Genomic DNA, 56,500 nt, shown 5'->3' on the forward strand with positions numbered 1-56,500 from the left:
CCCGCTACCCGGTCATGGTCGAACGCGCCTGGACGGCCCTGTGGAACGACCAGGGCTTCCTGTCCTACGAGGGCGACTGGGAGGCGGCGGGCGACTTCTGCAACGCCGTCAAGGAACTGCGGATCAGCTACGAGGCCCCGGTCAACCGCCCCGGCGAGTACGCCGTGCACCTCTGGCTGGAGCGTCTGGGGAACACCGGACTGACGTACGGCTTCCGCTTCTGCTCGGCCGACGGCGCGCTCACCTACGCGCACGGGACGCGGGTCCTCGTCCGGCTCGACGCCGCGACGCTGCGCCCCACGCCCTGGAGCGACCGCTTCAGGGCCGTGGGTCGGGAACTGCTGCGGTCGCGGGACTGACCTTGGGCCGGTCGCGCTCGCCCGCGCGCAGCACCCCCGCGAACGCGGCAAGGCCGCACGCCAGCACCGTGACCAGCCCGAACGACACCATCAGACTCGTCGCCTGCGCCAGCGTGCCGATCGCGCTCGGCGCGACCAGGCCGGAGGTGTACGTGATCGTGGCGACGCCCGCGATGGCCTGACTGGGGTTGGGGCCGCTGTGCCCCGCCGCCGCGAAGCAGAGCGGGACGACGACCGCGATGCCGAGACCCATCAGCGCGAAGCCGCTCATCGCCATGGCAGGATCGTCCGCGACGACGACGAGCAGCCCGCCGAGCACGGCGAGACCGCCGCCGGCCCGCACCGTGCGCACCGCGCCGAACCGGTTGACCACCGCGTCGCCCACGATCCGGGCCAGTGCCATGGTCAGCATGAATCCGGTCGTCGACGCGGCCGCAAGACCGGCAGAGCTGCCCAGCTCGTCCTTCAGGTAGACCGCCGACCAGTCCAGACTGGCCCCCTCCGCGAACACGGCGCAGAAGCCGACCGCCCCGATGAGCAGGGCGGACTTGGGCGGCAGCGCGAAGCGCGGCGGCGGGGCCTCGTCCTCGGTCGGTCGCAGGTCCAGCACCCATCGGCAGGCGGTCAGGCCCAGGACCGTCAGGACCCCGGCCGCCAGCGCGTGGTGCAGGCGCGCGTCCGAACCGAGGTGCGCGGCGAGGGTGCCGCCCGCCGAGCCGACCAGCGCGCCCGCGCTCCACATGCCGTGCAGCCCCGACATGATCGACTTGCCGAGGCGGCTCTCGATCTCGACGCCGAGCGCGTTCATCGCCACGTCCGCCATGCCCGCCGACGCTCCGTAGACGAAGAGGGCCGGGCACAGCGTGTAGAGGTTCGGCGCGAGGGACGGGAGGATCAGTGACAGCGTCCACAGGGACATCAGCCCGCGCAGCGCGGTACGGGCGCCGAAGCGGTGGCTGATCCGGCCCGCCAGCGGCATCGCGACGGAGGCCCCGATCGCCGGGAACGCGAGGGCCAGTCCGAGCTGGCCGGTGCTGACGGACGCGTGGTCCTGGATCCAGGGGACACGGGTCGCGAACGAGCCCGTCACCGCTCCGTGCACGGCGAAGACGGCGGCCACGGCGTACCGCGCCCGCTTCACCTCACGCAGGTCGTAGACCATGTAACCCATCTTTCCCGCCCCTCCAGGCTCTGCTTCCCGCGCTGCCGCCGTAAACTATCAGGAACCCTGCCTGATAGATAGATGATTTACTGGCCGTCGACCGAGCGACTGATCTGGGAGGATCCCGGCATGCCCGCATCACCGAGCACCGCCCGGGCCATCAACGACCGCCTCGCCCTGCGCCTGCTCCAGCAGGAAGGCCCCCTGACGGCAGGACAGTTGAAGCAGCTCACGGGACTGTCCCGGCCCACCGTCGCCGACCTCGTCGAACGCCTCACGGCCGCCGGACTGATCGAGGTGGTGGGGGAGTCGGGGGAGCAGCGCCGTGGCCCCAACGCCCGTCTGTACGGGATCGTCGCCGACCGGGCTCATCTCGCCGCCCTCGACGTCCGCACCGAGGGCGTCTCGGTCGTCGTCTCCGACCTCCTCGGCAGGGAGCTGGCCCGGGCGTCGGTGCCGATCGCGGACGACATCGGCACCGGGCCCGCCGTCGAGCAGGCGGTCACGCTGGTCGAACGCGCGGCCAAGGAGGCCGGGGCGGAGCGCCTGCACACCGTCGGCGTCGGGGCCCCCGGCCTCATCGACCCCGCCACCGGCGAACTCCGCGACTCCTCCGGCCTGCCCGAGTGGCACCGCCGTCTGGTCGCCGCCCTCCAGGAACGGCTGCCCGCCCGCGTGATCGTCGAGAACGAGACGAACCTCGCCGCCCTCGCGGAGCAGCGTGACGGCGCCGCCCGTGACCGCGACACGTTCGTCCTGCTCTGGCTCGGCCACGGCACCGGTGCGGCCGTCGTGCTCGACGGCAGACTCCGTCGTGGGGCGTCCGGCGGCACGGGCGAGATCGGCTTCCTGCCAGTGCCGGGCACGTCGACGCTGCCCTCGGCGAGGGACTGCGAGGGCGGTTTCCACTCCCTGGCGGGGTCCGCCGCGATCGCGGAACTCGCGGCCGGCCACGGGTTGGTGGCGACAGCGGTGTCTCCCGGCGAACCAGCGGCGGCGGCGCTGGTGAGGCAAGCGATGGCGGCTCTTACCTCCCCCTCTCCTTCGCGCTCCCCCTCCCCTTCTCCCTCCCCCTCCTCTTCTCCTTCGGCTTCCTCCGGAGCCGACCGCTTCCTCTCCGCCCTCGCCGACCGCCTCGCCATCGGCGCGGCGTCCGTCGTGGCCGTTCTCGACCCCGGATGCGTGGTGCTCGGCGGTGAGGTGGGGCAGGTGGGCGGTGAGGTGCTGGCCGCGCGGGTCGGCGAGCGACTCGCCCGGATGTCCCCGCTGCCGGTCGAGGTGCGCGCGAGCGTGCTGGGCGGCGGCGCGGTACTCCGCGGAGCGCTCCTGACGGCCCGGGAGTCAGCCCAGGACGAGCTCTTCGCGCCACGCTCCCGGTGATTCGATGCGGGCGCGCCCCGGAAGGGAAGACCCGGCGGCGGGGCAAGGGCCTCCGTCACCGCCGCCGGGTCGCTCAAGGGGCGAGTGCGACAGCTCGGCTTCGACAAACCATTGATCATGGACCTTAAGTGGACTAGACCAGGTCGGTCAATGGGTGCGGACCAAGGGGCGATCGCGTCAAGCACGAGGAGTCTCACGGGAGTTGACCTCCCGCGATGCGCCGGAGAAGTCCATCCGGACGACCTGTGAGGCACCCCACAAGCGTTCGCTCGCATGGACGTGGATCAGACGTGGCACACTGATGCTGTACCAGAAGCAGCGCACTCCGGGGTCGGTGAAAGTCCGAACCGGCGGTTATAGTCCGCGACCCGGTCGCTTCCAGCGGCCGGTTGACCAGGTGAAATTCCTGGACCGACGGTTAAAGTCCGGATGGGAGGCAGTGCGCGGCGGGCGGGCATTCGTGCGCGCTGCCGTTTGTTTCGGTGCGTCCTTCGGGACGTGCCGCCCCATGCGGCTCGCTCCCGGTGTCGCAGTCCGCTCATTCTGTCGTCATCGACAGGCCCCGGAGTCCGTGCCCCATGAGGCAGGAGGACCCGGGAAGTGTTCACCGGAATCGTCGAAGAGCTGGGTGAGGTCACCGCCGTCGAAATTCTCGACGACGCCTCCCGTTTCCGTCTGCGCGGCCCCGTCGTCACACAGGGCGCACAGCACGGCGACTCCATCGCCGTGAACGGCGTCTGTCTCACGGTCGTCGAACACGAAGGCGACGAATTCACCGCCGACGTCATGGCCGAAACCCTGGACCGCTCCAGCCTCGGCGCCCTGACCGTCGGCTCCCGCGTCAACCTGGAACGCCCGATGGCCGTGGGCGAGCGCCTCGGCGGCCACATCGTCCAGGGCCACGTCGACGGCACGGGCACGGTCATCGAGCGCAAGCCGTCCGAGAACTGGGAGATCGTGAAGATCTCCCTCCCCGCGGACCTCTCCCGCTACGTGGTCGAGAAGGGCTCCATCACCGTCGACGGCATCAGCCTGACGGTGGTCGACGCGGGCCCGGACTTCTTCACCGTCAGCCTCATCCCCACCACCCTCGACCTGACCACGCTCGGCCACAAGCAGGCAGGCGACCCGGTCAACCTCGAGGTGGACGTCATCGCCAAGTACGTCGAGCGACTGCTCGGCGCCCGTGGCGAGCAGCCGGTCGCGCTGCCCGACACCCAGGGGAGCGGTCGGTGAACTGGCTGAACTCCGAGGCGTTCACGCTCCTCGGACAGCACATCAAGTGGTCGGACATGATCGGCAACATCATCGGTCTGATCGGCCTCGCGCTCGGCTGGCTGCGCTCCATATGGAGCTGGCCCGTACAACTCCTGTCCGGCGTCGTCCTCTTCGCGGCCTTCGCCAGCGGCCATCTCTCCGGCAGTGCCGGCAAGCAGGTCGTGGTCATCGTCGTCGCCGTGTGGGGCTGGTGGCAGTGGAACCGCGGCAAGGCGGAGGGCCAGGGCGGCCACATCTCTGTACGGTTCGCCACCTGGCGCGAGCGCGCCTACATGGTGGGCGCCGCCGCCGTCGGCACGCTCGCGGTCAGCGGTCTGTTCCACGCGTACCCGACCCTGTCCTGGGACCCCTGGCCGGACGCGTACATCTTCGTCGGCACGATCGTCGCCATGTACGCGCAGGCCCGCGGCATGGTCGAGTTCTGGTTCGCCTGGCTGCTGGTCGACGTGGTGGGCGTCCCGCTCAACTTCGCCAACGGCTACGCCTTCTCCGGTTTCGTCTACGTCGTCTACGGCGCACTCGTCCTGTCGGGCATGCGCGACTGGTGGCTGCGCTCCCGCAAGGCTGGGCAGCCCGTCCTGGAAGGAGCCCCCGCATGACCACGGCACCCGTTTGGTACAGCACGGGCCACGATGAAGATGTTTCGGACTTCGCGCTCGACCCGGTCGAGAAGGCCATCGCCGACATCGCGGCGGGCCGACCGATCGTGGTCGTCGACGACGAGGACCGGGAGAACGAGGGCGACCTCGTCATCGCCGCCGAGAAGGCGACCCCCGAGATCATCGCCTTCATGATGAGCGAGTGCCGCGGGCTGATCTGCGCACCCATGGAGGGCGACGAACTCGACCGCCTCCAGCTCCCCCAAATGGTGGAGAACAACACCGAGTCGATGAAGACCGCGTTCACCGTCTCGGTGGACGCCTCCGCGGCCCACGGCGTGTCCACCGGCATCTCCGCGGCCGACCGCGCCACCACCCTGCGGCTGCTGGCCGGCGGCGAGGCCGAGGCGGGCGACTTCGTACGCCCCGGCCACATCTTCCCGCTGCGCGCCAAGCCCGGCGGTGTCCTCGTCCGCAACGGCCACACCGAGGCCGCCGTCGACCTCGCCCGGCTCGCGGGCCTGCGCCCGGCCGGCGCGATCGTCGAGATCGCCGGGGAGGACGGACGCATGCTCCGTCTGCCCGAGCTGATCCCGTTCGCCCGCAAGCACGGTCTGACGATCATCTCCATCGAGGACCTGATCGCCTACCGCCGCACCGCGGAGCCCACCGTCCGCCGCGAGGCCAAGACGCAACTGCCCACTGCCTTCGGCGAGTTCACGGCGTACGGCTATCGCTCCACCGTCGACGGCGTCGAGCACGTCGCCCTGGTGCACGGCGAGATCGGCGAGGGCGAGGACGTCCTCGTCCGTGTCCACTCCGAGTGCCTGACCGGCGACATCTTCCACTCGCTGCGCTGCGACTGCGGCCCCCAGCTCCAGACCTCCATGGAGCGCATCCAGGCCGAGGGCCGGGGCGTCGTGGTCTACCTGCGTGGGCACGAGGGGCGCGGCATCGGCCTGTTGTCCAAGCTGCGCGCCTACGAGCTCCAGGAGCGGGGCCGCGACACCCTCGACGCCAACCTGGAACTCGGCCTGCCCGCCGACGCCCGGGACTACGGCGCGAGCGCGCAGATCCTGGAGGACCTCGGCGTCCACAGCCTGCGCCTGCTGACCAACAACCCCGACAAGACCGACGCGCTGGTCCGGCACGGCCTCAAGGTCATGCGCCGGGTGCCGATGCCCGTACAGGCGGGTGAGCACAACCTCCGTTACCTGCGCACCAAGCGGGACCGGATGGGTCACGACCTGCCCTGGCTCGACACGGCCACCGTGTCCGCCTGCGGCAACCAGTAACAAGAAAGCACTGAGGAGAGACGTGAGCGGCAAGGGTGCACCTGAACTGTCCGTACGCAACTGCGGCGACCTGCGGGTCGCGGTCATCGCGGCACAGTGGCACGAAAAGGTGATGGACGGCCTCGTCAACGGCGCGCTGCGCGCCCTGCACGAGCTCGGGATCGACGAGCCGACCCTGCTCAGGGTCCCCGGCAGCTTCGAGTTGCCGGTCGTCGCCAAGGTCCTCGCGGGCCGCGGCTACGACGCGGTTGTCGCGCTCGGCGTCGTCATCCGCGGCGGTACCCCGCATTTCGAATACGTGTGCCAGGGCGTCACCCAGGGCCTCACCCAGGTCTCCATCGAGACCGGCGTCCCCATCGGCTTCGGCGTGCTGACCTGCGACACCGAGGAGCAGGCTCTCGACCGTGCGGGCATCGAGGGCTCCCACGAGGACAAGGGACACGAGGCGGTGACGGCCGCCGTGGCGACCGCGGCCACACTGCGCTCAGTATCCGAACCCTGGCACTGAGGCAGGGGCGGTAGCGCGTAGGGTGGGCAGCATCATGTCCAAGAAGACGTTCGAGGAGCTCTTCACTGAGCTCCAGCACAAGGCCGCCACCGGCGATCCCACCACTTCGCGCACCGCCGAACTGGTCGGCAAGGGCGTCCATGCCATCGGCAAGAAGGTCGTCGAAGAGGCCGCCGAGGTCTGGATGGCCGCCGAGTACGAGGGCAAGGACGCCGCCGCCGAGGAGATCTCGCAGCTCCTCTACCACGTTCAGGTGATGATGGTGGCGCGCGGGATCTCCCTCGACGACGTGTACGCCCACCTCTGAGCCGTAAACCCCGCAATTCCGTACGTATCGTACGCACGAACGAAGGAAGCCGACCTCATGCTGCGCATCGCCGTTCCCAACAAGGGTTCCCTGTCAGGCCCTGCGGCGGAGATGCTGCATGAGGCCGGCTACCAGCAGCGCCGGGAGTCCAAGGAACTGCGCATCGTCGACCCGGGCAACGAGGTCGAGTTCTTCTACCTCCGCCCCCGCGACATCGCGATCTACGTCTCCTCCGGCCGCCTCGACATCGGCATCACCGGCCGCGACCTGCTGATCGACTCGGGCGCCAACGCGGAGGAGATCCTCCCGCTCGGCTTCGCCCGCTCGACGTTCCGCTTCGCCACCAAGCCCGGCACCGCCAAGGGCATCGAGGACCTCGGCGGCATGACGGTCGCCACCTCCTACGAGGGCATCGTGGCCAAGCACCTTGCCGACAGCGGCATCGACGCCTCCGTCGTCCACCTCGACGGCGCCGTCGAGACCGCGATCGAACTCGGTGTCGCCGAGGTCATCGCGGACGTCGTCGAGACCGGCACCTCGCTGCGCAACGCGGGCCTCGAGGTCTTCGGCGACCCGATCATGAAGTCCGAGGCCGTCGTCATCCGCCGGGTCGGGGCCGACACCTCCGAGGACGCCGAGCCCAAGGTGCAGCAGTTCCTGCGCCGCCTCCAGGGCGTCCTGGTCGCACGGACGTACGTGATGATGGACTACGACTGCCGCGCCGAGCACCTGGAGAAGGCCGTCGCGCTCACGCCCGGCCTGGAGTCGCCGACCATCTCCCCGCTGCACAACGAGGGCTGGGTCGCCGTCCGCGCCATGGTGCCCGCCAAGGAGGCCCAGCAGATCATGGACGACCTGTACGCGCTCGGCGCGCGGGCCATCCTGACCACGGCCATCCACGCCTGCCGCCTCTGAGGACCCCGACCGAAGCCATGCCCGACCTTCCCACGCTCCCCGTCACGTTCCGGCCGTCCCTCACCCGGGCCGTGCTGCTCACCGCGGGCGTCGCGATCTTCGTCGTCATAACGACGGTCGCGCTGCTCCTCGAACAGCTCAGCCCGGGGGAGAAGCTCAGCTTCATCTTCATCGGCGCACTGCTCTTCGGTGTCCTGCTGATGCTCGCGCGGCCCAAGGTCGTCGCCGACGAGACCGGCGTCACCGTGGTGAACATCACCAGCAGGCGACACCTGGAGTGGGCGGAGATCCTCCAGGTCAACCTGCGCCCCGGCGACCCCTGGGTGTTCCTCAACCTCAGCGACGGCACCAGCCTGCCCGTGCTCGGCATCCAGCCGGGCATCGCCAAACAGCGCGCGATCCAGGATGCCCGCGCCCTGCGCGCGCTCGCCGAGGCCCGCTCCATCGGCGACCGCGAGCAACATCACGGCTGACTCTCGGCCTTCCACCCTGCCGTACGGGCCCATGTCTTGATTAATCTGTTGGCGGAGGCGTTTTCGTTGCGCGTCCGCCGCTGATGTCCCACCTGGTGACTCAGAGGCCCCCTGCTACCCGAGGAGTGACTCCCTCCAGCGATGGACGGATCGTCCTGTAGTACCTGCGCCGCCCCCTCCCGACATATCGAGGCGGCGGCATCATGACCATCCCCCTGCTGCTCCTTGGGGCGGCGTTCCTGCTGATCCTCGCCAACGGCTTCTTCGTGGCGGCCGAGTTCGGCCTGGTCACGGTCGAGCGGCCCGACGCCGAGAAGGCGGCGGCCGAAGGCGACCGACGGGCCGGTACGGTCGTCGAATCGCTCAAGGAGCTGTCCTTCCAGCTCTCCGGCACCCAGCTCGGCATCACCATCACCTCGCTCGTCGTCGGCATGCTCGCCGAACCCGCGCTCGCCGAACTGCTGCACGGACCCTTCACCGCGATCGGACTGCCCGAGGGCGCCGTGTCCGGTGTCGCCGTGGTGGTCGGCATGCTGCTCGCCGCCGCCGTGCAGATGGTGATCGGCGAGCTCGTGCCCAAGAACTGGGCGGTCTCCAAGCCGCTTCAGGTCGCCCGCTTCGTCGCGGGTCCGCAGCACGTCTTCTCCCGTCTCTTCCGGCCGGTGATCGCCGCGCTCAACACCGTCGCCAACCGGCTCGTACGGGCCCTGGGTGTCGAACCCGCCGAGGAGCTGGCCTCCGCCCGCACCCCCGGCGAGCTTGTCTCCCTGGCCCGGCACTCGGCCCAGGCCGGCACCCTGGAACAGGACACCGCGGATCTCTTCGTACGGACCATCTCGCTCGCCGACCTGACCGCGCAGCACGTCATGACCCCGCGGGTACGGGTCAGCGCCCTCCAGTCCTCCGCCACGGCCGAGGACGTCGTCAACCTCACCCGCGCCACCGGCCTCTCCCGCTTCCCCGTCTACCGGGAGCGGATCGACGAGATCGTCGGCATGGCGCACCTCAAGGACGCCCTGGCGATCCCCTCCCAGGACCGGCTGCGCACCCCCGTCGGCCGGATCGCCCAGGCCCCGCTGCTGGTCCCGGAGACGCTGCCCGTGCAACCCCTGCTCGAGCAGCTGCGCAGCCAGCAGCCGATCGCCGTCGTCGTCGACGAGTACGGCGGTACGGCGGGCGTGGTCACCCTGGAGGACATCGTCGAGGAACTCGTCGGCGAGGTCCGCGACGAGCACGACGCCAAGGACCTGCCGGAGCTCGCCGCCGTAGCGCCCGAGGACGGGCGGCCCGCCTGGGACGCCGACGGCAGCTGCCGGGTCGACATCCTGCAGCGCATAGGCCTCGACGTGCCCGAGGGCCCGTACGAGACCGTCGCGGGCCTCGTCGCCGATCTGCTCGGCCGGATCCCGGCCCCCGGCGACAAGGCCGAACTGCCCGGCTGGCGTCTGTCGGTACGCCAGGTCGGGCACTACCGGGCCGAACGGGTCCGGCTGGTGAGGACCGCCGACGCGGTTGCCGCGCCGGAGGCCGTCCGATGAGCGTGCTCCAACTCCTGTTCGCCGTGTTGCTGGTGCTCGCCAACGGGTTCTTCGTCGGCGCCGAGTTCGCGCTGGTCTCCGTACGGCGCAGTCAGATCGAACCCCTCGAGTCCGCGCGGGCCCGTCAGGTCCTGTACGGACTGGAGCGGCTGCCGCAGATGATGGCGGCGGCCCAGTTCGGCATCACCGTCTGCTCGTTGACGCTCGGCGCGGTGGCCGAACCGACGGTGGCGCATCTGCTGGAGCCCGTCTTCGAGGCGGTGCACCTCCCCGAAGGGGTGATCCACCCCCTCGGATACGTCATCGCGCTCGCCCTCGTCGTCTTCTTCCACCTCGTCATCGGCGAGATGGTCCCGAAGAACCTGGCGATGGCCGCGCCCGAGAAGACGGCGCTGTGGCTGAGCCCCGGCCTGGTGGCCTTCGCGCGCCTGTGCCGTCCCGTCACCGTCGCCCTGGGCGCCTGCGCCCGCCTCATCCTGAAACTCTTCGGGGTCGAACCCAAGGACGAGGTCGAGGCGGTCTTCACGAGCGAGCAGCTCAACCGGCTCGTCGAGGACTCCGGTCAGGCGGGCCTGCTGGACCCCGAGGAGCAGGAACGCCTCGAAGACGCCTTGGAACTGGGCTCCCGCCCGGTCAACGACGTCCTCCTGGACCACGGCTCCCTGGTCACCGTCGGCCCCTCCGTCACCCCCGGCCAGGTCGTCGCGCTCACCGCCCGCACCGGGTACTCCCGGTTCCCGGTGGTCGCGGAGAACGGCGCCTTCATGGGCTATCTGCATGTGAAGGACGTACTCGACCTGGAGGAGTCCGAACGGGCGGTTCCCCAGCACCTGTGGCGACACATGACCACCCTGAGCTCCGAACTCCCGCTGGACGACGCCCTGACCGTGATGCGCCGCGCCGCGACGCACCTCGCGCAGGTCGCGGACGCGTCGGGGAAGGTTCTGGGTCTTGTCGCGCTGGAGGACGTCCTGGAGCTCCTCGTGGGCGAGGTACGCGACCCGGCCCATCGGGACGTCGGCGCTGCCGCTGTGGCCACGCCGCTGAAGGAACCCCGCCTCAGCGAGACCCCCGAGCAGGCCCTGGCAACCTGACGCCACCGTGTGGGGAGCTGCTCGCGCAGCTCCCCACACCCCGAGCCCCGGATTCCCCCTGCGCCTGGTTGTTCGGCCGCGGGACGGTGGGGGGCACTCGCGCAGTTCCCCGCGCCCCTGAGAGCCTGGGTGCATCCCGCGTTCGAGGACGAGGACCGTCGGTCACATCGCCGAAGGGTCCTGTGGGCCCCGCCCCGACAGCACCTCCCCGTACGCCTGCATGAGGTCCGGCAGCCGGAGTGTCGACAAATCGTCGCGGGAGGGCGTGTTCGGGTAACCGGAGAGACGCAGGTCCCGGTACGCGCAGCTCTTCTCGTACAGGGTGCGCAGGAACCGGCCGTTGCCGAGTTCGTCGATCCAGCCCTGATCGACCACGTGCCCGGCGATGGAGCGGAGCTCGTCGAGCGCCTCCTCGTCCCAGATGTCACCGTTCTCGGCGGCGAGCACCTCACCGATGGAGGTGAGTTCCAGGGGGCGGTAGGAGGGGAAGTCGACCCGGGTGGTGAAGCGGGAGGAGAGGCCGGGGTTGGCGGCCAGGAGACGGTCCATGCCCTCCGGGTAGCCGGCGAGGATGACCACGAGGTGGTCGCGGTTGTCCTCGGCCCGCTTCAGCAGCACCTGCAGCGCCTCGTCCCCGTACGCGTCCCCCTTGCCGTAGCCCGAGTTCGACAGCGCGTACGCCTCGTCCACGAAGAGGACCCCGCCGATCGCCGAGTCGATCAGTTCGTTGGCCTTGACGGCGGTCTGGCCGAGGTACTCGCCCACGAGGTCCGCCCGCTGCGCCTCCACGAGGTGGTCACCGCCGAGCAGACCGAGCGCGTAGAAGACCCGTCCGAGAATGCGAGCCACCGTGGTCTTGCCGGTGCCCGAGGGGCCGGAGAAGACGAAATGGCGCTTCGGCGGCTGGACGGGCAGGCCCTGTCCGGCCCGCAGCCGCGCCATGTTCAGCTGCGCCGACAAGGCCTTGACCTGGCGCTTCACCGGCTCCAGCCCGACCATGCGCTCCAGTTCGGCGAGCGCTTCGTCAAGTAAGGCGGGGTCGGTCGGGCCGGCCGGCAACGGCTGCACCGGCACCACGGCCTTCTCGCGCACCACGTCGGTCTCCGGCGGCAACGCGCCCGGCGGGAGAGGATCGGGCTCCGAGAGTTTCAGGTCGCGGCCCTCGACGCCGAAGAGGGGATCGATTCCGTCGGGGCCGTCCATGACGTCCTGCCCGACCCCGGCGAGGGTGATCGCCGCGAGGTCGGCGGCGGCATCGTCGTACCCGTCGCCCTCGGAGATCGCGGCCAACCGGGCCGAGGTGTCCATGAAGGCCGGGTCGACGCGGTGCACCGCCCGGTACAGAGGCAGCGCGGCGGCCGACCGCCCGGTGCCCTCGTGGGCCCGCGCGAGCCAGTACCGCAGCTCCTTGCGCTGGGGCTGCTCGCTGCGGCAGCGCATCAGCGCGGAGGACAGGAGCGGCTCCGCCTGGCCGAACATCTCCAGGCGGACCCGGGCCATGCCGCCGAAGAGGCCCGCCTCTATGCCCAGCATGGGGTCGTCGATCAGCGGATCCGTGTGCCGGACCAGCTGCTCCCAGTCCTTGACCAGATAGGCCCGGCAGGCATGCAGAAAGCGCACCTGATGATCGGCGTCGACCGGCGGCAGCCCCGCGAGGGCCCGGTCCAGCTCGGGCACATGGCGGCCGTCCAGCCAGTGCGAGGCGTGCGCGAGCAGCAGATCGCGCGGGCTCTCCAGTACCGGCTGCACCCACCAGCCCAGCCAGTACCAGGAGTTGAGCGTGCGCCGGTGGCGCGAGCGCTGCTCACCGAAGCGGTCCCGGTGCCGGAACATCCGCAGCAGCGCGGTCGTCGTGTCCACCCGCAGCGCGTGCAGTCCGAGCCAGCCGTCCGCCATGCCCGGGTCCATCCGGACCGCGGTGCGGAACTCCTCCTCCGCCTGCGGATAGGCCCCCATGGTGTAGGCGTCCACACCTCGCATCCAGGCGAGGTCGGCCGGGGCCTCCGGGCCCTGCATGCCGAAGTCCATCACGTCCCCCACAAACCGTGCCCCCGATGCTTCTCCGAACGGGCCGGTGCCCGTCGGCAGCTTTGGTCGAACCCCTGTGCCGCGGACGGGAGTTGCATCGGTGCGCAGAGCAGCCGTCCGAAGGTCGCACCGAGAGGCATCGTACCTGCGGTTCATGGGCGTGCCGAAGGGTGCCGCACGCCCCCGTTCCACGAGGTGGGAGCAGATGGGGCGCACTTGACTCGGTGACCGAGGGTGAGCGAATCGCGGCGCGGAGCGCCCGAAAAGGGAGGGTGTGGGCAGAACGAAGCCCCCGATCACGGGGGAACAACCGGGGGCTTCGCGACTGCGGGGCGGCTTCGAAAGGCCGCACATTCAGAACGTAAGTCCTGTACGGCCCCCGGGTCAAGCCGAGTTGAGGCACTTCGGGAACTTCCCTCGCACGGCTCTTCACAAGTTCAGCACATTGCGGATGATCCGTCACCGTGAGTGAGGGGCTGGTCCGGTCCAGCGATCCCAGTGGGTTCCGGAAACACCTCGTATCCCTCAGAACACTGCCGCACCAGAAGATCGGCAAAGGGTTTTGAGGGATCCTCGACGAAGTGCTGACGCTCGGCGGCGACCCATCCGGCCCAGAACGCGCTCTGCGCCTCGCCGTCCCGTCGCCGCCCTCGTGTCCAGGCCTCGTCGCGCGCCAGTTCCATCCACAGCAGCCGCGCCAGATACGGGCGCAGCGCCCGGCGCCCGGCGCCGACCCCCTCCAGCAGGATCACGGGCGCGGGCGGCAGTTCGCGGACCGGACCGAAGGCGCGGGCGCTCCAGTCGTACGGGACGTAGCGCGCCGTCTCGCCGCGGCTCAGCGGATCGACCACCTGGCGCAGTAGCCGCCGGGTCCAGCCGAACAGCTCCTCGTGCGTCGCGATGTCGTCGAGGTGCAGCACGGGCGCGTCGCCCAGTGCCGCGGCCAGCCGTCCGGCGAAGGTGGTCTTCCCGGAGCCGGCGTGCCCGTCGACACCGATCAGGCGGACGGGTCCGCAGGAGGGCGGCAGGGCACGCAGGCGCGCGGCGAGGTCGCGAATGACGGTTCCCGAGGTGCGATGAGACGCGGGCGCATCCGCCCGGCGGGCACACGCACCCCTGTACTAGGAACACTCTAGTGGCGGCCGGCGCGCCCCCGCCGGAACCGAGGCGTCGCAGGTCATGCCAGTGGTTCCGACCAATATTGGTGGGCGCGGCACAGGTCGAAGTGCTGGCAGGAGCCGCCTTCCACCGTCCATAGTGGGGAGCCGCCGCTTCCGGACGAACTGGGGGTCCCTCACCCATGACCAGAGCTTCAGAGCCGTCCCGCAGAGCCCTCCTGGCCGTGGCGGTCGCCGCGGCGGCGACCGGTACCGCGGGCACCGCGGCCGCGGCCGCGCCGGCCGGGGCGGTGCACTCGCACGCGGGCCCGGGCACCGTGGACAATCGGGCCTGGACCTCGTACGCCGACTGGCGGACGGGTACCGCGAAGGGCACGCGGGCCCTCGCGGCCGCCCGTCCTGGACTGGTGATCGCGACCCCGGCCGGCACCGCGGACTACACCGACCCGCACACCGCAAAGACCGCGACCTGGGAGTACGCGACCTGGACCTCCCCGGTCCACCGGCTCACCGTCCCCGCCACCGAGGCCATCGCCTCCTGGAACGCGCACACCCCGGCGGGCACCTGGCTCCAGGTCGAGCTCACGGGCACGTACTCCGACGGCGCCACCACTCCCTGGTACGTGATGGGCCGCTGGGCGGCCGGCGACCAGGACATCAAGCGGACCTCCATGGACGGCCAGAAGGACGGCAGGAGCAGTATCTGGACGGACACCTTCGCGATCGACGACGCGGCCTCGGGCCTGCGCCTCGTCTCCTGCCGGCTCCGTCTCACTCTCTACCGCACCCCGGGCTCCGGGCTCACGCCGACGGTCTGGCGGCTCGGCGTGATGGGCTCCGACATCCCCGACCGTTTCACCGTCCCGGCCTCCACCCCCGGGCTCGCGAAGGAGTTGACGGTCCCGCGCTACTCCCAGGAGATCCACGCGGGCCAGTACCCCGAGTACGACAACGGCGGCGAGGCCTGGTGCAGCCCCACCTCCTCGCAGATGATCATCGAACACTGGGGGCGCAGGCCCACGGCGGAGCAACTCGCCTGGGTCGACCCGGCCTTCGCCGACCCGCAGGTCTGCCACGCGGCCCGCTTCACCTACGACTACCAGTACGGCGGCTGCGGCAACTGGCCCTTCAACGCGGCGTACGCGGCGACGTACAAGGACCTCCAGGGGGTGGTCACCCGCCTCCGCTCGCTCACCGACCTGGAGAAGCTGATCGCCGCCGGCATCCCGGCCATAACGTCCCAGTCGTTCCTGAAGTCCGAGCTGACGGGGGCGGGGTACGGGACCTCGGGCCACCTCATGACCGTCATCGGATTCACCGCGGGCGGCGATGTGATCGCCAATGACCCCGCCTCGCCGGGCGACGACGCCGTGCGCCGGGTCTACAAGCGGCGCGAGTGGGAGAACATCTGGCTCCGTACCAAGAGGTACAACGCCTCCGGGAACGTCGTCTCCGGTACGGGCGGGGTCTGCTACCTGTACTTCCCGGCGAATCCGTCGGCGGGGCAGCGCGAAGCGCTCAAGGCGGTCGGAGTCCGTTGAGCGAGGGGGCGACCCCCGTGGTGCCGCCCCCTCACTCGGCCTCGGGCCCTCAGCCCTCAGCCCTGGATCCTCAGCCCTGGACCGGGTTGACCACCCAGTCCGGGTGATGGGGCATCGGCGGGGTCTTGGCGCCGTAGAGCCACGGGTGCAGGAAATGGTCGAGGTCCTGGCCCGCGACCTTGGACGCCAGATCGATGTAGTCCTGGGTACTGGCGATCTTTCCGCGGTACTCGGTGACCCAGGCCCGCTCGATCCTCCCGAACGTCTCCTGGCCCACCTTCTCGCGCAGCGCGTACAGGACGAGCGCCGAGCCGTCGTAGCGCATCCGCTTGAAGAGGTTCGGTTCGGTCGGTTCGGCGGGGGCGCCGTAGTCGTGGCGCCACTGGTCGTGGCTCGCGTACGCCGTCTTCATCGTGGCCTCGAAGCTGTCGCCGCCGTGCGTCTGCGAGTACAGCCGCTCGTAGAAGCGGGCGTGGCCCTCGCTCAGCCACAGATCGGACCAGGTCTTGATGCCGACGCTGTCGCCGGTCCACTGGTGGGTGAGCTCGTGCACCAGGTTGCGCTCGGCGCTGACCCGGTCGCCGAGCAGGTCGGCCTTCGGGATCAGGGAGAGCGTCTGTGTCTCCAGGGCCACGCCCAGGTCGGTGTCGCCGACGAGGAGGCCGTAGCGGTTGAAGGGGTAGGGGCCGAGCCGCTCCTCCAGCCACGCGATGTGGTCGGCCGTGAGCTTGCGGTACTGGTCGGTCGAGGCGACCAGGTCGTCCGGGACCACATCGCGGATCGGCAGCCCGTGCGGACCGGTGCTGTCGACGAAGGTGAACCTGCCGATCGCCAGCTGGGCGAGCTGGGTGGCGACCGGCTGTTCGGAGTCGTACGTCCACTTCACGCGGCCGTCCGCCTGCTCGGCGCGGCCGGTGAGCTCGCCGCCCGCGACGGCCGTGAGGCCCGGCGGGGTGGTGATGTGGAAGGTGATCGGGGCGCGCTGACTCGGGTGGTCGTTCGACGGGAAGATCATCTTGGCGCCGTTGGGCTGGGGGTACAGCACCGTGCCGTCCGGCGTGGGGATCCAGCCGTAGTCCTCGATGGCGTCGTCGCGGTGCCGCATCTGGGTCGGGTCGGCGGTGTAGGTGACCTTGACCGTGAAGGGCTTGCCCTTGGCGAGCGGCTTGGCCGGGGTGATCACCAGTTCGTCGCCGTCGCGTACGGCCTTGGCGGTCGTCCCGTCCACGGTCACCGTGTGGAGGGTGTTGCCCGCGAAGTCCAGGTCGAAGCGGGACAGGGCCTGGGTGGCGGTCGCCTTGACCGTCGTGGCGGCCTCGAAGGGAGTCCGGGGTGCCTGCCAGTCGAAGTCGAGGAGGTAGCGGTTCACCTTGTAGCCGCCGTTGCCGTCGAGCGGGAAGACCGGGTCGCCTAGGCCCGGCGCACCCGGGGACGGCGCGGCGGACGGGGATGTGGGGGCGGACGGGGATCCGGCGGCTTGCGAGACCGGCCCCGTCAAGGCGGCTGCCACCGTGATCGCCGCCGCCAGAGCGAGGCGGGCTCTGCGGCGAGGCGTCCGGAACGTGCTCATCGAGGACCTTTCGGTTGGCTGACCACTGTCCTGTGAGGAGACCCACACGCCCGGCACATCGTTGCCGAAAGGCGAGGTATTCGAAGGTGGTCGAAGTGTCAGGGGTGTCCCGTCGAGATGTTCGAGGTGTCCGGGGTGACCTGGGTCTCTACCGCTGGAACCCGTCCGGTGGCAAGGTGGTCGGGTCGGTGGGGAGCCGGCGTGAGGCGGGGGATGTCACCGCACCACTACGTCAGCGAGAAACCATGACCGCGAGCTCCGCCACCGCCACCCGACTCCGCGCCCGCACCGGCGGTCCCAAGGACGACGGCCCCAAGATCCTCGAACATGTCGCGGGCTGGACCTTCGTCGTGGTCCTCGCGATGCTCGTCACCCAGCTCGGCCTGCTGTGAACCGAACCGGCGGACCTGCTGTGAACTGAACCGGCGGACCTGCTGTGAACTGAACCGGCGGACGTCGGGGCGCGCTGAGCCCACACGACAGTTTCCCCCAAGACCGCGCCCGGTCGATCAGAGTCGAACGAGTGGGTGGTACCGGTCTGCCATACTGCCAACGTCCCGCTGGCAGTCGGAGACTAGGGCTGGAATTGAATCATAGTCAACAGCGCGCCGTCGACCGCCCCCGGGCGCGCGGCACCGATCGCTCACTGGCGCGCCGCGCCGAACTCATCGCCATCGGGCGGAAGTTGTTCGCCGACACGTCCTACGACGCGCTGTCGATGGATGACATCGCCCGCCAGGCGCATGTCGCCAAGGGGCTGATCTACTACTACTTCAAGTCCAAGCGCGGCTATTACCTCGCGATCGTCGAGGACTCGGTCGCGGACCTGATCTCCCGGGCGGCGAGCGGCCTCGAACTGCCCTCGGTCGAGCGGGTGCACCGCACCATCGACGGCTATCTGCGCTATGCCGAGCACAACCAGGCCGCGTACCGCACGATCATCACCGGCGGAGTCGGCTTCGACACCGATGTGCAGACCATCCGTGAGGGCGTGCGCGAGGTCATCGTCGAGACCATCGCCGAAGGGGCTTACGGCAGACGCAAGATAGCGCCGCTGCCCCGTCTGGCGCTGCTCGGCTGGCTCTACAGCGTCGAGGGCGCGACCCTCGACTGGATCGGCAATCCGGCTCTGCCGCGCGACACGGTCCGCGAGCTGCTGGTGAAGATGCTGGGCGGCGCGATGCGCGCGGTCGAGGAACTCGACCCCACCTACCGGGCCCCGCAGCCGGCCCGCCGGGAGACCTGAGCGCGGGGCGGGGGGCAGCCGAACCCCCGCCCCGCGCTCACGTGCGGGACCGGCTAGTTGATCGCCTTGATCAGCTCCCCGTTCGAGGTGTCACCGCTGAGCTCCCAGAAGAAGGTGCCGCCCAGGCCCTGCTGGTTCTTGTAGGTCATCTTCCCCGCGATGGTCGACGGGGTGTCGTAACTCCACCAGTTCGTACCGCACTTGGCGTACGCCGTGCCGCCGAGCGTGCCCGTCGCCGGGCACTTCGCCTTCAGCACCTTGTAGTCGTCGATGCCCTGCTCGTAGGTTCCCGCCGCCGGTCCGGTGGCCGTGCCGCCGGGGGCCGCCTGGGTGACGCCGGTCCAGCCGCGCCCGTAGAACCCGATGCCCAGCAGCAGCTTCGAGGCCGGGACGCCCAGGCCCTTGAGCTTCGCGATCGTGGCGGAGGTGTGGTAATCCGCCTTGGGGATACCGCTGTACGAGCCCAGCGGGGAGTGCGGAGCCGTGGGGCCGGCCGCGTCCCAGGCGCCGAAGAAGTCGTACGTCATCGGGTTGTACCAGTTGACGTACTGCGCCGCGCCCGCGTAGTCCGCCGCGTCGATCTTGCCGCCCGCGGTGGCGTCGGCCGTGATCGCCGCGGTGACCAGGTTGCCGGAGCCGAACTTCGCCCGCAACGCCGCCATCACGTTCTTGAAGGCCGCCCTGCCGCTCGTGTCGCAGGTGTTGCCGCAGGCGTTCGGGTACTCCCAGTCGATGTCGATACCGTCGAAGACGTCCGCCCACTTGGAGTTCTCGACCAGGTCGTAGCAGGACTGCGCGAACGCGGCCGGGTTCTTGGCGGCCTCACCGAATCCGCTCGACCAGGTCCAACCGCCGAAGGACCAGAGGACCTTGAGGTTCGGGTGCTTCTTCTTCAGCTTGCGCAACTGGTTGAAGTTGCCGCGCAGGGGCTGGTCCCAGGTGTCGGCCACCCCGTCCACCGACTGGTCGGCGGTGTACGCCTTGTCGGTCGCCGCGTAGGCGTCGCCCATGGCGCACTTGCCGCCGGTGACATTGCCGAAGGCGTAGTTGATGTGGGTGAGCTTGGCGGCCGAGCCGGACGTCTCGACGTTCTTGACGTGGTAGTTCCGGTCGTAGACGCCCCATTCCGTGAAGTAGCCGACGACCTTGGAACCGGCGGCCTGCCGGGCCGAGGGGGTCGCGGTGGTCGCGGTGGCCGTGCCCGCGCCGGCGAGGAGCGTGGCGCCGAGGGCGGCGCAACAGGCGGCGGACAGCAGTGCTCGGAAGCGGGAGCGGGGGCGGTGCGGTCGGAGCATCGGTTCTCCTCGTGGGGGAGGGGAGTGTGTGTGTGGGGGGGTGCCTCTATGTCTTTCGTCAAGCGAGGCGTGGGGTTCGGGGTTCGTAGAAGGTGCCGTCGCGGAGCATCGCGAACAGCACGTTGATCCGCTGGCGTGCCAGGCGGAGAAGTGCCTGGGTGTGGGTCTTCCCTCGGGCCCGGCAGCGGTCGTAGTAGGTGCGGGAGGCGGGATCGTGCAGGGCGGCGAACGCGGACAGGAACATCGCCCGCTTGAGCTGCCGGTTGCCGCCTCTGGGCGCATGTTCGCCATGGATCGAGGTCCCCGACGACTTCGTCGTCGGTGCCAGGCCGGCGTAGGAGGCGAGGTGGGCGGCGGTGGGGAAGCTGGTGCCGTCGCCGACGGTGACCAGCAAGGTGGCGGCGGTCCTGACCGCAACCCCCGGAATCGAGGTCAGGACCGCGGAAAGAGGGTGAGCCTCCAGCAGCTGCCCGATCTGTGTTTCCAGAGCTCGTCGCTGTTCGTGGACGGCCGCGAGCGAGCGTGCCAGCGACGGGATCACGACGTCGAGCGTGCCGGTCCCGGGGACGACGACGGTCTGCTCGTCGAGCGCGTCGAAGATCTCGTCGATCAGTCGCTGAGCCATGCGCGGGGCCTTGGGCCGGATGACTTCAACCAGCCTGCGACGACCGGCCTTTCGCAGGGCGGCCGGCGATCCGTAGCGTTCCAGCAGCCAGGTCACGGCCGGGTGGTCCAGACGCGGCCCGAGCACCCGTTCCAGGCTGGGGTGGAACTGGGTGAGCAGGCCGCGTATCCGGTTGGAGGTGCGGGTGGCCTCGGCCGCCAGGTCCTGGTCGAAGCCCACCAGCACGGTCAGCTCGGCGGTGATCTCGTCGGTCAGTTCCAGCGAGCGCAGGGTGTGCGGCATCGTCCTCGCGGCGTCAGCGATCACGGCCGCGTCGCGGGCGTCGGTCTTCGCCTCGCCCGGGTAGAGATCGGCGATCCGCCGCATCGAGAGTCCGGGCAGGTAGGCAACCTTGCAGTCGGCGTCCCGGGCGACCGTCAGAGGCAGGGCTCCGATCGAGGCGGGCTGGTCCACGATCACCAGCACGGTGCCGAACTTCGCGGCCAGCTTGTCGAAGACGGCCCGCAGCTTCGGCTCGCTGTTGGGCAGCTGCTTGTCGAAGACCTTCTTGCCGGCCGGGGTCAGCCCGTGCCCGTGATGGGCGCTCTTGCCGACGTCCAGACCGAGAAAGACGCCCACGTCGTCGATGTCGTCCAACCCATCCTCCCGAACGGGGTTCGTGCGGTGCCGGCCAGGGTGTTGGCGTCGTATGCGCGCATCCACGTTATGCAGACCTGCCGCCCGCGAGCGGCCGGGCATTGCGCCAGGCCAGGCGGTGGTCGGACCTCTCATCAGCGTCTCCAACGGCGCCTCCCGGGCCCGGTGACACCACCCCCCAGGTCATCTCTTCGACAGGGGGGAACAGTCATGCCGGGCCCGGAGGCCAGCGGTCCCGTTGCGGAACCGCGAAGAAGATAACGGGGGGGGCATGCTGGGACCTGCGCGTGCTGTTTGGCATGAACGCGGTGAGGCGTTGACGGAACAGTAGGAGGACTAGACCAGTCCGTCAATGGTTCGGACCAATCGCGCGGAGTGGTCGGATCGGTTCCCCTTTCTTTCGGTAAGCGGTCGTTGACTGGTGACGCGGTGCCCCCGAACGGGCATACTCACAGCGCCGCAGCCGCTGATCAGGCCGTTCTCCACCCAGGAACGACAGCATCGGCTGGGCCGTGAGACCCGGCGACGCCGCCCCACCCCTGGCGCGCGTACGCCGATGCGCCCGACAGGGAGGAGAGCGTCGCCATGCCCGACCGCGCCCCGCAGCCGGTGGACCGTCAACTGCCCACGGATGAGGCCCGGGATCTGATCTCGCTCGTCCGTGACATCGCGCAGCGCGAGATAGCCCCGAAGGCGGCCGAGGAGGAGGACGCCGGACGCTTTCCGCGCGAGATCTTCGGCCTGCTCTCCGATTCCGGACTGCTCGGACTGCCGTACGACTCCGAGTACGGCGGCGGCGACCAGCCGTACGAGGTCTATCTCCAGGTCCTCGAAGAGCTCGCCATGGCCCGTCTCACCGTCGGCCTCGGCGTCAGCGTGCACACCCTCTCCTGCCACGCCCTGGCGAACTACGGCACCAAGGAACAGCGGGCCGAGTACCTGCCCGCGATGCTCGGCGGCGGCCTCCTGGGGGCCTACTGCCTCTCGGAGCCGTCCTCCGGCTCGGACGCCGCCTCCCTGCGGACGAAGGCCGTCCGGGAGGGCGGGGGAGAAGCCGGGAGCGGGGAGGAGTGGGCGATCACGGGCACCAAGGCCTGGATCACGCACGGCGGCGTCGCCGACTTCTACACCGTGCTCGCCCGCAGCGGCGGCGCGGGCCCGCGCGGCATCACCGCGTTCCTGGTGCCCGGCCACGCCGAGGGGCTGAGCGCCGCCCCGCCCGAGAAGAAGATGGGCATGAAGGGCTCGCCCACCGCGCAGATCCACTTCGACGGCGTACGGGTGTCCGACGGCCGGCGCATCGGCGACGAGGGGCAGGGCTTCGCGATCGCCCTCGCCGCGCTCGACTCCGGCCGGCTCGGCATCGCGGCCTGCGCCATCGGCGTCGCCCAGGCGGCCCTCGACGAGGCTCTCGCGTACGCGACCGGGCGCGAGCAGTTCGGCCGGCCGGTCTCCGACTTCCAGGGCCTGCGTTTCATGCTCGCGGACATGGCGACGCAGATCGAGGCGGGCCGGGCGCTCTACCTGGCCGCGGCACGGCTGCGCGACGCGGGGCGGCCCTTCGCCAAACAGGCCGCCATGGCGAAGCTGCTGTGCACGGACACCGCGATGAAGGTCACCACGGACGCCGTCCAGGTGCTCGGCGGGTACGGCTACACCGCGGACTTCCCGGTCGAGCGCTATCTGCGCGAGGCCAAGGTCCTCCAGATCGTCGAGGGGACCAATCAGATCCAGCGGATGGTCATCGCCCGTCACCTCGCGGGGCCGGAGTCACACTGAACTGCCCGTAGCCGTACAGGACCGGCGGCGCCACCAGCCGGACCCACTCCGGGTCATGGCGCCCCGGCAGCGTGCGGCCGCGGTCGGCCCAGGCGCGGATCAGTGCGCGGTAGATGGGGGGATCCTGGGGCGCCGGCGCGGCGGCTGCCGGCCGAACCGATTCTGCCGGAGCCGGGACGAAGATCCGGCGAGGCCGCTCGGTCGCCGCGTATGTGGGGGTCATACCGGGGCAACGCGCGGACGAGTGCGCAGGTCACCCGCCCGCCTAATCGAGCGTGGGTTCGCGGCGGGCCCCTACGGGGGGTGCCCCGACGTGCAGGTGTCTGGCCCCGGGCCGTCATCTGACGTACCGTCAACTCGCGCCGCCGGGGGCCGCACCCCTCCGAGGGACGTCAACCGCCGTGCCCCCAGGGAGGCTTGCAGTGCCCGACGACCGCCCCGTTGCCCTCGACGAGTACCCCGTGCACCAGGTGCCCCTGTCCATGAAGCACCTCGCGACCGGGGACCGGAACGCGTACGACCGCTGCATCTTCCATGTTCTCGACCATCAGGGCAGGGCGCTGCTGATCCTGGGTCTCGGCGTCTATCCGAACGCCGGGGTCGTCGACGCCTACGCCACCCTGCGACTCGGCGACCGCCTGCACGCCGTGCGCGCCTCGGACGCGCTCGGGGACGACCGGATGCGCCTCGCCGTCGGCCCGCTGCGCATCCTCGTCGAGCGCCCCCTGAGGACCTTCTTGCTGAGCTGCGCTGCCGATCCCGCCGACCCGGAGGGACTGTCGTACGAGATCGCCTGGACGGCGGACTTCCCGGCCCTGTGGGAGCCGCACCACCTCCAGCGGCGCGGCGGCCGGCTCACGCTGGAGGGCAAACGCTTCGTGCAGGCGGGGCACTGCGAGGGCTGGATCCGGATCGGCGGCGAGGAGATACGTCTGGAGCGCGGCCGCTGGACCGGCACCCGCGACCGCAGCTGGGGCGTGCGCCCGATCCCGGGGGAGGAGGGCGGCCGGCTCGCGGAGGAGAACCCGACGGAGGGCTTCCACTGGCTGTGGTGCCCGGTCCGGTTCGAGGACCGGTTCCTGATGGTCGTCGTCCAGGAGGACGCCGACGGCTACCGGACGCTGAACGACGCGACACTCGTACGCAACGCGGAGCGCGACGTGCAACTGGGCTGGCCCCAGGCCGACATCACCTATCGCTCCGGCAGCCGCCACCCGACGTCCGCCGTCATCCACCTCACCCGCCCGGGGGACCGCAAGCCCATGGAGCTGGACGTGGAGGTGCTCACCTCCTCCCCGCTCGCCGTCGGTGCCGGCTATCCGCCCGCCGACGACTGGCAGCACGGCACCTGGGTCGGGCGCGACTGGACCGACCGCCGCGCCTACGACCTCTCCGACCCGTCCGCGCACCCCCGCGCCGCATACGGGGTGATCGACCACGCGGCCCGCTGCACGCTGGACGGGCAGGTCGGCCACGGCATCTTCGAACACGGCTCGTTCGGCCGCCACGACCCGAGCGGGTTCACCGGCTTCGACTCGGTCGCGCCCTGAGGGGGAACGAGATGGCCACGGCACCGCGCCCGCGCACGACCACCCGCGACCCGGAGGAACTGGGCCGCCGGCTGACCACCTGGCTCAGCGCCCGCCTCCTGGGCGCCAAGGCGGCCAATGTCACCGTCCCCGAGTCCAACGGCATGTCCAGCGAGACCCTGCTCTTCGACATCGAGCATCCCGAACCACCCCTGACCGCCTGCGCGTTGCGGCTGGCGGCGGACCCGGCGGCGTACACCGTCTTCCCCGTCTACGACATGCCCCGTCAGTACCGCACGATGAGACTGGTCGCCGAGCGCACCGATCTCCCCGTGCCGCGGGTGCTGTGGCTGGAGGAGGACCCCGCCCCGCTCGGCGCGCCGTTCTTCGTCATGGAACGGGTCGAGGGGCGCGTGCCTCCTGACGTCATGCCCTACACGTACGAGGGGAACTGGCTGCACGCGGCGAGCGACCAGGAACGCGAACGGCTGGAGGCGGCCTCGGTGGGTCTCCTCGCCCGGCTGCACGACCAAGTCCCGCTGCCGGAAGCCGACTTCCTGACCTTCCCGGGTGAAGGCAGCCCCCTCCGTCGTCACGTCGAGGCCCAACGCGCCTACTACGAATGGGTGATTGACGGGCTGTCACGCTCACCCCTGATAGAGAGCGCGTTCGACCGGCTCGACGAGCTGTGGCCGCGTGACGAGGGCGAGGCGGTGCTCAACTGGGGCGACGCGCGCATCGGGAACGTCGTCTACGACGGGTTCACGCCCGCTGCCGTCCTCGACTGGGAGATGGCGGCCCTCGCCCCGCGCGAGGTCGACCTCGGCTGGACGGTCTACCTGCACCGCTTCTTCCAGGACCTGACAGCGAGCTTCGGCCAGCGCGGACTGCCCGACTTCCTGCGCCGTGACCGCGTCGAGCGGTGCTATGCCGAACTCACCGGCCACACACCCCGGGACATGGACTTCCACACGCTGTACGCGGCACTGCGGCACGCGATCGTCATGCTGCGCGTCGCCTACCGTCAGGTGCACTTCGGCGAGGTCGCCGTACCACCGGACCCGGACACACTGATCCTGCACCACGGCAGCCTGCGAGCCATGGTGCAGGGCAGTTACTGGGAGGGACCGGCCGCCGGTCGCTGAACGCGAGGGCCGGTCAGGCGGCCTGACGGCGCATCTCGGGGACCCGCATCGGGCGCGAGGCCGGACCGCCGACGTGCGAGAACGGCTGCGTCCGCCAGTCGAGTCCCTGAGGGAGCGTCAACAGGAGGGCGGCGTCCTGCTCCTGAGGCTCCACCGACTCGTCGGCGGGGCGGGCGTCGCCCGCCGCACGGCCCGTGCCCGCGCAGACCGTCAGCCCGAACGGGTTCCACGGCGAGGCGCACAGCGCGTGCTCGGGCAGGCTCTCCTCGTCCGCGAGGAGCGCGATGGGCTGGGCGCAGTCCGGGCAGATCACCCGGTACATCTCGAAGGTGTCGTAGGCGTCGAACTCCTCACCGTCGACGGCGTCGGATTCGACGCCCTCCGGCTCGGGTTCGACGACCAGCTTGGGCCGCCTGGATGCGGGACGACCAGGGCGCTTAAGACTCTGCATGGGATTCTCCCCCTCGGGTGGGCCGACAAGGCGCTGCGGCCTCGACCACAGCAAGCATTTCCCGTCCCGTCTCTGCGGTAATCACGAGAACATCACGGACCCGGTTGCGGCACTGTGTCGTTCGTCACATGCCGCCCGCAGGTGCCCGGCGCGGTGGATTTGTCCACCAGGCGGTTCACATGCAGCACTCTGCCACATCACAAAGCGGGTATGACCTGCGCTGCTGAGGTATCCGACGAGATCAAGGGCCCTGTAGGTTCTTGCGTCATGGAGGAGCTGGACCGACAGATCGTGCAGCTGCTCGTCGCAGACGGGCGGATGAGTTACACCGACCTGGGCAAGGCCACGGGCCTGTCCACGTCCGCCGTGCACCAGCGGGTGCGCAGGCTCGAACAACGCGGTGTCATCCGCGGCTATGCCGCGGTCGTGGACCCCGAGGCCGTCGGGCTGCCCATGACCGCCTTCATCTCGGTGAAACCGTTCGACCCGAGCGCCCCCGACGACATCGCGGAACGTCTCGCCGGCGTGCCCGAGATCGAGGCCTGCCACAGCGTCGCGGGCGACGAGAACTACATCCTGAAGGTGCGGGTCTCGACCCCGCACGAACTGGAGGAGCTCCTCGCCCGCCTGCGCACCCTGGCAGGCGTGTCGACCCGCACGACCGTGGTGCTGTCGACACCGTACGAGGCGCGCCCGCCCCGCATCTGACCCACCCGGGGACCGACCGGACACCGGCAGGCGCGAGACTGTTCCCCATGAGTGAGAGCACCGCCACGTCGGACACCGTGCTGTTGCGCGGTGGAGAAGTCCACAGTCCCGCCGATCCCTTCGCCACCGCGATGGTCGTCGAACGCGGACAGATCGCCTGGGTCGGCTCGGAGGGCGCGGCCGACGCCTTCGCCGACGGGGTCGCCGAGGTCGTGGACCTGGACGGCGCACTGGTCACCCCGGCGTTCACCGACGCCCACGTCCACACCACCTCCACCGGGCTCGCGCTCACCGGCCTCGACCTGTCCGACGCGCCCTCGCTGGACGCCGCCCTCGCCCTCGTACGCGAGTTCGCCGCCGGCCGCCCCGCCGACCGGGTGCTGCTCGGCCACGGCTGGGACGCGGCCCGCTGGCCCGGTGGCCGCCCCCCGACGCGCGCCGAACTCGACGAGGCGGCCGGCGGACGCCCGCTCTACCTCTCCCGCATCGACGTGCACTCCGCCGTGGTCACCACCGCGCTCCTGGACCTGGTCCCGGGGGTCACCGCACGAGCGGGGTACGCCGCCGACGGCCCCCTGACCCGGGACGCCCACCACGCCGTGCGCGCCGCCGCGCTCGGCGCCGTCACCCCGGCCCAGCGCACCGAGGCCCAGCGCGCCGCGCTCGCCCACGCCGCCTCGCTCGGCATCGGATCCGTGCACGAGTGCGCGGGCCCGGAGATCTCCTCCGAGGACGACTTCACCGGACTGCTGCGGCTCGCCGCCGAGGAAGCCGGCCCCCGGGTCGTCGGCTACTGGGCCGAACAGGATGTCGAAAAGGTCCGGGCGCTGGGCGCGCTCGGCGCCGCGGGCGACCTCTTCGTCGACGGGTCCCTGGGTTCGTACACCGCCTGCCTGCACCAGCCCTACGCCGACGCCGACCACACCGGCACCGCCTACCTGGACGCCGCCGCCGTCGGCGCGCACGTGGTCGCCTGCACCGAGGCGGGCCTCCAGGCGGGCTTCCACGCCATCGGGGACGCCGCCGTGGCCGCCGTGGTCGAGGGAGTCCGCGCAGCCGCCGAGAAGGTCGGCCTGGCCCGTGTGCGCGCCGCCCGGCACCGCGTCGAGCACGCCGAGATGCTCACCCCGGAGACCATCGCCGGCTTCGCCGAGCTCGGCCTCACCGCCTCCGTGCAGCCCGCCTTCGACGCGCTGTGGGGCGGCGAGAACGGCATGTACGCCCAGCGCCTGGGCGCCGAGCGGGCCCGCGCCCTCAACCCGTTCGCGGCCCTGCTGCGCACCGGCGTGCCGCTGGCCTTCGGTTCCGACAGCCCCGTCACCCCCCTCGACCCGTGGGGCACCGTGCGCGCCGCCGCGTTCCACCGCACGCCGGAGCACCGGGTCTCCGTGCGCGCCGCGTTCGCGGCGCATACGCGCGGCGGGTGGCGGGCGATCGGACGGGACGACGCGGGAGTCCTGGTGCCGGGCGCGCCCGCCGACTACGCCGTGTGGCGCACCGAGGAACTGGTCGTGCAGGCCCCCGACGACCGGGTCGCACGCTGGTCGACCGACCCTCGTTCGGGTACTCCTGGACTGCCCGATCTGAGCCCCGGCGGCGACCTGCCGGTGTGCCTGCGCACGGTCGTCGGCGGGCGGACGGTCTTCGTACGGCCGGGCGAGTGATCTCCGGGGGTGGCGCCGCGGTGATCATCCGCCGCCGCCCTGTCGCTCGACCTGCGCATCCTCCGCGCTGACCAGGCAATTGAGGGAAAACCAGCAGGTCAGACGAGTGTTGACAGCTGGCCTCGGGGGGCCGGTAGGTTCGGCCGGGTCCACCACCGGACGTCCGACCGGAGAACTTCCACGCAGTCGCCGGAGCGCCGCTGGGTCAGGGGTGGTGTGCCGCACCGGCGCACCACCACTGGGAGCCAGGCTCAGCGCCAGTGCGACGGCGAGGGAACGTTCATGCCTGTCGGAAGGGTGTGACCCGGGTGGGGCCCGGACGTCCAGTAGACAACGGCTTTCGGTCGACCCGCAGCCAGCGGGTCCCAGGTCGGCCCGAAGGGCGCCGGGCCCCGATCCGCAGTACGGTGCTCCGGCGCGGCGGGCTCTCTTACCCGGCTCTTGCCGAATCGACACCCCCGTACTAACGCGCCGACGCTTCAGTGCAGGCTGCGGCCACTATGGTGGACCCCTGCGTACGGACATGAAGGGGCAGTAGTGAACGACGGCGACGGGACCCTCGCGGCAGGAGCCAAGGGGAGGCAGTTCGGCCCGCTCGGCACGGCCTTGGTGATCATCCCGACCTACAACGAGGCGGAGAACATCAAGAAGATCGTCGGCCGGGTGCGAGCCTCGGTGCCCGATGCTCACGTTCTCGTGGCGGACGACAACAGCCCGGACGGCACGGGCAAGCTCGCCGACGAGCTGGCCGCCGAGGACGACCATGTCCAGGTGCTGCACCGCAAGGGCAAGGAAGGGCTGGGCGCCGCGTATCTCGCGGGCTTCGCCTGGGGCCTGGAGCGCGGCTACGGCGTCCTCGTGGAGATGGACGCGGACGGCTCGCACCAGCCCGAGGAACTGCCCCGGCTGCTGACCGCGCTCAAGGGAGCCGACCTCGTGCTGGGGTCGCGCTGGGTGCCCGGTGGGCGGGTCGTGAACTGGCCCAAGTCCCGCGAGTTCATCTCGCGCGGCGGCAGCATGTACTCCCGCCTCATGCTCGACGTGCCGATCCGGGACGTCACCGGAGGCTTCCGTGCCTTCCGCCGCGAGACCCTCGAAGGCCTCGGACTCTCTGAAGTCGCGTCCCAGGGGTACTGCTTTCAGGTGGACCTGGCCCGGCGTGCGGTCAAGTCCGGGTTCCACGTCGTCGAGGTGCCCATCACCTTCGTCGAGCGCGAGCTCGGCGACTCCAAGATGAGCCGCGACATCCTCGTGGAGGCGCTGTGGCGGGTCACCACGTGGGGCGTGGGGGAGCGGGTCGGCCGGATCACCGGCCGCAAGCACACGTCGTAGGAGCGCTTGTGAAGCGGGGGCGGGCCCGGGTGGGGCCGCGCCCCCACTCCCACTTCGCCCTCACTTCACTCCACAGCTACAGCTGATCATCCGCTTATCCCGTACTGAGCTGTGCCCAGGCACACTGGGTGCATGACGACTGGCGCACCGACCCCTACACACCCCGCGCGGCCGCGGCGATCCCCGCTGCGCACCTACCTGCCGCTCGGCATCGCCGTCTGGCTGGTGCTGGAGATCTGGCTCCTGACCGTGGTCGCGGGCGCGGCGAGCGGTTTCGCGGTCTTCCTGCTGCTGGTCGCCGGTTTCATCCTCGGTTCCGTGGTCATCAAGCGGGCCGGCCGCCGTGCCTTCCGCAATCTCACCGAGACGCTGCAACAGCAGCAGAGCGGGGTGGCTCCCACGAGCGGGGGCGGCGAAGGCAACGGGCTGATGATGCTCGGCGGTCTGCTCCTGATGATCCCCGGGGTCATCTCCGACGCGCTGGGCCTGCTCCTGCTGATCCCGCCCGTCCAGAAGGCCCTGAGCCGTTACGCCGAGCGCGCCATCGACCGCAGGATCCGCGAGGCCGCTCCGGGCAGCGTCGGTGACGCCTTCCAGCAGGCCCGTATCCATCGCCCCGACGGCAAGGTCGTCCAGGGCGAGGTCATCAGGGAAGAGAACCCGACGACGGACCCGGGCCCGCGTCCGCCACTGAACCGCTGACCCAGGCTCCCGCCTCGCGGGCCCGTGGGTTTTCACCCGCGGGCCGGTGGGGGGGCTGGTCGCGCAGTTCCCCCGCGCTCCTGAGGGGCCGTTCTCCGCGCTCCTGAGGGGGCGCAATGGCCGGCGCCGGTCCATATACCGCACCGCACCGCCACGCGCACAACGCACAGAGCCGCGGGCCCCGTACGACTTGCGTACGGCGCTCGCGGCTGCGTGCGTGGTATGCCGCCCAACCCCCGGAGGGGTTACGCGGACTTGCGGCTGTCCCGCGGATGCACCGCGATGTTCATCGCGCCGGAGCGCAGAACGGCCAGGCGCTCCTCGAGGACCTCTTCGAGCTCCTCTCGGGTGCGCCGCTCCATCAGCATGTCCCAATGCGTACGCGCGGGCTTGGCCTTCTTTTCCTCAGGGCCGTCGCCGTCCACCAGGAGTGCCTGGGCCCCGCAGACCTTGCACTCCCACTCGGGCGGAATCTCCGCCTCGACCGAGAAGGGCATCTCAAACCGGTGCCCCTTCTCGCATGCGTACTCCACGGCCTGGCGCGGGGCCAGGTCGATGCCGCGGTCCGTCTCGTAGCTGGTCACCACGAGGCGCGTGCCGCGAAGAGCTCGCTCACTCATGAATCGTGCCTCCCGGGCTTGTCGCCCACAGGACAGGTGTCGCTGTCGTCGTCATCCGGTCAACGTCCGGTCGGCGGTAAAGATTCCCGTTCCGGGTCATGCGTCGCCGTCGTAGCCGCCCCTTGTTGTACCCACCGGCGCCCGGTTTGTCACATCTGGCAGCAGATGTCACCCAACGCTTCACTATCTTTGACGCGCAGTAACGGTACGCCTGGCAGGCCAAACGCGTACACTACCGGCCTTTGGCCTCAGGTGCTAAATCCTGTCCGGTACGGGATTACCCGCGTCGTGCACGGCCTGCCGCACCGGAACCCTCGCGAGCAGCACGAATCCGATGACGAAGAAGGCCACGAGCGAGATGATCGCGTCCCGATAACTTCCCGTCAGCTGGTAGGTCAAACCGAACAGAAGCGGGCCGAGCCAGCTCATCCCCCGGTCGCTCATCTCGTACGCGGAGAAGTACTCGGCCTCCTTCCCGCTCGGCACCAGATGGGAGAACAGCGAGCGCGAGAGCGCCTGGCTGCCGCCCAGGACCAGGCCGATCCCGGCGGCCAGGACGAAGAACCAGACGGGCGCGCCCGCCGGCAGGAAGTACCCGGCGCCGAGCGTCACGGTCCAGGCGACGAGCGAGCCGAGGATCGTGCGCTTCGCACCGTACGTCCGTGCGAGCCGTCCCATCCCCAGGGCGCCCCCGACCGCGAGCACCTGCACCAGCAGCACGGCGACGATCAGGGTCGACTGGCTCAGCCCCAGCTCCTCCGATCCGTACACCGACGCCTGCGAGATGACCGTCTGGATTCCGTCGTTGTAGACGAGGTAGGCGAACAGGAAGGCGAGGGTGAGCGGTTTGCCCCGCATGTCGCGCACGGTGGCCGCCAGCTGCCGCCATCCGTGCCCCGGCGCCTGCCCCGCGGACGCCGTGGGCCGGTCCCGCAGCCGCTTCAGCGGCACGAGGGTGAAGGCGCCCCACCAGACGCCCGCCGAGGCCAGACAGATGCGGACGGCCGTCGACTCGGAGACACCGAAGGAGTCGTGGGCCGAGTACAGGACCAGGTTCACGACCAGCATCAGCGAGCCCGCCGCGTAGCCGAAGGCCCAGCCGCGGGACGAGACCGCGTCACGCTCCTCCGGCGGGGCGATCTGCGGCAGGTAGGAGTTGTACAGCACCATCGACACGGCCACCGAGGCATTGGCGACGATCAGCAGCAGACCACCGAGCAGATAACGGTCGCCGTCCAGGAAGAACATGCCCGTGGTGGCCGTGGCGCCGAGATAGGCGCAGAGCGCGAGCAGGGGCTTCTTGCGGCCGGTACGGTCGGCGGCCGCGCCCGCCATCGGCATCACGAAGATCGACACAATGACGGACGCCGAGACCGCGTAGGCGAAGAATGAGCCCGCGCGGACCGGGATGCCCAGCGGATGGACGAAGCCGCCCGCGTCCGCCGCGTGCTTGGCGACGGATGTGAGGTAGGGGCCCAGGAACACGGTGAGTACGCTCGTCGAGTAGACGGAGCACGCCCAGTCGTAGAAGTACCAGCCGTGCTGCTCGCGCCGTCGTTCGGTGACCTCTTCGGTCGCCTGTGCCCGCACGGTTTCGGTGCTCACCCGTGCCCCCTCGCTTCCCGCTGAACGGACCGCGCGAGAGGGCTCAGACCCAGGTGCCCCGGTCCTCCAGGACCCTGCGCAGCGTGTCGATGTGATCGGTCATGATGCCATCGACGCCCAGGTCCAGGAGCCGGTGCATCCGATCGGGTTCGTTGACCGTCCACACGTGGACCTGCAGGCCGCGCGCGTGGGCGGCGCGTACGAAGCGCCGGTCGACCACCGGCACGCCCGACTGGGACTCGGGCACCTGGGCGGCGATCGCCGAGTCGCGCAGCGCGGCCGGGATGCCGTACGAGCGCAGCCGCAGCCCCACGACACCCTTGGTGCCGTACGACGTCGCCAGACGAGGTCCGGCCAGACGCTGGGCGCGGAAGACCCGCGCCTCGGAGAACGAGCCGACGCAGACGCGGTCCCAGGCGTCGAGACGGCCGATGAGGTTCAGCAGGGGGTGGAGGGCGGGTTCGGCCTTGACGTCGACGTTCCAGCGGACGTCGGGGAAGGTTTCGAGGAGTTCCTCGAAGAGGGGGACCGGTTCCTTGCCCGCCACGCGCGCGTGGCGCACGTCCTCCCAGGGCAGGTCCGCGATCCGGCCCGCGCCGTCCGTCACCCGGTCCAGGGTCACGTCGTGGAAGGCCACGAGCTTGCCGTCCGACGTCGCGTGCACATCCGTCTCGATGTAGCGGTAGCCCGCTTCCACCGCGCGGCGGAACTGGGCGACGGTGTTCTCCAGGCCGTCCGCCGCGCCGCCCCGGTGGGCGAAGGCGATCGGGCCGGGGTGGTCGAGGTACGGGTGGCGTATGCGCGGGCTCACCCTGGAAGTATCGCTCGCTCCGGTTGACCGGCGGCAACGACGGTGCTGCCGCCCGGTGCCGGGCGGACGGCGAACACGCGCAGGAAGAGCTGGGCGAGCGGCCCGATCGCGACGGCGTACAGCACCGTGCCGATGCCGACCGTGCCACCGAGCGCGAATCCGGTCGCGACGACCGCCACCTCCAGGACCGTGCGCACCAGCCGGACCGAGCGCCCCGTACGCCGGTGCAGGCCCGTCATCAGACCGTCACGGGGACCCGGACCGAAGCTGGCCGAGATGTAGAGGCCCGTCGCCACACCGTTCAGCACGATGCCCGCCACGAGCAGCGGAATCCGTACGGCCAAGGAGTGGGCGTCCGGCACCAGGGCGAGGGTGCCGTCCAGGGCGATGCCGACCACGAACACATTGGAGACCGTGCCGAGGCCCGGGCGCTGGCGCAGCGGGATCCACAGGAGCAGTACCGCCGCGCCCACGACGATCGACACCACGCCGATCGTCAGACCGGTCAGTTCGGCGAGCCCCTCGTGCAGCACGTTCCAGGGCTCCAGACCGAGGCCCGACTCCACCAGCAGGGCCGAACTCGCGCCGTACAGCGCGAGGCCCACGTACAGCTGGACGAGGCGACGAGGAAGTCGTCGCCCGGATCCCCCGCGTTCCCGGTGTGGGGAGTCGGCGTGTGTGGACAAGAGGTGCCCCCTGTGGTGATGACCCGTGCTGGTGCGTGATGACCCGCGGTGGTGATAGTGGCCTGGCGCGTGACATTCTGTGGCCTGAAGGATGGTGCGATCCAAGGCCAATCCGAGGAAGGTGGACTGGGAATCATGACGCAGTGGACTTCGGCGATGGGTGCCGCGCAGCTCGCCCGGCTTCTTAACTCCCAGCAGGAGCGCCCCGCGGGGCCCGGCACCCGCCGCCCGCCCGCCTATCGCGCGCTCGCCGACGGCATCCGGCTGCTCGTCCTCGAAGGCCGGGTTCCGGTCGCCGCGCGGCTGCCCGCCGAGCGGGAGCTCGCGCTGTCCCTCTCCGTCAGCCGTACGACGGTCGCCGCGGCCTACGAGGCGCTGCGCGGCGAAGGGTTCCTGGAGTCCCGCAGGGGAGCGGGCAGTTGGACCGCCGTCCCCGCCGGGAACCCGCTGCCCGCGCGCGGCCTGGAACCGCTGCCGCCCGAGGCCCTCGGCTCCATGATCGACCTCGGCTGCGCGTCACTCCCCGCGCCGGAGCCCTGGCTCACCCGTGCCGTGCAGGGCGCCCTGGAGGAGCTGCCACCGTACGCGCACACGCACGGCGACTATCCGGCGGGGCTGCCCGCGCTGCGCGCGATGATCGCCGAGGGGTACACCGCGCGCGGCATTCCGACCATGCCCGAGCAGATCATGGTGACGACCGGCGCGATGGGCGCGATCGACGCCATCTGTCATCTCTTCGCCGGGCGCGGCGAACGCATCGCCGTCGAGTCACCCTCCTACGCCAACATCCTCCAGCTGATGCGGGAGGCGGGCGCCCGGCTCGTCCCCGTCGCCATGGCCGAGGGGCTCGCCGGCTGGGACGTGGAGCGTTGGCGCCAGGTCCTGCGCGACGCCGCGCCCCGGCTCGCGTACGTCGTCGCCGACTTCCACAACCCGACGGGAGCCCTCGCGGACGAGGACCAGCGCCGCCGCCTGGTGGACGCGGCACGGTCGGCGGGGACCGTACTGGTGGTCGACGAAACGATGAGCGAGCTGTATGTGGAGGAGGGGCTGTCGATGCCCCGCCCCGTGTGCGGCTTCGACCCCTCCGGGTCCACGGTCATCACCGTGGGGTCGGCCAGCAAGGCGTTCTGGGCGGGGATGCGGATCGGGTGGGTCCGTGCGGCCCCCGATGTCATCCGCAGTCTCGTCTCCGCGCGTGCGTACGCCGACCTCGGAACGCCCGTGCTGGAGCAGCTGGCCGTGAACTGGCTTTTCAGCACCGGGGGATGGGAGCGGGCCGTGGAGATCCGGCGTGCGCAGGCCCGCGAGAACCGGGACGCGCTCGTCCTCGCCGTGCGCCGTGCGCTGCCCGATTGGGAGTTCACCGTGCCGCGGGGCGGGCTGACGCTGTGGGTGCGCACCGGCGGGCTGTCCGGCTCGCGGATCGCCGAGGCGGGCGAGCGGGTGGGGGTACGGGTGCCCTCTGGGCCGCGGTTCGGGGTCGACGGCGCCTTCGAAGGCTATGTGCGGCTGCCGTTCACCGTGGGGGGTGCGGTGGCCGAGGAGGCGGCGGTCCGGTTGGCCGCGGCGGCGCACCTGGTGAGAACGGGCGCGACCGGGGGCAACGAAGCGCCTCGCACGTTTGTGGCCTAGCGGCTGACCGGAACCCCGGTGGGTTCGTCGGCTGCGGGCCGGTGGGGGCCGGTCGCGCAGTTCCCCGCGCTCCTCAAGACTCCCGGCCCGTCCGGGGTTTGAAGACGAGGCCGTTCAGGCCGATGGGGGGCCGGGGCGCAGCCCCGTCCCATGGGCGCGGGGAACCGCGCTACCAGCCCCCACTCACCTGCAGTCGAAGAACTCTCCCGGGCTCAGGTCTCCGCTACCGCGGCCTCCGCGGGGATGGGGGCCGCCTCTGCCGGCGTCGTGCGTTCCGGCAGCAGGTCGAGGACGGCGCGTCGATGGGTCTCGCTGGTCGCGTCGTCGTAGGGGTCCGGCGTAGCCGGAACCTGGAGGCGCAGGACGGGACCCGCGCCCAGCCGGGCGTACCCGCGGCCGGGCGGCACCTCCCGCGTAGGAGTGGTGTGCGGCGGCGCGCCGAGGACGGCTTCCAGCTGGACCGGAGAAGCCGGACCGAGGACCACGCGCGCGCGGGTGTGCTGCTGCACGGCCTCGCTGAGCGCCTCGAGATCCTCGAACTGCTCGGCGATGACGACCGTGACGCCCGCCGCGCGCCCGTGCCGGAGCGGGAGCTGAAGGAGTACCTGGGGATCGTTGTGGCCGTCGTCGGCGGCGAAGTGGCCGAGCGCGCTCGGCCGGTCGAGCAGGATCCACAGGGGGTTCTTGGTGTCGTCGGGGGCCGGATGCCCCGCCTGCCGTGCGCGGTTGGCGGAGATCAGCCGCCGCTCCGTCTCGTTCGCGGCCCACTCCAGACTCGCGAGCGCCCCGGCGAGGCCGGACTCGACGGCGAGGACGCCGGCCCGGCCGGTCAGGCACGCGTACTCGCCGGTGCCGCCGCCCTCGACGATGACGACATCGCCGTACTGAAGGGCCTGGAGTGCGATGGAGCGCACGAGTGTGGTCGTGCCGCTGCCGGGGTTGCCGGCGATCAGCAGGTGCGGCTCGGTGGAGCGGATGCCGGTGCGCCAGACGACCGGGGGGACGTCTCGCTGTTCCTCCCCGTAGGTGAGGGGGAGGGTGCGCTGGACGTCGGCCGGGTCGGTGAACCCGAGGACGGTCTCGCCGGGTGAGGAGACGAAGCGCTGGGCGGCGATGTCGGTGGGAAGCGGCGGGAGGACGGTGACGGTGAGCTCGTTGCCCTCCTGGTCCCAGTCGAAGTGGTACTCGCGACCACGGCCCGACTTGGCGTGCAGAAGCTGCTCGATCCGGGCCCGGGACTCCGCCTCGCCGTCCGTGAAGTACGCCGGGTAGCGGATGAGCAGCCGGGACACACGCCCGTCGTCGTCGAAGTCGTGCGTGGGGAAGGCCTTCTCCCAGTCGCCGCCATGGGCGTACAGAGGGGCCGGGTCCTCGGCCACGGAGAAGTACGGGACGAGGGCGTCGTACAACGACTGGAGTCGTTGGATCTGCGCCTCGTCGGGGCCCGCGGGCTCCGACGAGGCCGGCTGACGGCCCGTCCACGCTGCCGCCGCCATCAGGGTGATGGCGGCGAGCAGCGGTCCGTACGGCGCCAGCGCCACGACCAGGATCACCGAGGCCACCAGGAACAGCAGCGGCCCGCGCCGGTCCTTGGGGGTGGCGGCCCACTTGCGCCCGCCGGCGGCTGCCAGCCGGCGCAGTCCACGGGTGACCGTGATCAGTGGGTGGAGGACGTCGGTGGCGCTGTCGGCTGCCGTTCGGGCCAGCTCCCGGCTTCGGGCGATCTGTGCGCTGCCGTTGCTGAGGATGCGAGGGAGAGGGCGCCGGGCCACTGCTGTCTCCTGAAGGTGCGTGCGAGGGGCAGGGACGTCAGAACTTGATCCCGCCGAGGAGGCTCGCCAGGCTCTCCCCGCCGGCCTTGATGCTCGGCGCGATGGCCGTGCTGGCGAGGTAGAAGCCGAAGAGCGAGGACACACAGGCGTGCGACGCCTTGAGTCCGTCCTTGCGGAAGAAAAGGAAGACGATGATGCCGAGCAGGACGACGCCTGACATGGACAGAATCATTTGTGCTCTCCTGGTTCGCGGGGACAGTCACCATGAGTACTTCCAGGATCACAGGATGTATCCATACGATAAAAGGTGCAACTGAGTGAAATTCGGCTGATTTCATCCAGTCGGCGGAGCCGTTCCGGGCCCCCTGGGCAGGTCTGTTGCCCCCTGTCGGCTCTTGGGCGGCTTGTGGTGATCTTTGCCTCGGTCGGCGCCGGTCATGTGCCGCCGGAGCCAGTACGCTGGCGAATCACCCGTACGGCCGCACACTTCGCTGTCGTACGGACCTGCGCATGACAGCCCACCCGCTGTCGTACGCTCCCGCAGTCCCCCATGACGTAGCTGTCGTTGTCCTTGTGAGAGGTGGTCCGGCCGATGAGTGAAGCCCCCGACCCCGAAGTCGTGGAGCTGGCGACCAAGATCTTCGATCTGGCGCGCCGAGGGGAGACCGAGGCGCTCGTGGCGTATGTCGACGCGGGTGTGCCGGCCAACCTCACCAACGACCGCGGTGACTCGCTGGTGATGCTCGCCGCCTACCACGGCCACGCCGAGGCGGTGCGCGCCCTGCTGGAGCGCGGCGCCGAGGCCGACCGCATCAACGACCGCGGCCAGACCCCCCTCGCGGGGGCCGTCTTCAAGGGCGAGGCGGCGGTCATCCGCGCGCTTCTGGACGGCGGCGCCGACCCGGCCGCAGGCACCCCCTCGGCCGTCGACACCGCCAGGATGTTCGGCAAGACGGAACTGCTCGAATGGTTCGGGGCGCGCTGATCCGGCCGCGCTGACCAGGTACAACACCGAAAACGGGGGAGGCGGTACGGGGCCGCCGGAAATACGGTCGCGGCAAGAAGAACTGCCGAGTCATCATGACGTCGTGATTCACGGACGCGATGGCTGGGCAGGTGTTGCCGCACCGCGCGGGCCGTGACGCGGCCCGTATGGGCCACCGACGAGAGGCAGAGGAAGATGGTCTACAGCAAGCAAGAAACGGCGGGCGCTCCGACGTGTTGTCACGCGGCCAGGTAATGCAGGATCCCGGTTGCGTCGACGCTTGATGTGAGGCTGTTTCCCATGTTCGATCCGGTCATAGCGCCCAGCGGTACGCTGCTCGGCCTGCTTCAGAGGGGCCGCGGCGACGGTACGCTGCACGCGCTCACCGCACCGCGAGCCGAAGCGCTCGCGGCACTGAACCACTGTGTGCTGCGCGATCCCCGCCACGACTGGCAGGTGGAGAACCGCTCCCTGTACTACGCCCGTCTCTACCTCGACCTGAGCGGTGAGCTCGACGAGATCGAGCGGCACCTCTTCGACGCCGAGGACGTCCTCGACGACTGCGAGTCACGCACGGGGCTCGCCCTCGCGGTCCTCGGCCACCTCGCCTCGTACGGCAGGCGGGACGCCCTGGAACTGCTGCGCCGTTACGCCGCCTCCGGCACCAACTGGGCCTGGGCCCTGGACGAGCTGGCCCTGCGCGACGACGACGCGGGACTGCGCGCCCTCGCCGTGCCCGTCCTCGCCCGCTTCCCGGCCGATCCGGAGGGCGAGGCCGCGCTCGTCGCCCAGGTGCGCGACGCCTTCGAGCCCCGGCCCTGGCGGCTGTGGGCGGACGACTCCCGCGAACCCATCGCCACGCGTGTGCGGGCAGCCCAGGAACAGGGCTCCTTCGACCGTTGGCAACGGCAACTGCGCCCCACCGGACCACGTCCGGGGTGGAGCGTGCGGGCCGTGTTCGAGTGGGCCCAGCAGGGCCTCGACCGCGGAGCCGCACTCCATGTGCCGGCCGCGCGCTGCCTCACGGCCGTCGCGGGTCCCGAGGACCGGCCCGAGATTCTCCAGGCCGCCCGGGACGGCGGCGACGGAGCCCGCTGTACCGCTTTGCGCTACCTCGCCGACAGCAACGATCCGGACGCTCTCGATCTGATCGAGGCCGCCGCGACCGGCGGCACGGCGACCGTCGGGCAGGCCGCCGTCGACGCGTTCGAACGTATGCGCAGTGTCGCCGCCGTCGAGCGGGCCCGACGGTGGGCCGGGCGGCCCGACGCCCTCGGCGCCGCCGCGGGACGGATGCTCGCTTGCCGGGGCGGCACCAAGGACAGCGAACTGGTGCTGGGCGCCCTGCGTGAGGCCGTACGCGGCGAAGGCCCCGACGCACCCACACTCTGGACCCTCGTCGACGGAGCCGGGCGCCTCGGCATCGTCTGCGCCGCACCCGTGCTGCGCCATGTCTACCGGGAGACGGCGTCGTCCCATCTGCGCGGGCGAGCCGCCCGCGCTCTCGCCGCCACCGACCCCTCCTTCCCTGCCGGCTTCGCCGTCGAGTGCCTGTGGGACTGCGAGGAGTCGACCCGCGAGGTGGCCGCTCGACACGCCGAAACCGGTGACGCGCGCGTCGTCGATCAGTTGCGGCGGCTGGCGTCGGATCCGGCCGAGGAAGCGGAAGTACAGACGGCCGTACGCAGCCGGATCGGGCCGGACGCACCCGCCGTGTGAACGGGAAGTGACTCGCGGGTCAGGAGGGCGTGGCCGCGGGCTGACCTGGAAAAGCGTGCAGTACAACGCTCACGGGGCGTTCCCCGGTAGGAAAGATCGACGTTGACGCGGCCACGTCCAGCACGGCGACAACACGGGTATGCGTGTCGTCATCGTGACCGAATCCTTTCCCCCCGATGTGAACGGCGTGGCCCACTGCGCGCTCCAGACCGCCCGGCACCTCGTCGATCGCGGTCACGCTCCCCTCGTCGTCGCCCCGGCCACTGCGGCCGGGCACGGGCCCGACGCCCTCGCGCCGTGCCCCGTCGTCCGTGTCCCCTCCCTACCGCTCCCCGGCTACCCCCAGGTCCGCGTCGCTCTCCCCAGCCGACGCGTCGCCGCCGCGATCACCGAGCACCGCGCCGACATCGTCCACCTGGCCAGTCCCTTCATCCTCGGCGTCCGCGGCATGGCGGCCGCCGCCCGGCTCGGCGTCCCCGCCGTCGCCGTCTACCAGACCGACCTCGCCGGTTACGCCCGTACGTACGTGGGCGCGGGCGAGGCCACCGCCTGGCGGCGTATCCGCTCCGTCCACGCCGCCGCCGACCGGACGCTCGCCCCGTCCAGCGCGGCCCTGCACGACCTGGAGGCACACGGTGTGCCCCGGGTGCGGCTGTGGCCGCGCGGTGTGGACACCACCCGCTTCCGCCCCGAGCACCGGGACGAGACCCTCAGGCGCGAACTGGCGCCGAACGGCGAGCTGATCGTCGGCTACGTCGGCCGGCTCGCCCCCGAGAAGCAGGTCGAACTGCTCGCCGGAGCCTGCGGCCTGGAAGGCGTACGTGTCGTGATCGTGGGCGACGGGCCCAGCGAGACGAGCCTGCGCGAGGCGCTTCCCGGCGCTGTCTTCCTCGGGCGTCGCACCGGCGACGAACTCGCCCGGATCTTCGCCTCCCTGGACGTCTTCGCGCACACCGGCCCCTTTGAGACCTTCTGTCAGACCGTCCAGGAGGCCATGGCCAGCGGCGTACCGGTCGTCGCACCCGCCGCGGGCGGACCGCTGGACCTGGTCGCACACGGCCGTACGGGGCTGCTGGTGCCGCCCCGCGACGAGGCCGCCGTGCGCGACGCGGTGGGGGCGCTCGCCGCCGATCCGGCGCTGCGAGCGGCCTACGGTGCCGCCGGGCGGGCCACCGTCGAGGGCCGCACCTGGGCGGCCGTCGGCGACCAGCTCATCGACCACTACGCCGACGTGCTCACCGCACGGACGGTGGTGGCGGCATGAGCCTGCGCATCGTACGGCTGGCCAACTTCGTCGCCCCCGCGTCGGGCGGTCTGCGTACCGCCCTGCGGGAGCTCGGCAGCGGCTACCTGGCCGCAGGACACGAGCCCGTGCTCATCGTCCCCGGCGAGCGCGCCACCGACCGTGAGACCGAGCAGGGGCGGGTCATCACGCTGCCCGGTCCGCTGCTGCCCGGAACCGGCGGCTATCGCGTCCTCACGGACAAGCGGCGGGTCGCCCGGCTCCTGGAGTCGCTCGCGCCCGACCGCCTCGAAGTCTCCGACCGGACCACCCTGCGCTGGACCGGGGTCTGGGCGCGGCGCGCCCGGGTGCCCGCGGTCATGGTCTCCCACGAGACCGCCGACGGCGTGCTGCGGACCTGGGGGCTCTCCGAGGGAATGGCCCGCAAGGCGGCCGACGCCCTCAACATCCGTACGGCGCACACCTACGCGCGGGTCGTGTGCACCACGGAGTTCGCGGAGCGCGAGTTCGTCCGCATCGGGGCCCGCAACGTCGTACGGGCCCCGCTGGGCGTCGACCTGGCCGGCCGCCACCCCGGGCTGCGCGATCGCGAGGTGCGCGAGCGGTACGCGCGCGCGGACCAGGTGCTGCTCGTGATGTGCTCCCGGCTGTCCGTCGAGAAGCGGCCCGGTACGGCGCTCGACGCGCTGGAGGCGCTGCTGCGGCGCGGCGAGCGTGCCGTGCTCGTCGTCGCAGGGGACGGGCCGCTGCGGGCCCGGCTCGAACAGCGGGCCCGGGAGCGGCGGCTGCCCGTCACCTTCCTCGGGCATGTCGCCGACCGCGCACTGCTCGGCGCGTTGCAGGCCTCCGCCGACGTGTGCATGGCGCCGGGGCCCGCCGAGACGTTCGGGCTGGCCGCCCTGGAGGCCATGGCCTGCGGGACGCCCGTGGTGGCCAGCGCGGTGTCGGCGCTGCCGGAGGTGGTCGGCTCCGCCGGAGCCACCGCCGCGGACAGCGGGGACTCCTTCGCGGACGCGGTACGCCTGCTGCTGGGGCGCCCCGAGGCCGCGCGCAGGGAAGCCGCACGCGCGCGTGCGGAGTGTTTCGGCTGGGGCACCGCCGTGGAGGCGTTCCTCGCCGCGCACGACGCGGTGGTCGAGTCCCGGCCCCGCCTCCAGGAGGGCGTCGGATGAGACCCCTTCGGTTCGTCGCCCTCGGTGACTCGTTGACCGAGGGCGTGGGCGACCCCGTCGGCGAGGCCTGGCGGGGCTGGGCCGCGCTGCTCGTCGACGGGCTGTCCGACGGTCCGGACACGTCCGTGGAGTTCACCAACCTCGCGGTGAGCGGGGCCCAGACGCGCGACGTCCTGGAACGGCAGACTCCGGCCGCGCTGGCCCTGGGGCCGGACGTGGTGTCCGTCGTGATCGGTGTGAACGACACCCTTCGCTGCACCTTCGACATCCACGCCGTGGCCGCGCGGCTCGACCAGGTGTACGCGGCGTTCCGGGCCCAGGGCGCCGTCCTGCTGACCGCCTGCCTGCCGGATCCCGGCGCGATGCTCGGGCTGCCGGGGGTGCTGGCCAGGCCCCTGGCCCGGCGGCAGCGGGCCGTCAACACGGTTGTGCACGCCCTGTCCGAGCGCCATGGAGCCGTGCATCTGCACGCGGCGGAGGGCGCCTGGCTCATGGACCGTGCGATGTGGAGCGCGGACCGGCTGCACCCGGGGGAGCGGGGGCACCGGCAACTCGCCCTGCGTTTCCACGCGCTGCTCGAACAGGAGGGCATCGCCACCGGGGACACCCCCTCGGCCGAGCCGGAGTTCCCCGCGCCCACACGGTCGGCCAGTCTGTGGTGGCTGGCCACCGCGGGGACGGGGTGGGTGGCCCGGCGGTGCACCGACCTGCTGCCGCAACTGCTCACCCTGGCCGCCGCCGAGGTGCGACACCGGGCGCGCGGCACCAGCGCCCGGCTCGACCTCAGCGCCTCGCACGCCGTGGCGTCCGCGCTGGCCGCCCTGTCGGTGGCGGAACAGCCGGACGCGGCATGACGGTTCGAGGCGGTGGGCCGACGCCCGTCAGCGGCAGCGGCGTCGTACGGCCATGAAGTGCACCGGCGTGCCCGGGACCGCCTGAGCGGCCGCGGGGAGGTCGGCGCCACGGACCACCGCGATCACCGGGTACCCCCCGGTGGTCGGATGGTCGGCGAGGAAGACGACCGGTCTGCCGTCGGGCGGCACCTGCACGGCGCCCAGCACCATGCCCTCACTGGGGAGTTCGCCGGAAACGGCCCTCTCCAGTGAGGGCCCTTCCGTACGCAGCCCTATGCGGTTGCTCGCGGAGGACACCCGGTAGGTGCCCGTCACCAGGGTCCGCAGGGCCGAGGCCGTGAACCAGTCGTCGCGCGGGCCCGGTGTCACCCGCAGGACCAGCTCCGAGGGCGGCCCCGGATGCGGAACCACGTCCACACGCGTGTGCATCCCGTCGGGGCGCCCCAGAGGCAGCACCGTGCCGTCCGTGAGCGGCGGCGGACCGAGCCCCGAGAGGAGGTCCGTGGAGCGGCTGCCGAGGACCGGATCCACGGCCACTCCGCCCGCGACGGCCACATAACTGCGTACCCCCGCGCGGGCCGGGCCGATGTCCAGCAGGGCTCCGGCGGGGACGCGCACGGGCGCTCCCCAGGGCGCCGGACGGCCGCCCACCGTGACCGGGCAGGGCGCGCCCGTCACGGCAACGGTGACCACCGAACGCGGGCGCAGGGCACATCCGTTGAGCGTCGTCTCCAGTACGGCCGCCTCGACGGGGTTGCCGACGAGCCGGTTGGCCAGCGCCGCGGCGGGCGCGTCCAGCGCGCCGGAGCGGGGTACGCCGAGGTGGGCGTGGCCGGGGCGGCCCCGGTCCTGGACGGTGGTCAGGGCCCCGGCGCGTACGACGGCGAGGGCCCGGTCGGTCATGAGCACCCCGCCGGTACGAACCGGACGGGCGTCCCAGGGGCGAGCAGCGCGGCCGGCACGCGCGCGTGGTCCCACAGCACCGCGTCCGTCGTGCCGATCAGCTGCCAGCCGCCCGGCGAGGAGCGTGGGTAGACGCCCGTGTACGGGCCCGCGAGCGCCACGGAACCCGCAGGAACCGCCGTCCGCGGAGTCGCCCGGCGCGGCACGTCGTACCGGGCCGGCAGCCCCGTGAGATAGCCGAAGCCGGGCGCGAACCCGCAGAATGCGACACGGAACTCGGCCGCCGCGTGGATCGCGGGCACGTCGTGTTCGGGCACCCCCCACAGAGCCGCGACATCCGCCAGGTCGGGACCGTCGTACCGTACGGGGATCTCGATCGCCTCCTCCGCGCGCGCGGCGTGCGGTGGGATCTCCCACCCGGGGAGCTGCTCCGCCAGCCGCCGGGGGTCCTCCAGACCGTCCAGGAGGACCGTGCGCGCCGCGGGGACGATCTCCGCGGCCGAGAGCGAGCCCTCGGCGCGGCGGCGCAGCAGTTCGGCGTGCAGGGCCTGGGCCGCCGCGACCGAGGAGACCTCGACGAGCAGAGCGTGGTCACCGACCGGCAGCGCCCTCGTGCCGCCGACGGCGGGAACAGCCTTCATGCGAAGGCCTTCACGTGCACGCCCGAGGACTCCAGACGCGCGCGGACCCGACGTGCCAGGTCCACCGCGCCCGGGGTGTCGCCGTGCAGGCACAACGAGCGGGCGCGGACCGGGATGCGCGCACCGGAGTGCGACGTGACCATGCCGAAGCGGGCCAGGCCCAGCGAGCGCTCGACGACCGCCTCGGCGTCCGTGATCACCGCGTCGGCCTGGGTGCGGGGCACCAGGGTGCCCTGCTCGGTGTAGGCGCGGTCCGCGAACGCCTCCGTGGCGGTGGGCAGTCCGGCCTGCTCGGCCAGCTTCAGGAACCGGGAGGACGGGAGCCCGAGTACGGGCAGCGCGGCGTCCGCGAGCAGCACGCCCTCGACGACCGCCGCCGCCTGCTCCTCGTCGTGCACGACGCGGTTGTAGAGCGCGCCGTGCGGTTTCACGTACGACACGCGCGCCCCGGCCGCGCGTGCGAAGACCTCCAAGGCGCCGATCTGGTAGGCCACTTCGGCCGCCAGCTCGTCGGGCGGCACGTCCATCGCGCGCCGCCCGAAGCCCGCCAGGTCGCGGTAGGAGACCTGGGCGCCGATCCGTACACCCCGCTCGGCCGCCAGCTCGCACACCCGCCGCATGGTGGCCGCGTCCCCGGCGTGGAAACCGCAGGCCACGTTGGCGCTGGTCACGACGGACAGCAGTTGTTCGTCATCGGTCAGCCGCCAGCGGCCGAAGCCCTCGCCGAGGTCGGCGTTGAGGTCGATCGGGGTCATGAGGTGCGGTCTCTCCTTCGTCGGTCGTTCTCAGGCCACGCGGTACTGCTCGTCGCGGGCGTCGGTGAGGAACATCTGTCCCGGTGCGTGGGTGATGGCGAAGGGCGGGCGGGACGCCATCACGGCCGCCTGGGGTGTCACCCCGCAGGCCCAGAACACCGGGATGTCGTCCGGCTCGGAGTCCACCGCGTCGCCGAAGTCGGGGCGCGAGAGATCCTCGATGCCCAGCCCCGACGGCTCTCCGCAGTGCACCGGGCTGCCGTGCACGGCCGGCAGCAGGCTGCTCTCCCTGATCGCCGCGGCCACATGCTCGGGAGGGACCGGGCGCATCGACACCACCATCGGTCCGTGCAGCCGCCCGGCGGGACGGCACTCGCGCTCCGTCACGTACATGGAGACATTGCGGCCCTGCTCGATGTGGCGCATCGGGACGCCCGCCTCGGTCAGCGCCCACTCGAAGGTGAAGCTGCATCCGATGATGAACGACACCAGGTCGTCGCGCCAGCGGTCGATCACGTCCGTGGGCTCGTCGACCAACTCGCCGTGCTCCCACACCCGGTAGCGCGGCAGGTCCGTGCGCAGGTCCGCGTCCTGGGCGAGCGGGGTGGTCCAGGAGCCGGCGTCCGTGACGTCGAGGACCGGGCAGGACTTCGGGTTGCGCGTGCAGAACAGCAGCATGTCGTACGCCCAGTCGGCGGGCACCGAGATCAGGTTCGCCTGGGTGTGGCCGGTGGCGACTCCGGCGGTGGGACCGGACACGCCCGAACGGAACCGGGCGCGCGCCTCCTTGGGGGTCCACCGGTGCGCGTGGCCGTCGATGGGGCGGAGGCTCGAAGGGCGTTCCTGGAGGGTGTGCTTCACAGCAGTTCCTTCCCACGCGTCTCGGGGAGTCCGATCAGTGCCAGGGCGGCGAGGGCGTAGCCGATCGCGCCGAAGACCAGGGCGCCGCCCACACCCCAGCTGTCGGCCAGGAAGCCGACGGTGGTGGGGAAGGCGGCCCCCACGGCGCGCCCGGTGTTGTACGTGAAGCCCTGCCCGGTGCCGCGCACCGCCGACGGGTACAGCTCGCTGAGGAAGGAGCCGAACCCGCTGAAGATCGCCGACATGCAGAAGCCGAGCGGGAAACCGAGCACAAGGAGAAGCGTGTTGGCGCCGCTCGGAATGTTGGCGTAGGTGAGGACGCAGGCCGCGGAGAGGATCGCGAAGAGCAGGATGTTCCGTTTGCGGCCCAGCTTGTCGGTGAGATAGCCGCCGGTGAGGTAGCCGATGAAGGCCCCGGAGATCAGGAACGTGAGGTAGCTGCCGGTGCCGACGACGGACAGACCGCGCTCCGTCTTCAGATACGTGGGCACCCAGGTGGCCAGCGTGTAGTAGCCGCCCTGGACGCCGGTGGAGAGCAGGACCGCGAAGAAGGTGGTGCGCAGCAGGCCGGGACCGTCGGCCGAGGCGGGCTTGAAGATCGCGACGAACGAGCCCTTCTCGGCGCTCTTCTCGCGCACGGCGGCCGCCTCCGGGGCGTCCTGCACCCGGCGCCGCACCCACACGACGAGCAGTGCGGGCAGCGCGCCGGTCCAGAACATCACGCGCCAGGCGAGGTCGTCGCCGAGGAACTGGAAGACCAGGGTGTAGACGATCACCGCCAGCCCCCAGCCGACGGCCCAGGAGCTCTGGATCGCGCCGAGTGTGCGCCCCCGGTGCCGGGCGCTCGAGTACTCGGCGACGAGGATCGCGCCGACCGCCCACTCACCGCCGAAACCGAGGCCCTGAAGGGCACGGAAGACCAGCAGTGTCTCGTAGTTGGGCGCGAAGCCGCAGGCCACCGTGAACACCGCGTACGTGATCACGGTGATCATCAGTGCCTTGACACGTCCGATCCGGTCCGCGACCACACCCGCGATCGCGCCGCCGACCGCCGAGACGACCAGCGTCACGGTGGTGAACAGACCGGTCTGGCCGCTGTCCAGGCCGAAGTACGCCGCCAGCGCGACCATGCTCAGCGGCAGCGTGAAGTAGTCGTACGAGTCCAGGGCATAGCCGCCGAACGCGCCGGCGAAGGCCCTGCGGCCCTGCGGACCGAGGGCGCGCAGCCAGGCCAACGCGCCGTCGTCCGAGGTGAGTTCGCCCGTTCCGGGGTGTGCGCCGGTGGTCAGGGCCTGTGGTGGAGGGGTCGTGCTCATGGGCACCTCGCAGTGGGAGGACGGAGGGTGCTTGAGGACTGAGCCGTGCCGTGCGGAAGCCGTCGGCGCTCGGGCGAGCGGGCGGCGCCGTGTGTAGCAAGGTAGAGGATCGTTGAACGATCCCTCAATACCCCTGTTGTTTCGTTCTTATTTCTGCGATTGAATTCCGGGCATGGCAGAGCTGACGGGACTGGCCGACGATCGCGCCCTGCTGGGCCGCACCAGCACCGCCGAGCGGGTCTCGGACATCCTCAGGAGCCGTATCGCCGAGGGGTACTTCCCGCCCGGGACACGACTGTCCGAGGACAGCATCGGCGGGGCGCTCGGTGTCTCCCGCAACACACTGCGCGAGGCGTTCCGGCTGCTCACGCACGAACGGCTCCTGGTGCACGAGCTCAACCGCGGGGTCTTCGTGCGGGTGCTGACCGTCGAGGACGTCGAGGACATCTACCGCACCCGCACCCTCGTCGAGTGCGCCGTGGTCCGTGGCCTCGGCGAGCCGCCGTACGCCGTGGACGGCCTCGCCCAGGCCGTCGCCGACGGGCAGCGGGCGGCGCGCGAAGGTGACTGGAAAGGCGTCGGTACGGCCAACATCCACTTCCACCGGGAACTGGTGGCGCTCGCCGGGAGCGACCGCACCGACGAACTGATGCGCAGCGTCTTCGCCGAACTGCGCCTCGCCTTCCATGTGGTGGCCGACCCGCGGCGACTTCACGAGCCGTACCTCGCGCGCAACCATGAGATCCTCAAGACGCTCCGGGCGGGCGACCGCGACGGGGCCGAGCGACTGCTCGCGGTCTATCTCGACGACTCGCTCACCGGGGTCGTGGAGGCTTATGCGCGGCGGGTCGCCGACGGGGCGCAGGGGATCGGCTGAACCGGGTCGTGGTTCTCGGGGACGGCCGCGGCGGCGGTTCGCTCCGCCACGCTCGCCACTGCTCTCGGCGCTGCTCTCGCGAGGCGCTGTGCGGAGCCGTCGTGACGTGCGGCGTGGAGCCGGTGTGACGGGCTGCGTGGAGCCGTCGTGACGGGCTGCGAGGGGCCGGTGTGACGGCGGTCGCTTCTGCGTCGTTTCGACCGTTGTCAGACCGAGGACCTAGTCTGTGCACCGTGACTTCGCCTGCATCGACGGACAGCGTTCCGCCCCAGCTCAGCGCGGGGCCGCGCCCCGCTCCGGGCCCGGCCGCCGACGAGGGCCTGGCGCGGCGGCTGCGCGCGCTCGCATGCACCGCGCCGCTGCACGACCTCGATGTGCGCAAGGCGAATCTCGCGGGCGAGTACACGGTGTACGGGATGGCCGAGGTGGCCCTCGCCGCCATCGACCTCGTCACACTGAACATGGACTTCGACACGGGCGCCGACCACGACCAGATAGTGGCCCGGCTCATCCCGCGCATCGCCGCGCAGGCCCCGCAGCGCCCCGTCGCCGAGCACGAGCGCGTGGCCAGGTGGGTCCTGGAGAACCTGATCAACGTCGGCAGCGTCGACCGCGGCTTCCGGGCCGTATACGGCACCTTCGCCCCCGACGGCTCCTACGTACGCCGCGACTACGACTTCAAGCTGATCGAGGAGGTGCCCGGGTACGGGGGGACCGTCTACCTCCGTACGACGGACGAGGCGGTCAACGTCCTCGTCGGCGCCCTCGACACCGACGTCACCAGCGCGCAGATCGCCGCCGAGGTCAAGCTCGAGGTGTTGATCAGCCGAGGCCGCCTCGCCGACGCCCAGCTCGCCGCCGAGCAGGCCCGCTACCGGACCGTGCAGTACTCGGAGACGCTCCGCAGGGCCCTCGACGCGACCCGGCGCAATGTGCGGGCCGTCGACTGGCTCCAGGCCGTGCCCGACATGATCGCCGAGGCGCTCGACCACGTCGCCGACCGCTACCGCCACGAGAACGCGATCCTCACCAACATCCGCAAGGCCCGCGACGAGTCCGAGGACCCCGAGCAGAAGCGCCGCGCCGCCGAGCTCGTCGACATCGTCAAGGACTGCATCCGCCGGCACACGCAGTTGCAGTCCCGGCTCCTGGAGGCCGGGCCCCTGTTCCGCGCCGAGCAGGACCGGCAGGCCTTCGCCACACCCATGACGACCTCGGGGATCGACCTCTACGGCCACCTCGTCGCGCCCGTGCTGCCGCTGCCCGTCGCACAGGCCCGGCGCGTGACGGACGCGTTCTTCGCACGCGGGACGGGGCTGCGTACGCCGGTGGCCGTACGGGTGGGGGATCTTGTCGAGCTCCTGCTGACACCGCCCCTGGAGCGGGAGCACCTCGGTGCGGAGATGCCCGAGCCGGACCTGATCGCCACGCCGGACGACAGTCGGTTCAGTGAGGAGCAACTCGCCTCCGCGATGGAGCTGCTGGATCTGCCGGCGGACGCGCCGCGACGGCTGTCCGGACTGCTGGCCGAAGCGCGCCGCCGAGATCCGGAACTGCCCTACCTCGTCGCCCTGTTGGCCGTTCACGCGGCCAGTCCGCCGGTCGGTACCGCGTATCGGCAGGGTGAGGAGAAGCTGTTGTTCGCCGTCGACGACGGGGTGGAGCTGGACGATCCCGAGTTCGGCGGGGCCGATCTGATCGTGGGCATGGCTCTGCTCGACGCGGCGGGGATGGCGGCGGATCGGTCGTGAGCGCCCAGTCGCCAGGGAACGGCGCCGCGCTCGCTGATCGCGGGCTGTTCGCGGCTCGCCGCGCCCACGCCGCGCAGCCGCGGATGTCACCGCCCCGCGCCCCTGACGGGGCGCTTGTCCTCACCCCCGTATCTCAGACCATGGAGCCCCAGTCGTGACCGAGCAGCACGTCGAGTGGAGTGAGCCGGATGCCGTCGCCGCGCCGGCGAACGCTCCCGTCACACCCGCCGACGCCGCCGACGCGGCGCGGCTCGTCGCCTTCGGGCTCCAGCCCAAACTGCAGCCCGCGCGGGACCAGGAGTACGCGGAGCTGTTGCGGCGGTACCGAGAGGACCCGGCGTTCGCCCGCCTCGCCGACGCCGTGGCGGCCGGGCTCGGGCTGGTTGTGCTGGAGGTGTCCCCGCGCGCGGGGATGGCCGTGACGGCCGCCGAGGACTCGGTGTTCGCCGTCCGGATGGGCGACTACGCCCGTCGCACCTCGGCCGACTCCGCGGACCGCTTCCTGCACGGCCTCGCCCACCTCGCCGTCGCCGCGATGGCCTTCCCACGCCCCGAGGACCTCGCGGACGACGGGTACATCGGGCGGGTCTCGGTCAACGGCGTCGACGCGTTCGTACGACAGGCCTGCCGCCGTCTGGAGGAGCGGGCCGAGGAGCACGGCGAGAACACCGATCCGGCGACCGAGGCGCCCGGCCTGGAGGCGGCCTGGCGGATCTGGGCACGGCGCAGCTCCACCGGTGCCACCAAGGACGCGCGAAGACTGTCCGGTTCGACCACCGGCATCATCGGCAAGGCCGTCGCCTTCCTCACCGACTCCGGATTCCTCCAGCGGACCGGGGACGACTCCGGAGGGACGTACCGGACGACGGCCCGCTATCAGCTTCAGGTACGGGACATGGCGGGCAGCGCCGCGATGGCCGAGCTCCTCGAGCTGGGCGTCGTCCCGGTGACCGACGGCACCCCGACGCTGCTGCCCGCCGAGCACACCGACGACCTGGAGCTGGTGGCGGACGCAGGCCTGCCGTTCCACTCCTGAACCCACCTACGTAGCTCCCCTGCGTATCTCCCCTACGTATCCGAAGACTTACTACGAGAGTCCGCCGCCATGTACGAGCTGTCCCGGGTCCGCCTCTACTCCATCGGGCCTGCTGGCGCGCGCTATGCCGACACCGTCCTTGACCTGAGGGGTGTCGGCGAGCCCGTGCCCGACCCCGCCCCCACCCAGGCGGAGTTCTTCGAGGAGGAGCCCGTCGGGCCACCGCGCCGGCCCGCGCCCGCGGGCGTGCTCTTCCTGGAGAACGGCGGCGGCAAGTCGGTGCTGCTCAAGCTGATCTTCTCGGTGATGCTGCCGGGCCACCGCAACACCCTGGGCGGCGCCAGCTCCGGTGTGCTGCGCAAGTTCCTGCTCGCCGACGACTGCGGTCATGTCGCGCTGGAGTGGCAGCACACGCTGACCGGCGAGTGCGTCGTGGTAGGCAAGGCCAGCGAGTGGCGGGGGCGGCAGGTCTCCAACGACCCGCGGAAGTTCGCCGAAGCCTGGTACTCCTTCCGGCCCGGGCCCGGCCTGAGCCTGGACAACCTGCCCGTCGCCGAGGCGACCGCCGTCCGGCCGCCCGTCGAGGGCGCGTCCGGCGCGCAGGGACGGCGGCGCACCATGAAGGGCTTCCGCGACGCCCTCACCGAGGCCGGAAAGGCGTATCCGCACCTCGAAGTGCACTGGGAAGAGATCCACGACCGTTGGAACGAGCATCTGACGGACCTCGGCCTCGACCCCGAACTCTTCCGCTACCAGCGGGAGATGAACGCCGACGAGGGTGAGGCCGCCGGTCTCTTCGCCGTCAAGAAGGACTCCGACTTCACCGACCTGCTGCTGCGCGCGGTCACCGACACCCGGGACACCGACGGGCTCGCCGACCTGGTCGGCGGCTTCGGCAACAAGCTGGGGCGGCGCGCCGAGCTGATCGCCGAGCGGGACTTCACGGCGGGGTCCGTGGATCTGCTCGGCCGGATCGTCGAGGCCGCCGAGGCACGGGCACGCGCGCGTGACATCCACGCGGGCGCCGAGCGGCGTACCCGCACCCTGGCGCGGCGGCTGTCCGCACGAGGCATGCGGGAGCGCGTCCGCGCCGGTGAGCTCGCACAGCGCGTGACCGCCGCCGCGTACGCCGTCACCCACGCCGAGGGCGCACGCGAACGCAGTGCCCTCGTCGCCGCCGAACTCGCCTACCGGCACGCCTCGTTGGCGCTCGTCGGAGCCGAGAAGTCGGCGGCCGCCCAGAAGCGCGAACTGGCCGACGCGCGCACCCTGCACTCCTCCTGGCAGGCCGCCGAGCTCGTCCTGCGGCACCGCGCCGCCGCCGACCGCTCCGCGCGCGTGGCCGCCGCGATCCTCGAGGCCGAGCGGGACGCCGCGCCCGCCCTCGCCGCCCGCGCCAAGGCCGCTGTCGACCTCGTCCGCGCGCTGCACCGCGCCGCCGATGGCGCCGAGGCGCTCGCCAACGAGGAGGAGGAGCGCTCCGCCGGACTCCAGGAGGTCGGCGAGACCGCGTACGCCGACTCGACTGCCGCGGCCACCGCCGCCCAGCGCGCCCGCAGCGAGGTCGGACATCTGCGCCAGCGCCTGAGCGAGGTCGAGCAGGAGACCGCCGAGGCGGTCCGCGCCGGCTGGCTCGACGACAGCGCCCCCGACGCCGACCCGGCCCGCGCCGCCCTCGCCGCCAGCGACGCCGAGAAGACGGCCGTCGCGGCGTGGGACATCGCACGGGAGGCCTCGCGACGGGCCTCGGAGCACGGTCGCGAGGCAGCGTCCGCCGAGTCCCGCGCCGAACTGACGGCCGCCCGCGCGGCGGACGCGGCGACGGCGGCCGAGCGCGCGTACGACGGTGAGCGCCGTACGGCCGAGGCACTGGCGGGGGAGGAGCGGCTCGCGGAGCTGCTCAGCCTGCCGGGCGCCGCCGGAGCGCGGCACGGCGGGGTACCGGTGCCGCGGGCGGCGGGGGACGCCGCTGCCTCGACCGGCCACGGCAAGGGCGGCGACACCGGCCGAGGCGCCCGCGGCAACTCCGCCGACGTCTGGGCGGAGACCGAAGGCGCCCTCACGCCCGAGGAGTTGGACCAGTACGCCGACGAACTGCGCGAGCTGCTCGACGACGCAGTCGCCTCCGCCGAGCGCCAGCTCTTCGAGCTGCGCACCGCGGCGGCCGACGACGCCCGGATCCTCGGCGCCCTCGGCGACGGCGGACTCCTGCCACCCGGCCCGGACGTGCTGGCCACGGTCGAGTACCTCGGTGAGCACGGCATCCCCGCCCTGCCCGGCTGGCGCTATCTCGCGCAGGCCGTCGACCCCGTCGACCACGCGCGCGTGCTGGCCGCCAGGCCCGAGCTCGTCGACGGCGTGATCATCACCGACCCGGACACCCATGCGCGGGCCCGTGCGGCGCTCAGTGAAGCGGCGCTGCTGCCGCGCTCCGCCGTCGCCGTCGGCACGGCCGCCGCGCTGCTCGCCCCGACCCCGGCCGCCGACGCGGGCGACGGCGGCGTCTTCCTCGTACCGCCGAACCCGGCCATGCACGACGAGCACGCCGCCGACGAGGAACGCCAGGCGCTGCGCACCCGGGCGACCGAGCGAGACGAGGAGATCCGCGTCCTCGCGGCCCGGCTCGGCAAGGACCGGGAGCTCGCGGCGCGGCTCGCCTCCTGGCGCACCGGCTGTCCCGCCGGGCGGCTCGTCGAACTGGCCGTGGCCGCCCGGGAGGCGCGCGCGTTCGCCGAGGAGGCCGAGGCCGAGCTCGCCGAGGCGCGCACCGTACGGGCCGAGGCCGACGAGGCGGCGGCCGAGGCGGCCCTCGTGCGCGACGAGCGCCAGGACGCCGCCCAGCGCGCCCGGCGCGCGGCCGACGCGCTCGCCGGACTCGCCTTCCGCCTGCGCGAACGCGCCGGTTGGCAGGTCAAGGTGCGCGAACTCGCCGACGAGGCCACCGAGTCGGAGGCCCGCGCTCAGGTCTGCCTGGAGCGCGCCCGCGCCGCCGACGAGGACCGCCGCGCCGCCCAGCGCGCCGCCGACGACGCCCGCCGCACGGCCCGCGCGCTGCGCGCCGAGCGCGCCGAGATCGCGGGCGCCCCCGACGACGTACCGGAGGACGCGTCGGAGACGGCGAAGTCCTCGCTGCCCGCCCTGCGCGAGGCCTACCGGGCCGCGTCACAGCTGTACGAGAAGGTCGGCGTCGGCGCCGATCTGCGCGCCGAGCAGGCCCGCGCCGAGAGCGACGAGACCGCGGCCCTGGCAGAACTGGACCGGCTCAGCAACAAGGTACGCACGCGCGCCGCACAGCTCCTTGAGGCGCCGGACGGTTCCGACGGGCCGTCCCGGCAGGCCGCCGCTGCCCGTGCCGAGGAGCTCGTGCAGCTCCTGGAGACCCGTATGTCCACCGCGAGCGAGCAGCTCGGGCGGCTGCGCGGCGAGGCCGAGCGGCACGCGCCCGAGGACGGCGAGGCCCACACCGAGCTGTCGCAGGAGCTGGTCCCGCGCGACGCCGAGCACGCGCAGTCGCTGCTGCGCACGGCCACCGGTGAACTCGCCTCCCGCGCCGAGGCGCTCAGCCAGGCACGCGAGGCACACGCCGAGCTGCTCGACGCGCACCGTGCCGCCGAGGACGCGGCCGGTGGCTTCGACGAGACGGCCGCTCTGCTCAGGGACCTGCTGCGGGAGCACTCCGACGAGGAGCAGGAGGAGCCCGAGCCCTACCCCGGCACCCTCGAGGAGGCCCGGCACTCCGCCGCCGAGACCCGCCGCTCCCTGCGCGGCTGCGCCGCCGACCTCTCCGCGGCCGAGGGCGCCGTGCGCGAGGCGAGCGACATCCTTGTACGGCATGCCAACTCCAACCGGTACGAGCAGGTGCGCACCCCTGCCCGGCAGCAGATCCGTGAGCTGCCGGCGTCCGCGCTGCCGGAACACGCCCAGAAGTGGGCGGACGCCTTCGCGCCCCGACTGCGGGTGCTGACCGACGAGTTGGCGCAGCTGGAGCGCAACCGGGACTCGATCGTGGACCGGCTGCGGGGGCTGGTGGAGTCTTCGCTCGCCACCCTGCGGTCCGCGCAGCGGCTGTCCCGGCTGCCGGAGGGGCTCGGGGAGTGGTCCGGGCAGGAGTTCCTGCGCATCCGCTTCGAGGAGCCCGATCAGACCACGCTCGCCGAGCGGCTCGGCGAGGTCGTCGACGAGGCCACCCGCGCGGCGGTCAAGAAGAACTCCGACATGCGGCGCGACGGCATGTCACTGCTGCTGCGCGGAGTCAGCGCCGCCCTCGAGCCGAAGGGCATCGCCGTCGAGATCCTCAAGCCGGACGCCGTACTGCGTGCCGAGCGCGTCCCCGTCGGGCAGATGGGTGACGTCTTCTCCGGCGGTCAGCTGCTGACCGCGGCCATCGCGCTCTACTGCACGATGGCCGCGCTGCGCAGCAACGACCGGGGCCGTGACAAGCACCGGCACGCCGGCACGCTCTTCCTCGACAACCCCATCGGACGCGCCAACGCGACCTACCTGCTGGAGCTGCAGAGGGCCGTCTCGGACGCGCTCGGCGTCCAGCTCCTCTACACCACCGGCCTGTTCGACACGACCGCGCTCGCCGAGTTCCCCCTCGTCATCCGTCTGCGCAACGACGCCGACCTGCGCGCCGGGCTCAAGTACATCAGCGTGGAGGAACACCTCCGGCCGGGGCTCCCGCAGCAGGCCCCGGCCGGGCAAGGTGAGTCGGTGCACAGCGAGATCACGGCGACAAGGATGTTCAAGAGGCCCGCACCGAGCACCCCTTGAGCCGCGGGGAGAACTGCGCGACCAGCCACGTTCGGCCCGCAGTCTCCCCACCGCGGCCGCCTACCCGTCCCCCTTCAAAAGGTCCGCGCACTTCTCGCCGATCATCATGGTCGTGATGCAGGGGTTGACGGAGATGAGATCCGGCATCACCGAACCGTCCGCGACCCGCAGCCCCTCGACCCCCTTGACCCGCAGCCGCGTGTCGAGC

General features: G+C 71.6%; 50 protein-coding genes and 1 riboswitch (2 of these 51 only partly in view). Of the genes, 31 read left to right on the forward strand and 19 right to left on the reverse strand.

All coding sequences use genetic code 11. The features are described from left to right. On the forward strand, positions 1–359 hold the 3' portion of the coding sequence (locus tag ACIRA5_RS28280) for an acyl-CoA thioesterase (protein WP_403694994.1). Its footprint begins 103 nt before the window's first position; only the last 359 of its 462 coding nucleotides appear in the window; its start codon lies off the left edge, out of view; its stop codon occupies positions 357–359. Here the strand turns inward: ACIRA5_RS28280 and ACIRA5_RS28285 are convergent. Beyond that, positions 319–1,521 carry an MFS transporter gene (locus ACIRA5_RS28285; RefSeq protein WP_403695176.1) on the reverse strand — a complete coding sequence of 401 codons (1,203 nt, stop codon included), beginning with the start codon at positions 1,519–1,521 and terminating at the stop codon, positions 319–321. The genes ACIRA5_RS28280 and ACIRA5_RS28285 overlap by 41 nt on opposite strands. 129 nt (positions 1,522–1,650) lie before the next feature. Between ACIRA5_RS28285 and ACIRA5_RS28290 the strand changes: the two genes are divergently transcribed. The 10 genes from ACIRA5_RS28290 to ACIRA5_RS28335 all read left to right on the forward strand — a co-directional run bounded on the left by ACIRA5_RS28290 (position 1,651) and on the right by ACIRA5_RS28335 (position 10,908). Beyond that, a complete protein-coding gene (locus tag ACIRA5_RS28290; protein WP_403694996.1) occupies positions 1,651–2,901 on the forward strand; it encodes an ROK family transcriptional regulator in 1,251 nt (416 codons plus the stop codon). Between the two features lie 316 nt (positions 2,902–3,217). Further along, positions 3,218–3,348: riboswitch (FMN riboswitch) on the forward strand. Between the two features lie 153 nt (positions 3,349–3,501). Further along, entirely contained in the window at positions 3,502–4,137 is a 636-nt protein-coding gene (locus tag ACIRA5_RS28295) for a riboflavin synthase (RefSeq protein WP_054236274.1), read from the forward strand. Continuing rightward, positions 4,134–4,778 carry a nicotinamide riboside transporter PnuC gene (gene pnuC, locus ACIRA5_RS28300; protein WP_382240365.1) on the forward strand — a complete coding sequence of 215 codons (645 nt, stop codon included), beginning with the start codon at positions 4,134–4,136 and terminating at the stop codon, positions 4,776–4,778. Before ACIRA5_RS28295 ends, pnuC begins: the two co-directional genes overlap by 4 nt. After that, positions 4,775–6,073, forward strand: a complete 1,299-nt coding sequence (locus tag ACIRA5_RS28305) for a bifunctional 3,4-dihydroxy-2-butanone-4-phosphate synthase/GTP cyclohydrolase II (RefSeq protein ID WP_403695000.1) — start codon at positions 4,775–4,777, stop codon at positions 6,071–6,073. The genes pnuC and ACIRA5_RS28305 overlap by 4 nt, the downstream gene beginning before the upstream one ends. Positions 6,074–6,095: 22 nt before the next feature. Beyond that, entirely contained in the window at positions 6,096–6,581 is a 486-nt protein-coding gene (gene ribH / locus ACIRA5_RS28310; RefSeq protein ID WP_403695002.1) for a 6,7-dimethyl-8-ribityllumazine synthase, read from the forward strand. Between the two features lie 34 nt (positions 6,582–6,615). Continuing rightward, entirely contained in the window at positions 6,616–6,888 is a 273-nt protein-coding gene (locus tag ACIRA5_RS28315) for a phosphoribosyl-ATP diphosphatase (protein ID WP_054236279.1), read from the forward strand. A gap of 57 nt (positions 6,889–6,945) precedes the next feature. Continuing rightward, the gene (gene hisG, locus ACIRA5_RS28320; protein ID WP_075027511.1) at positions 6,946–7,803 is read left to right on the forward strand and encodes an ATP phosphoribosyltransferase; all 858 of its coding nucleotides are present in this window, start codon (positions 6,946–6,948) and stop codon (positions 7,801–7,803) included. Between the two features lie 17 nt (positions 7,804–7,820). Continuing rightward, on the forward strand, positions 7,821–8,276 hold the full coding sequence (locus ACIRA5_RS28325; protein ID WP_403695006.1) for a PH domain-containing protein: 456 nt from the start codon (positions 7,821–7,823) through the stop codon (positions 8,274–8,276). Between the two features lie 203 nt (positions 8,277–8,479). Beyond that, positions 8,480–9,814: a hemolysin family protein gene (locus ACIRA5_RS28330; RefSeq protein ID WP_403695008.1), complete on the forward strand. Its 1,335-nt coding sequence runs from the start codon at positions 8,480–8,482 to the stop codon at positions 9,812–9,814. Continuing rightward, complete coding sequence (locus tag ACIRA5_RS28335) at positions 9,811–10,908, forward strand: hemolysin family protein (protein ID WP_403695011.1); 1,098 nt, start codon at positions 9,811–9,813, stop codon at positions 10,906–10,908. Before ACIRA5_RS28330 ends, ACIRA5_RS28335 begins: the two co-directional genes overlap by 4 nt. Positions 10,909–11,070: 162 nt before the next feature. On the opposite strand, the gene ACIRA5_RS28340 is transcribed toward ACIRA5_RS28335, so the two are convergent. Both ACIRA5_RS28340 and ACIRA5_RS28345 read right to left on the reverse strand, forming a co-directional pair. After that, positions 11,071–12,936 carry an AAA family ATPase gene (locus ACIRA5_RS28340; protein ID WP_060902403.1) on the reverse strand — a complete coding sequence of 622 codons (1,866 nt, stop codon included), beginning with the start codon at positions 12,934–12,936 and terminating at the stop codon, positions 11,071–11,073. A 437-nt stretch (positions 12,937–13,373) separates the two neighbouring features. Further along, positions 13,374–13,994 (reverse strand): uridine kinase, encoded by a 621-nt coding sequence (locus tag ACIRA5_RS28345; protein WP_403695179.1) that lies wholly within the window; start codon positions 13,992–13,994, stop codon positions 13,374–13,376. A gap of 242 nt (positions 13,995–14,236) precedes the next feature. On the opposite strand from ACIRA5_RS28345, the gene ACIRA5_RS28350 reads away from it, so the two are divergent. After that, on the forward strand, positions 14,237–15,595 hold the full coding sequence (locus ACIRA5_RS28350) for a peptidase C39 family protein (protein WP_403695014.1): 1,359 nt from the start codon (positions 14,237–14,239) through the stop codon (positions 15,593–15,595). Positions 15,596–15,665: 70 nt separating this feature from the next. Here ACIRA5_RS28350 and ACIRA5_RS28355 read toward each other — a convergent pair whose 3' ends face one another. Then, positions 15,666–17,165 carry a M1 family metallopeptidase gene (locus tag ACIRA5_RS28355; protein WP_403695017.1) on the reverse strand — a complete coding sequence of 500 codons (1,500 nt, stop codon included), beginning with the start codon at positions 17,163–17,165 and terminating at the stop codon, positions 15,666–15,668. A gap of 245 nt (positions 17,166–17,410) precedes the next feature. Here ACIRA5_RS28355 and ACIRA5_RS28360 point away from each other — a divergent pair, with 245 nt between their 5' ends. Together ACIRA5_RS28360 and ACIRA5_RS28365 are read left to right on the forward strand one after the other, a co-directional pair. After that, positions 17,411–17,557, forward strand: coding sequence for an SCO1431 family membrane protein (locus ACIRA5_RS28360; RefSeq protein ID WP_107096575.1), 147 nt, complete (start codon positions 17,411–17,413; stop codon positions 17,555–17,557). 194 nt (positions 17,558–17,751) lie between these two features. Further along, positions 17,752–18,411: a TetR/AcrR family transcriptional regulator gene (locus ACIRA5_RS28365; RefSeq protein ID WP_403695021.1), complete on the forward strand. Its 660-nt coding sequence runs from the start codon at positions 17,752–17,754 to the stop codon at positions 18,409–18,411. 53 nt (positions 18,412–18,464) lie between these two features. Here the strand turns inward: ACIRA5_RS28365 and ACIRA5_RS28370 are convergent, their stop codons facing one another. Beyond that, positions 18,465–19,706, reverse strand: a complete 1,242-nt coding sequence (locus ACIRA5_RS28370) for a glycoside hydrolase family 18 protein (RefSeq protein WP_403695024.1) — start codon at positions 19,704–19,706, stop codon at positions 18,465–18,467. A gap of 58 nt (positions 19,707–19,764) precedes the next feature. Continuing rightward, positions 19,765–20,967, reverse strand: a complete 1,203-nt coding sequence (locus ACIRA5_RS28375) for an IS110 family transposase (RefSeq protein WP_403695026.1) — start codon at positions 20,965–20,967, stop codon at positions 19,765–19,767. A 585-nt stretch (positions 20,968–21,552) separates the two neighbouring features. On the opposite strand from ACIRA5_RS28375, the gene ACIRA5_RS28380 reads away from it, so the two are divergent. The 3 genes from ACIRA5_RS28380 to ACIRA5_RS28390 all read left to right on the forward strand — a co-directional run bounded on the left by ACIRA5_RS28380 (position 21,553) and on the right by ACIRA5_RS28390 (position 25,420). Beyond that, positions 21,553–22,746, forward strand: coding sequence for an acyl-CoA dehydrogenase family protein (locus ACIRA5_RS28380; protein ID WP_403695029.1), 1,194 nt, complete (start codon positions 21,553–21,555; stop codon positions 22,744–22,746). 422 nt (positions 22,747–23,168) lie between these two features. After that, positions 23,169–24,296, forward strand: coding sequence for a hypothetical protein (locus ACIRA5_RS28385; RefSeq protein WP_403695031.1), 1,128 nt, complete (start codon positions 23,169–23,171; stop codon positions 24,294–24,296). Between the two features lie 11 nt (positions 24,297–24,307). Continuing rightward, positions 24,308–25,420, forward strand: a complete 1,113-nt coding sequence (locus tag ACIRA5_RS28390; protein WP_403695033.1) for a phosphotransferase family protein — start codon at positions 24,308–24,310, stop codon at positions 25,418–25,420. 13 nt (positions 25,421–25,433) lie between these two features. Here the strand turns inward: ACIRA5_RS28390 and ACIRA5_RS28395 are convergent, their stop codons facing one another. Further along, entirely contained in the window at positions 25,434–25,871 is a 438-nt protein-coding gene (locus ACIRA5_RS28395; protein ID WP_403695036.1) for a hypothetical protein, read from the reverse strand. A 267-nt stretch (positions 25,872–26,138) separates the two neighbouring features. Here ACIRA5_RS28395 and ACIRA5_RS28400 point away from each other — a divergent pair, with 267 nt between their 5' ends. The 4 genes from ACIRA5_RS28400 to fxsA all read left to right on the forward strand — a co-directional run bounded on the left by ACIRA5_RS28400 (position 26,139) and on the right by fxsA (position 30,277). Beyond that, complete coding sequence (locus ACIRA5_RS28400) at positions 26,139–26,579, forward strand: Lrp/AsnC family transcriptional regulator (RefSeq protein WP_067366187.1); 441 nt, start codon at positions 26,139–26,141, stop codon at positions 26,577–26,579. A gap of 47 nt (positions 26,580–26,626) precedes the next feature. Further along, positions 26,627–28,243 carry an amidohydrolase gene (locus tag ACIRA5_RS28405; RefSeq protein WP_403695039.1) on the forward strand — a complete coding sequence of 539 codons (1,617 nt, stop codon included), beginning with the start codon at positions 26,627–26,629 and terminating at the stop codon, positions 28,241–28,243. Between the two features lie 537 nt (positions 28,244–28,780). After that, positions 28,781–29,575 carry a polyprenol monophosphomannose synthase gene (locus ACIRA5_RS28410; RefSeq protein WP_403695042.1) on the forward strand — a complete coding sequence of 265 codons (795 nt, stop codon included), beginning with the start codon at positions 28,781–28,783 and terminating at the stop codon, positions 29,573–29,575. A 132-nt stretch (positions 29,576–29,707) separates the two neighbouring features. Continuing rightward, positions 29,708–30,277: an FxsA family membrane protein gene (gene fxsA / locus ACIRA5_RS28415; protein ID WP_403695044.1), complete on the forward strand. Its 570-nt coding sequence runs from the start codon at positions 29,708–29,710 to the stop codon at positions 30,275–30,277. Between the two features lie 245 nt (positions 30,278–30,522). On the opposite strand, the gene ACIRA5_RS28420 is transcribed toward fxsA, so the two are convergent. The 4 genes from ACIRA5_RS28420 to ACIRA5_RS28435 all read right to left on the reverse strand — a co-directional run bounded on the left by ACIRA5_RS28420 (position 30,523) and on the right by ACIRA5_RS28435 (position 33,999). Next, on the reverse strand, positions 30,523–30,897 hold the full coding sequence (locus ACIRA5_RS28420) for an RNA polymerase-binding protein RbpA (RefSeq protein WP_003977404.1): 375 nt from the start codon (positions 30,895–30,897) through the stop codon (positions 30,523–30,525). A 255-nt stretch (positions 30,898–31,152) separates the two neighbouring features. Then, the gene (locus tag ACIRA5_RS28425; protein ID WP_403695047.1) at positions 31,153–32,502 is read right to left on the reverse strand and encodes an MFS transporter; all 1,350 of its coding nucleotides are present in this window, start codon (positions 32,500–32,502) and stop codon (positions 31,153–31,155) included. A 43-nt stretch (positions 32,503–32,545) separates the two neighbouring features. Further along, positions 32,546–33,313 (reverse strand): glycerophosphodiester phosphodiesterase, encoded by a 768-nt coding sequence (locus ACIRA5_RS28430; RefSeq protein ID WP_403695050.1) that lies wholly within the window; start codon positions 33,311–33,313, stop codon positions 32,546–32,548. After that, complete coding sequence (locus tag ACIRA5_RS28435) at positions 33,310–33,999, reverse strand: YitT family protein (RefSeq protein WP_403695052.1); 690 nt, start codon at positions 33,997–33,999, stop codon at positions 33,310–33,312. Before ACIRA5_RS28435 ends, ACIRA5_RS28430 begins: the two co-directional genes overlap by 4 nt. A 135-nt stretch (positions 34,000–34,134) precedes the next feature. Between ACIRA5_RS28435 and ACIRA5_RS28440 the strand changes: the two genes are divergently transcribed. Next, positions 34,135–35,634, forward strand: coding sequence for a PLP-dependent aminotransferase family protein (locus ACIRA5_RS28440; protein WP_403695054.1), 1,500 nt, complete (start codon positions 34,135–34,137; stop codon positions 35,632–35,634). 212 nt (positions 35,635–35,846) lie between these two features. On the opposite strand, the gene ACIRA5_RS28445 is transcribed toward ACIRA5_RS28440, so the two are convergent. Continuing rightward, complete coding sequence (locus ACIRA5_RS28445; RefSeq protein ID WP_403695057.1) at positions 35,847–37,406, reverse strand: hypothetical protein; 1,560 nt, start codon at positions 37,404–37,406, stop codon at positions 35,847–35,849. A gap of 37 nt (positions 37,407–37,443) precedes the next feature. Continuing rightward, on the reverse strand, positions 37,444–37,638 hold the full coding sequence (locus ACIRA5_RS28450; RefSeq protein WP_235455802.1) for a hypothetical protein: 195 nt from the start codon (positions 37,636–37,638) through the stop codon (positions 37,444–37,446). A gap of 360 nt (positions 37,639–37,998) precedes the next feature. Between ACIRA5_RS28450 and ACIRA5_RS28455 the strand changes: the two genes are divergently transcribed. From ACIRA5_RS28455 to ACIRA5_RS28475, 5 genes are all read left to right on the forward strand, one after another. Continuing rightward, positions 37,999–38,391, forward strand: coding sequence for an ankyrin repeat domain-containing protein (locus ACIRA5_RS28455; RefSeq protein WP_403695060.1), 393 nt, complete (start codon positions 37,999–38,001; stop codon positions 38,389–38,391). Between the two features lie 300 nt (positions 38,392–38,691). Beyond that, positions 38,692–40,110 (forward strand): HEAT repeat domain-containing protein, encoded by a 1,419-nt coding sequence (locus tag ACIRA5_RS28460; protein ID WP_403695062.1) that lies wholly within the window; start codon positions 38,692–38,694, stop codon positions 40,108–40,110. A gap of 139 nt (positions 40,111–40,249) precedes the next feature. Further along, positions 40,250–41,374 carry a glycosyltransferase family 4 protein gene (locus ACIRA5_RS28465; RefSeq protein WP_403695064.1) on the forward strand — a complete coding sequence of 375 codons (1,125 nt, stop codon included), beginning with the start codon at positions 40,250–40,252 and terminating at the stop codon, positions 41,372–41,374. Continuing rightward, positions 41,371–42,525: a glycosyltransferase gene (locus tag ACIRA5_RS28470; RefSeq protein WP_403695067.1), complete on the forward strand. Its 1,155-nt coding sequence runs from the start codon at positions 41,371–41,373 to the stop codon at positions 42,523–42,525. Before ACIRA5_RS28465 ends, ACIRA5_RS28470 begins: the two co-directional genes overlap by 4 nt. Continuing rightward, positions 42,522–43,379, forward strand: coding sequence for an SGNH/GDSL hydrolase family protein (locus ACIRA5_RS28475; RefSeq protein ID WP_403695070.1), 858 nt, complete (start codon positions 42,522–42,524; stop codon positions 43,377–43,379). Before ACIRA5_RS28470 ends, ACIRA5_RS28475 begins: the two co-directional genes overlap by 4 nt. Positions 43,380–43,406: 27 nt before the next feature. On the opposite strand, the gene ACIRA5_RS28480 is transcribed toward ACIRA5_RS28475, so the two are convergent. From ACIRA5_RS28480 to ACIRA5_RS28500, 5 genes are read right to left on the reverse strand one after another with little or no spacing between them, the layout of a single operon-like run. Next, positions 43,407–44,282: a biotin-dependent carboxyltransferase family protein gene (locus ACIRA5_RS28480; protein ID WP_403695073.1), complete on the reverse strand. Its 876-nt coding sequence runs from the start codon at positions 44,280–44,282 to the stop codon at positions 43,407–43,409. Beyond that, positions 44,279–44,923 carry an allophanate hydrolase subunit 1 gene (locus ACIRA5_RS28485; protein ID WP_403695075.1) on the reverse strand — a complete coding sequence of 215 codons (645 nt, stop codon included), beginning with the start codon at positions 44,921–44,923 and terminating at the stop codon, positions 44,279–44,281. The genes ACIRA5_RS28480 and ACIRA5_RS28485 overlap by 4 nt, the downstream gene beginning before the upstream one ends. Then, positions 44,920–45,678, reverse strand: coding sequence for a LamB/YcsF family protein (locus ACIRA5_RS28490; protein WP_403695077.1), 759 nt, complete (start codon positions 45,676–45,678; stop codon positions 44,920–44,922). The genes ACIRA5_RS28485 and ACIRA5_RS28490 overlap by 4 nt, the downstream gene beginning before the upstream one ends. A gap of 30 nt (positions 45,679–45,708) precedes the next feature. Beyond that, positions 45,709–46,539, reverse strand: coding sequence for a putative hydro-lyase (locus ACIRA5_RS28495; protein ID WP_403695079.1), 831 nt, complete (start codon positions 46,537–46,539; stop codon positions 45,709–45,711). After that, positions 46,536–47,855, reverse strand: a complete 1,320-nt coding sequence (locus ACIRA5_RS28500; RefSeq protein WP_403695082.1) for an MFS transporter — start codon at positions 47,853–47,855, stop codon at positions 46,536–46,538. The genes ACIRA5_RS28495 and ACIRA5_RS28500 overlap by 4 nt, the downstream gene beginning before the upstream one ends. Positions 47,856–48,027: 172 nt before the next feature. Between ACIRA5_RS28500 and ACIRA5_RS28505 the strand changes: the two genes are divergently transcribed. The 4 genes from ACIRA5_RS28505 (at position 48,028) to ACIRA5_RS28520 (ending at position 56,292) form a co-directional block, all read left to right on the forward strand. Continuing rightward, a complete protein-coding gene (locus ACIRA5_RS28505; protein ID WP_403695085.1) occupies positions 48,028–48,732 on the forward strand; it encodes a GntR family transcriptional regulator in 705 nt (234 codons plus the stop codon). 233 nt (positions 48,733–48,965) lie between these two features. Further along, entirely contained in the window at positions 48,966–50,483 is a 1,518-nt protein-coding gene (locus ACIRA5_RS28510; RefSeq protein ID WP_060902416.1) for a hypothetical protein, read from the forward strand. Between the two features lie 154 nt (positions 50,484–50,637). Then, positions 50,638–51,519 (forward strand): hypothetical protein, encoded by an 882-nt coding sequence (locus ACIRA5_RS28515; protein WP_383124977.1) that lies wholly within the window; start codon positions 50,638–50,640, stop codon positions 51,517–51,519. A 69-nt stretch (positions 51,520–51,588) separates the two neighbouring features. Further along, positions 51,589–56,292: a hypothetical protein gene (locus ACIRA5_RS28520; protein ID WP_403695088.1), complete on the forward strand. Its 4,704-nt coding sequence runs from the start codon at positions 51,589–51,591 to the stop codon at positions 56,290–56,292. Positions 56,293–56,352: 60 nt separating this feature from the next. On the opposite strand, the gene ACIRA5_RS28525 is transcribed toward ACIRA5_RS28520, so the two are convergent. Then, positions 56,353–56,500: the final stretch of a GMC family oxidoreductase gene (locus tag ACIRA5_RS28525; protein ID WP_403695091.1), read on the reverse strand. 1,403 nt of this gene lie beyond the right edge of the window; only the last 148 of its 1,551 coding nucleotides appear in the window; the start codon falls outside the window, past its right edge; the stop codon is at positions 56,353–56,355.

This window comes from Streptomyces sp. NPDC096311 (assembly GCF_044763085.1).
Classification (GTDB): domain Bacteria; phylum Actinomycetota; class Actinomycetes; order Streptomycetales; family Streptomycetaceae; genus Streptomyces.

Bases quoted from the DNA above. Each gene is read 5' to 3' on its own strand.
- ACIRA5_RS28285 (WP_403695176.1), bottom strand. From the start codon at position 1,521: ATGGTCTACGACCTGCGTGAGGTGAAGCGGGCGCGGTACGCCGTGGCC.
- ACIRA5_RS28290 (WP_403694996.1), top strand. From the start codon at position 1,651: ATGCCCGCATCACCGAGCACCGCCCGGGCCATCAACGACCGCCTCGCC.
- ACIRA5_RS28305 (WP_403695000.1), top strand. From the start codon at position 4,775: ATGACCACGGCACCCGTTTGGTACAGCACGGGCCACGATGAAGATGTT.
- ACIRA5_RS28315 (WP_054236279.1), top strand. From the start codon at position 6,616: ATGTCCAAGAAGACGTTCGAGGAGCTCTTCACTGAGCTCCAGCACAAG.
- hisG (WP_075027511.1), top strand. From the start codon at position 6,946: ATGCTGCGCATCGCCGTTCCCAACAAGGGTTCCCTGTCAGGCCCTGCG.
- ACIRA5_RS28325 (WP_403695006.1), top strand. From the start codon at position 7,821: ATGCCCGACCTTCCCACGCTCCCCGTCACGTTCCGGCCGTCCCTCACC.
- ACIRA5_RS28330 (WP_403695008.1), top strand. From the start codon at position 8,480: ATGACCATCCCCCTGCTGCTCCTTGGGGCGGCGTTCCTGCTGATCCTC.
- ACIRA5_RS28335 (WP_403695011.1), top strand. From the start codon at position 9,811: ATGAGCGTGCTCCAACTCCTGTTCGCCGTGTTGCTGGTGCTCGCCAAC.
- ACIRA5_RS28340 (WP_060902403.1), bottom strand. From the start codon at position 12,936: ATGGACTTCGGCATGCAGGGCCCGGAGGCCCCGGCCGACCTCGCCTGG.
- ACIRA5_RS28350 (WP_403695014.1), top strand. From the start codon at position 14,237: ATGACCAGAGCTTCAGAGCCGTCCCGCAGAGCCCTCCTGGCCGTGGCG.
- ACIRA5_RS28355 (WP_403695017.1), bottom strand. From the start codon at position 17,165: ATGAGCACGTTCCGGACGCCTCGCCGCAGAGCCCGCCTCGCTCTGGCG.
- ACIRA5_RS28360 (WP_107096575.1), top strand. From the start codon at position 17,411: ATGACCGCGAGCTCCGCCACCGCCACCCGACTCCGCGCCCGCACCGGC.
- ACIRA5_RS28370 (WP_403695024.1), bottom strand. From the start codon at position 19,706: ATGCTCCGACCGCACCGCCCCCGCTCCCGCTTCCGAGCACTGCTGTCC.
- ACIRA5_RS28380 (WP_403695029.1), top strand. From the start codon at position 21,553: ATGCCCGACCGCGCCCCGCAGCCGGTGGACCGTCAACTGCCCACGGAT.
- ACIRA5_RS28390 (WP_403695033.1), top strand. From the start codon at position 24,308: ATGGCCACGGCACCGCGCCCGCGCACGACCACCCGCGACCCGGAGGAA.
- ACIRA5_RS28395 (WP_403695036.1), bottom strand. From the start codon at position 25,871: ATGCAGAGTCTTAAGCGCCCTGGTCGTCCCGCATCCAGGCGGCCCAAG.
- ACIRA5_RS28400 (WP_067366187.1), top strand. From the start codon at position 26,139: ATGGAGGAGCTGGACCGACAGATCGTGCAGCTGCTCGTCGCAGACGGG.
- ACIRA5_RS28405 (WP_403695039.1), top strand. From the start codon at position 26,627: ATGAGTGAGAGCACCGCCACGTCGGACACCGTGCTGTTGCGCGGTGGA.
- fxsA (WP_403695044.1), top strand. From the start codon at position 29,708: ATGACGACTGGCGCACCGACCCCTACACACCCCGCGCGGCCGCGGCGA.
- ACIRA5_RS28420 (WP_003977404.1), bottom strand. From the start codon at position 30,897: ATGAGTGAGCGAGCTCTTCGCGGCACGCGCCTCGTGGTGACCAGCTAC.
- ACIRA5_RS28440 (WP_403695054.1), top strand. From the start codon at position 34,135: ATGACGCAGTGGACTTCGGCGATGGGTGCCGCGCAGCTCGCCCGGCTT.
- ACIRA5_RS28450 (WP_235455802.1), bottom strand. From the start codon at position 37,638: ATGATTCTGTCCATGTCAGGCGTCGTCCTGCTCGGCATCATCGTCTTC.
- ACIRA5_RS28455 (WP_403695060.1), top strand. From the start codon at position 37,999: ATGAGTGAAGCCCCCGACCCCGAAGTCGTGGAGCTGGCGACCAAGATC.
- ACIRA5_RS28460 (WP_403695062.1), top strand. From the start codon at position 38,692: ATGTTCGATCCGGTCATAGCGCCCAGCGGTACGCTGCTCGGCCTGCTT.
- ACIRA5_RS28465 (WP_403695064.1), top strand. From the start codon at position 40,250: ATGCGTGTCGTCATCGTGACCGAATCCTTTCCCCCCGATGTGAACGGC.
- ACIRA5_RS28470 (WP_403695067.1), top strand. From the start codon at position 41,371: ATGAGCCTGCGCATCGTACGGCTGGCCAACTTCGTCGCCCCCGCGTCG.
- ACIRA5_RS28475 (WP_403695070.1), top strand. From the start codon at position 42,522: ATGAGACCCCTTCGGTTCGTCGCCCTCGGTGACTCGTTGACCGAGGGC.
- ACIRA5_RS28480 (WP_403695073.1), bottom strand. From the start codon at position 44,282: ATGACCGACCGGGCCCTCGCCGTCGTACGCGCCGGGGCCCTGACCACC.
- ACIRA5_RS28485 (WP_403695075.1), bottom strand. From the start codon at position 44,923: ATGAAGGCTGTTCCCGCCGTCGGCGGCACGAGGGCGCTGCCGGTCGGT.
- ACIRA5_RS28490 (WP_403695077.1), bottom strand. From the start codon at position 45,678: ATGACCCCGATCGACCTCAACGCCGACCTCGGCGAGGGCTTCGGCCGC.
- ACIRA5_RS28500 (WP_403695082.1), bottom strand. From the start codon at position 47,855: ATGAGCACGACCCCTCCACCACAGGCCCTGACCACCGGCGCACACCCC.
- ACIRA5_RS28505 (WP_403695085.1), top strand. From the start codon at position 48,028: ATGGCAGAGCTGACGGGACTGGCCGACGATCGCGCCCTGCTGGGCCGC.
- ACIRA5_RS28520 (WP_403695088.1), top strand. From the start codon at position 51,589: ATGTACGAGCTGTCCCGGGTCCGCCTCTACTCCATCGGGCCTGCTGGC.